Origin of the sequence: Alkalicoccus chagannorensis DSM 18086 (genome assembly GCF_000429725.1) — a bacterium.
GTDB classification, from domain to species: Bacteria; Bacillota; Bacilli; order Bacillales; family Salisediminibacteriaceae; genus Alkalicoccus; species Alkalicoccus chagannorensis.
Genome location: NZ_KE386944.1, coordinates 168,867 through 226,537 on the forward strand (window position 1 = coordinate 168,867; position 57,671 = coordinate 226,537).

The window sequence follows — 57,671 nt, forward strand, 5'->3', positions numbered from 1 at the left end:
CACTGATCAATCAACTGCTGGCGTCGTTTGGCATGTCACCGCTGCCGTTTACACAAGAGGAGATGGAGCAAGGTGTATCTGCAGTTGTAACGACTGCTGCTGCTATCTGGGCGTGGTGGCGCGATAACGATGTGACAGAGGAAGCAAGAAAAAGGAAGGGGAAAGCATAATGCAAATTGTAGAGCCGAATCTCCGTTTTAACGGCAGCCTCCGTAACCTAAACAACGTGGAGTATATCATCATCCATCACACGGCTCATCCGTCCTGGGGTCTAATGGACACGCACATGTATCATCGTGACGATCTGGGGTGGGCCGGAATTGGCTATAACTACTTTATCCACCGACAGGCTATCATCTATAAGGGACGAGGCAAAAAACAGGGCGCTCATGCCGGTGGCAGCTATAACAACCGCAGCATCGGCGTCTGTGTGGCCGGTAATTTTGACTCTCAGACTCCTTCCGAGGAGCAGATCGAGGCTTGTATCTGGCTGGTCCGCAAGCTCAAAAAGGATTATCCGAATGCGGAGATCATCGGGCATAACGGCGTCAGCAATACCGCTTGTCCGGGACGTAACTTCCCGCTCTCCAGAGTGATCGAGGAGGCCAACAAAACAGAGAGCAAACCAGAGCCGTCTGTTACTTACAACGGCGAGGAGATCCCTGCTTTTATCGAGGATGGGCGCAGCTTTGCACAGATGCGGACGCTAGCGGATCTGGTCGGGGCATCAGTGGACTGGGATCAAGATAAGCATGTCGCCAAGCTAAATGGTAATGAGGTAGACGGTACGATCGTCGAGGGTCGGACCTTCCTGCCCGTGCGCGAGCTGGGCGAGAAGCTTGATCTCAACGTAGATTGGAACCAAGAAAAACGGCAGGCTGTTTTAAGCAAATAAAAAAACAGGGGCTACTGGCCCCTGTCCTTGTCTTTGTTTTTTATTGACTTACAAGAAAGTTAAAGTTAAAATAAATTTAAGTTAGTTGTAATTTCAATCGCAAAGATGCTGGCATTTTGAGCGCAATCTAGTGAAAGTATGACGGACATTATTGATATTGAGTTCGTTGTTCATCGCAAATTTGCGCATATTAAAAGCGCCGGACGATTCGTGGTACATTTCGGATTTGCTTTACTCTGTCATAAGATTTTGAAGGACTTGCCGGTCCTTCACCGATAGGTTTCGGACCTATCTCAAGGAACTGTTGGCGCAGTTCCTTTTTTTATTTGAGTAAATCTGCTTCACCACATCTTCAAATTCAAACAACTCGATGATGGCAGATTCGGCTGGTGTAAACCATAACCTAAAATCTTTTTATAAAAAAAGAAGCAGAGCCGCAGCCCTGCTTTGTATCATATGGGGAACTTTTGGGGAACAATTTCATCATTTGTGCCCCAACCAAATCAAATCACGTTAGGTTAAAACACATATATAGTCCGTTGCATCAATATATTTTACACTTCACCTTACATCATCCTAAGGCAGTCAACGGCCTCCTAAGCAGCAGGTCGGAGGTTCGAATCCTCTCAGGGTCGCCATTTTATACTTGTTTAAACTTCCTTCATATGGAAGTTTCTTTTTATTGTAATTTGAATTCTTCCAATAGGACTTCATGTAGGAAAAGCTGCGATTATCCTTTATTTTTATTGGCTGCATTTATTAATCAAAACTCTGATGCTGATGATAGTAATCAGCTACTTCAGGGAGATTTTTAGCATCAAATTGATCCCAATTGATTCTTTCGCTCGTATCTTTCGTGAGATCTACATTTACCATTTCTCCAAGTTCTGTATTTCCATATTGATCAGTAAATGGTGCAAGCCAATAAATTTCGACTCTTTGAAATTCTTCACGGTCTGCAAAAATCCTTTTAAAATAATCAACACTCTCATCGAGCGAGGTGTTTTTTATTGAATCGGGACTCCATCCATAGTGGGAGACTAAGGTTATTTCAAGTATTTGCATATCGTCTGTTTGTTCTAGTGATTCAATGTCATTTAGAGTAAATGGATAATCTTCATGCCCTGTTTCCAAACCGCTAATGTCCTCAACTAACATTTCTATATAATCGTTTAAATCCATCGTAGCAGTCTCTTCATCGGCAGACTGATTGGAAGCAGTTATTGAATTCTCATACTCTTTGAAATCCTCTTCCAAGTCTGAAGTCAAAACTTCGCAAGGTACTCCGCTGCTATTTCCATCAAGGTTAAGCGGGTCATTACTAGAGTGGTAGCCATTATCCGACCAAAAATTAAATACTTCTCTTCCATCACTAAAATCGCTGCAATTTTGAGGCGCAATGTCTTCATCATCTACTAAATTGTTACTGGAGATATTCTCATTGTTGCTGGAAACATTACTATTTTCTACATAGTTCGAGTTGTTTTCTGCGGAAAGTTCATCTTCTTCCATGTTTTCAGCGCCACACGCTGCCAAAACTACCGTGAATACCATGATTATGCCGTTGAGAACAAAACGGGGTTGTCTCATGATAAGCCTCCTTATGCAGGTAATTAAAGAAAGTTAGTGGAATGAGCATAACTATCATTATTCAAATTGTCTTTTCATAGAGAGCAAGTGACTTCATTGTGCGCAAAGTATTTCTAACACGTATTTCATTTTACAAATATAGAACCTTTAGTCATGGTATTTAAGGGGTGTGAATGTTTTGAAGGGAACAGATAGTTATTGATCTATTAACTTGAAATCCAGGTCAAGGGAGGAGTGCTTGAATCGACGTTGCGCAAAATATATATTGATGTCTTCTTCATTTGGGATAGGATGGAGCCTGTTACCTATTCAATATCGATTGTCCATTCGCCGTCAGCAATAACTGAGACTGCATAAACACTCTCTTCATTTATCATCTCTGTAGTGGCTCCTGAGTAGCTGCCGATTTCATTCGCCCATAAAGAAACGCCGTTAAGTTTTACGATGAAATTCCTTCCTCCACTATGCGTTAAATCAATACGTTTCAACCCTGGTTCAAGAGAGAGGAAGATAACGCTGTCTACGATACCTGAAAGAGAATGCGGTTCCCCTTCTTCAATATTCGATGGAGCGGGAAAGGATTGGTCCATTGATACAGACCACTCTCCATCCGCATTGATCTCGAGCAGGTATTCACCGTCCTCAGTTAATTCAAAACTGGTTCCACTGTAGTTTCCGATTTCATTTGCTAGGAGGGAAGAGGTCCCTGATTCATCCATCAGTTTTACGGAGAAGTTCCTTTCACCACTATGTGAGAAATCTACAACTGCAAATCCGTCGGTTAATTCGAACATTTCTGTTACAGTGTCGCCACTCCCAGTTAAGCGAATCGGGTTAGATATCATGATTACTTCTTGAGTGGTGATATACTGCATATTTTTGAAGTTGTAATGAAGTACTGCTTCCCCTTCAATAAATTCTCCCGAACTTCCATACAATTGCTGAATTTCTTCTGTTTGTTTGTCAGGGTGAAATTCAGAATATACGGCGATTAACCCTTCAGGAAAGTCAGGTATCGAAATGATAGATTCAAATTGGCCATTCTGAACTTCCACTTCATCGATCTCCATCAAATCGGATTCATCAAGATGAATGACTTCTACGTTGATTAATGTGCCATTTTCAAAATTGGTATCACCCGACACAGATACCTCATCATCTTCGGAATGAACCTCTGTCTGAAATTCAATGGAATGGGTATCTGCCGTTTTCTTCATAAAGGTTTCTTTAGAAGTAATACGCTGAGAAGACAAGCTGCCTTGAGGTTTGACAGCATCTCCTTCCATAAATTCTCCCGCTTCTCCATATAGTTCAACAATTTCTTCCAATTGATTTCCGGGGAGGAATTCATACTCCACGGTAATCTCTCCCTGAGGGTACCCTCCAATATCAAATTTTGATTCAAACTGCTCACCTTGGATTTCAACTTCATCTGCTTGGAAGTAGCCAGGGTATTCCGTATGATTTATATCTATGGTGATCAGCGCACCGTCAACAAGATTAGTATTTCCCGAAAATACGATTTCCTCTTCTTGAAAATGAATATCCGCTGCAAAGTCGATAGGAATGATATTAGATGTGTCTTTTTCAACAAACTCGACGAAAGCAATATAATGAATATTCGAGGTTTCTGCCTTTTTTACAGCGTCACCTTCGATGAACTCGCCATCGCTGCCATAAAGTTCTTGAATTTCATCGGGTTGATAGGAGGGGTTGAATTCATAATAAACGGCTATTTCGCCATCAGGATAATCGTTTATATCAAATACCGATTCAAATTTGCCTTCTTGTACTTCAGCATCTTTCACTTTGAAATAATCATGATCTTCAATGTGCTCAACTTCTAAAGTGATCAACGAACTGTCAGCAAGAGTAGTGCTTCCAGATACATGGACTTCTTCTCCTTCAAAAGCGACATCAGCTTGAAAATCGATGGAATGGACTTCTTCTGTCTCATCGCCCTCATCTCCTTGTACCAAATCGTCCTCATCGCTTGCCAAAGCAGCAGCTGCAACGATAATCACACCGAGAACAAGGAACCACCAGCGTTTGTAAAATGGCTTCTTTGCAATCTCTTCCATGAAAACAACCCCTTTGTTTTCAAAATGTGATTCTAATTTAAATATAGCAACAGATTGTTACCACAAAAAGCTGATTTAGGACTTATTTTGTTTTTAATAATTATCTCACTATACAACATGCAAGTCTTTCCTCCTTCTTTTGATGTGGAATTTAAATAAAAAAGGTCCCAAAGAACCAGGGATAAAATGGGTGAAGAGAAGGGAAACAGGGTATAGCGGAACCACGCTCAGTTTCATTGCAGCACCATCCTATCAGAAGGGGAGGTGATTAACGATGAAGTCGAAGTATGTCCGCCAATATTTGACAAGAGGAGATACGGTCAGTGTCGAGTTGAACCGCACAGCCCAGGTCCGATTGATGGATAGAAACAATTTTGATCGTTTTAAGCAGAACAAAGAGTGTACGTTTTATGGAGGCATGGCTAAGCAGTCACCAGCTGAAATTGAAGTCCCCCGTTCTGGAGAATGGTACATTGTCATTACGCCAAGAAATAAAGGGGATCATGTCGAGTTCAGCGTACGCTTCCTGGCGAAAATGGATTATTAAGCGCCGGCCCGTTGGCATCGATTTGATACCGTAGATGGTACGTTACGCTGTGAAGAATGACGACAGCAAGAAGAGGGCATCTCCCATTCAATGGAGATGCCCTTCTTCATGTGATAAGAATGATACGTGTTCATCGAGGGAGACGGCGTTGCACGCTGCGGGGAAAAAAAGAAGCCACCTTTCTTCCCTTCAGAAACCTGCGGCACACGCAGTTTAGCACTTTTGTTCTGTCCTTCAGGCCTTTCTTCTGCTGCTGGAGAATGCGGGCTGACGTCCCTTACTCTTCTACAGGGTACGCATAGACAATGAAACGCTCTGGGGCGCTGGCCCAATATTCAAACGGATAGCAGGTGATCAGCACGAGTACTTCTTCATCCATGTCCCGAATCACGCTTCGGTCATCTGCGTCGACGATATCAAATTCGCGGATTTCATACTCATACTCGCCATATGGAGTGGCGATAGACATGCGATCTCCAATTTCCATCTCTCCGAAATCGCGGAAGACGGTATCACGGTGGCCGGCATAGGCGATCTGTTCCCCTTCGCCGGGGAAGGCAGTCTCTGGCATATGGCCGACGCCTCGATCCAAAGTGTCTTCATCAGCACCATAAAGGACAGGTAGGTCTGCATCGAGTTTCGGGATATTCAGCACCGCATACGGATCGTTTTCTTCCAACTCCATAGTAAATCCGCCATCTTCTTCCTGGACATTCAAGTCGTCATTCGATGGACTAGGTGAAGCTTGATCGCTGCTTGCGTTTTCCTGTTCTTCGGTGGACCAGTCATCATAATCTTCTCTCCAGTTATGGAAAACTTCCTCCAGGATTTCATCCTGATTTTCGTAATGATGGAAGCGTTCAACCCCGGTTGAATCATATGTAGGCTCAGTACGTTGATCTTGCTCAATCTCTTTGTCGAGTTTTTTTTCTTTGAGCTTTTTTTCTTCTGACACATCATCATGTTCAGAAGCTGCAACAGATTCTGGGACGGTCAGTCCACTGAACAGACTGCTGATAGAAAACGTAGCATCCATAGAAGGGGGAGAAGGAGGAGAAGACTCCTCCTGCTCACTTGTGGTGTTGGACTCTAGGCCGGATCGACCTGCTTCTTCGGCTTCTGCTTGTTCTTCTAACATACTTTCTGCTTCTTCTAATGAGTGATTTTGTGTATTGGACTGCTGGTAAATCGTAAAGCCGAATACGGCGAGCATGACGACCCCGGCGAGTATTAGCACATTACTGAATGTCTTCATTCCTTCCCCCTCTCATGGTTGACGTATCGAATTAGTTTCTACGGAACCTAAGTCCGAAGCGAGCTGCAAGACCGGCAAAGAGTGCACCAATACCGCTGAGGCCGAGGGACCATACACCCGTTGCTGTATCAGGGAGTTTTGTTCCTTCTTCTCCGTTTTCAGCATTGGACTCGCTTTGTACCTGACTCTCGCCATCTGCATTGGACACATTCACCGTACCGCTGGATCCAGCACCGCTGCTTCCATTGCCTGAACCGCCGTTACTATCACCTGAAGCGGTTGCAGCTGTCGTTCCGCTCCCAGCTAGTGTTGTGGTTCCGTTCGAAGATCCGATATTGTCAACCGAACCGCTGCCAGCGTAGGTGGTGCTCCCGTTTGAAGTTCCTCCGGATTCGGAAGTAGTGGTAGATCCATTGCTACCGTTAGACCCATTATTCGATCCATTGCTGTCAGTGCTTCCGTTATCACCATTCGTCCCTACGGAAGAATCAATGTCACCATTAGCAATGTTTCCTCCGCTGCCAGAGTCCGCATCGGCATCGGCATCACCACTGCCATCGGCATCGGCATCAGCGTCGCCATCAGCATCGGCATCAGCATCAGCATCAGCATCAGCATCACCGTCGGCATCGGCATCGGCGTCGGCGTCACCATCGGCATCGGCATCACCGTCGGCATCGGCATCAGCATCGGCATCAGCATCACCATCGGCATCAGCATCACCATCGGCATCAGCATCCGCATCCGCGTTTTCAACTTCAAAGAAAAAGTCGATGTTGTGACCTTGGTTGTTCACGTTGTTAATCACTTCAGTTGTGTTCTCATTGATGTTTTCGCCAGTGGTTGTACTATTGTCAGTGGAAGCATCGTAATTTTCGGTGCTGAGCCCACCGCTGTCACCGCTGAATTGGCTGGAAGTATCTGTATCTGTCTCTTGAGTTGTATTATTCGTACCAGTTTGATCATCAGAATTTTGTGTTTCAACCCCTTGATCAGAAGTTTCTCCAGCGACATCGTCGTCCGCAGTAGTGGCATCGTTATAATCTGATGTGTTATTTTCACTTTCAGCTGCAGCAACATCGCTTTCGCTGTCTTCGATGTCGACATCCCCAGTTTCTCCATCATCGATATCAACTTCTGTGTCGCTCTCATCTTCTTCTGTGCCTATCTCAGGCTCTGGGCCAGCGTCAGCGTCAGAGTCTGCATCGGCATCGGCATCGGCGTCGGCATCCGTGTCGGCATCCGTGTCGGCATCCGTGTCGGTATCGGTATCCGTATCGGCATCGGCATCGGCATCCGTATCGGTATCGGCGTCAGCATCGGTATCGGCGTCAGCATCCGTATCGGTGTCAGCGTCCGTATCGGCGTCGGCATCGGCATCCGAGTCTGCATCGGCATCGGCATCGGCATCATGATTTTCTACGTCAAAATTAAAATCGATATTATGGCTGTTGTTGTCGAAATCGCTGTCTACGTTGTTCTGCATGTTGTTCTCATTATTCTTCTCTTCGGCAGATGCACTTGCTCCGGCACCTGCTCCAGTAAGTATAACGGCGGATGCTGCGATCATGGCTGCTCTCTTCGACTTCTTCTGTCTACGCTTGTCTTCCATCTTTCCTTTGTAATGATTCAATTACGTTCACCTCCGTAGAATTGCGGTTCTTCTATGTATCCCTTAGGACACTCTCAACCACATTAGTGGACGGATTGCCTATATTTTCGATATTCAAACGCTTTATTTCAATTTATATCCCATAATACTGGTATGGCGGCAAATAAAGTACTTATTAATATTCTTAAGAATAGGGGACTTTCGTAAGTAGACTCATAAAAAGGTCATATTTGGCGTTCGACGAAATTACCGTTTATCTCGTCTCAGAAATAGGGTAGTATGAAGATAGAACTGACAGAACAGTGTTGTTCAACAAGCATCGTAATTGACTACTCTACTGTTCTGACGACTATTCCTAAGAGGTGAAGAATATGAAGCTGATTTTTCAATTCAATGATGGGACAAAATTCATCGAGACTGTCGACGATGATTATGAAGAAGTCCGTGGAGATACGGAATTGGTAGATGCCGTCATGAACGGGCAGAAAGAAAACCGCCGTCTCTCGCTGCAGACGAGTGACGGAGACGAAGTCCATCGGAAGTACAAGGATTTGAAGCGGATCGAAATTGCGTTCGATGATCCGTCGAAAAAGTTGCGCAGAAAAGGATAAGAGGGAACGGCCCGGAGCCTAATGCTCCGGGCTTTCTACATAAAAAATGAGAAAGCTGTATGAGAAAGCAATGTTGGCAAAATGGTCTTGCGACAAAATTGTGATATTTTTCACAAAGTGGTCACAGTCATTCATGTTCACTACTTCACAATGTGTGGTATAGTAAGACTATAGAAAGGTTGCTCAGTAATTCACAAGAAAGATTGCCGGCACGAACGACAGAGCAGCTTTTCCTAAACTTACTTACATTCCTTAAAGGAGGAACTGATCATGTTTATGGATTTTCTGCGAAACAATCGTTGGGCTGCTGGTATTCTCACGTTTTTACGTCTCTACGTCGGCTGGCTCTGGCTGACGGCCGGTTGGGAAAAGGTCGCTGGTGGATTTAGTGCGGATGGCTACCTGCAGGGCGTCGTCGGCAATGAAGAAGTCGCTGCCCAGTATCCGACGTACCACGCGTTCATTGAAAACATCGCTGTCCCGATGGCGGAGCCGTTCAGCTTTATGGTCGCCTGGGGGGAAGTGCTCGTCGGACTCGGCCTGATCCTCGGTGTCTTCACGACCGCCGCTGCGTTTTTCGGCCTCGTCATGAACTTCGCCTTCCTGTTCGCCGGCACGATCTCTAGCAACCCGTGGATGGTGCTCCTGACCATCTTCATCGTCGCAGCCGGTGCCAACGCCGGACGCTTCGGCGGTGACCGCTGGGTCATCCCGTACCTTCGCACGAACGTGCTCGGACGCGACTTCATCCAGAAGCGGATACCGAAGAGAAGGGAGCAGCGGGCTGCCTGATTATTACCAGATTAAACGAATCGAAAGTACCTGATCACATGAAGTTATCAGGTGCTTTTCTATTTTCTCAGAAAAGCATTTGACTTTTCAGTTAAATCATCTTACACTTTACGAAACCGGTTTCAAAACATGAAAACCTTTTCTTTTTCGATCGAAACGAAACCGGTTTCGATTTCATATTCAGGAGGGGTAGGATGAAAAAAGCAGCGGGAATTACGGCAGTGACAGCAGCCGCTTTGTTAATGCAGATGCAGGGCGCAGCAGCAGAGGAAGAGTGGGAGCTGATCTGGGAGGATCAGTTTGAGGGGGACAGCCTGAACGAATCGAAGTGGAACTATGACATCGGCAACGGTTTCTACGACGGCGACGAGTGGATTGACGGGTGGGGAAACAATGAATCCCAGTCTTATCAGCAGGATAATGTTACCGTAGAGGACGGAAAACTCGTCATTGAAGCGAGAGAAGAACAGGTCAGCGACGAATACGGGGAGTATGACTACACGTCCGGAAAAATTCATACCGAAGGACTTTTCAGTCAAGCATACGGTAAGTTCGAAGCTTCCATCAAGCTGCCGGAAGGGCAGGGTTTCTGGCCGGCATTCTGGATGATGCCGGAAGAAGATATCTATGGTGGATGGGCAGCCTCCGGTGAAATTGATATCATGGAAAACCGCGGATCGGAAACAGACGAGGTCGGTGCAGCAATTCACTACGGCGATGTCTGGCCGCACAATACGTATTCCGAGCAGCCGTATCAGTTTCCGGAAGACGGTTCGACAACGGAGTTCAATACATACGGTATTGAATGGGAGCCTGGTGAAATCAGGTGGTACGTCAATGATGAGATTTATTCCGTAAAAGACGAGTGGCACACCGAAGGCGTTGATTTCCCTGCCCCGTTTGATCAGGAGTTCCACCTGATCCTCAATCTGGCGGTCGGCGGCTGGTACGGCGGTGAGCCGGATGAGACGACGGAATTCCCGGCGCAGATGGAAGTAGACTATGTCAAAGTGTATGAAGATGCAAATGCTGAGTATGAAACGGGTACACCGCCGGAAGAAACCGATGAAGAAGAGGCGGACGAACCAGACGAATCCGAAGAAGCTGGGCCGGGTATCGATCCGGATCTCGATTGGGAAGAAGTCGGTAGCAACCTTGTAGAAGACGGCTCGTTCACGTCGACGGACAGCTTCGGTGATCCGGACAACCGCGAGCTTTGGAGCACCTTCAGTATGGGGGAGCATGATTCCAGCGGTGGTATTGCAGAATTCACACGCACCGAGCCGGGCATTCAGGCTGAAATCACCCAGGTAGGCTGGGCGTGGTGGCACATGCAGCTGATGCAGGAACTCGAGGTGGACGAGGCAGGCGTCTATCGCCTTTCCTTTGACGCTTCTTCCGAGGAAGCACGAACCATACGTGCGGAACTCGTCGACAGCGGAGCTGAGATCATGTCCTTCGAGCTGGACGAAGAAACAAACACCTATGAAGGTTACGTGGAAGTGGAGGAAAGCGGCAGCTTCGATTTGATGTTCGGTCTCGGCCGGGATGACGAAGAAGGGGACGAAGAGCTGGATGTTCCTTACCTTGTCTATCTCGACAACATCAGCTTCACCCGAGTGGAAGCAGAAGGGCATGAAGCCGGGGAACCGGAAGAAGATACTGGATCCGCACCGGTACTCGATGATGCCGAGGAGTGGGTACCTGCCGGCAGCAGTATCATCACCGACGGCAGTTTCTCGGAGACCGAGAACTTCGGTCACCCGGATGACCGTTCTACGTGGAACGTGTTCGGTCTTGGAGAGTATGAGGACGGAGCTGGTCTGGCCGAAGCGTCTGTGACAGAAAACGGCGTGGCCATGGAAGTGCTGCAGGAAGGCTGGGCATGGTGGCACATTCAGCTGCTGCAGGAAGTCGATCCAGAAGCTGGCGTGTACGAACTGTCTTTTGATGCTTCTTCAGAAGAAGCACGGGTGATTCGAGCGGAATTGGTCAACTCCGGCGCCGATATCATCGAATTCGATATTGACGAAGACACGTCGATATATGAGGCCTTGGTTGAGGTCGACGAGAGCGGAAACTTCGATCTCATGTTTGGCCTTGGCAGAGAGGAAGAGGAGGACGAGCGCGAGGTGCCTTATACCGTTACGCTGAACAACATCAGCCTGACACCGATGCAGCCGGCAGAAGAAGAGGAGGAGGAACCTTCTGAACCGACTGATCCAGCGGAGCAGACCTTTACAGATGTCCCAGAGAACCACTGGGCAGCGGGCTACATCGCGCAGCTGGCTGACGGAATGATTATTGAAGGATATGGAAATGATCTTTTCGGTCCGGAAGACAGCGTCAACCGTGGCCAGTTTGCAGCAATGCTCGTTCGCGCGATGGAGCTGGATACAGCGTCCGGCAGCCACAGCTTCACGGATGCGGACGGGGAGTTTGAGGACTATATCGCAGCCGCAGCAGAAGCAGAACTCGTGCAGGGTCGTCCAGATGGCACATTCGGTACAGAAGAGACTATCACGCGTCAGGATATGGCGATCATGCTGGTGCGCGCGCACGGACTGCAGACCTCAGAGGACGCTTCGCTACACTATGCTGATACCAATGCGGTCCATCCAAGTGCAGTGCCTTCCGTAACAGCAGCAACCGAAGCAGGACTGCTGGAAGGACGAGGACAGAACAGATTCGAACCAACAGAAGCGATGACTAGAGCAGAAGCAGCGAAAGTCGTGTTTGGTGTAATGGACTGATTTAGACTGTCATAGGTAAGAGGCGGGGAGTTCCCCCGCCTCTTTTTACATGATAGGAATGTATAAGTTTCCATACAGAGTGACGGCGCAGCCGGGGACCGACAGAGCTTTGGTCACTGGCGGTTCGAGTTCAGGGGGGAGGGAGCGGGTGGCGGGTTCGGTCAAAGCGCCGTTTTCTGAGTCACAGCGTCCGTCGGGCTTCGTTTAACGTCCGCTGCGCTCCTTTGAGTGACCGCCCGGGCCGCAGCGGCCGCTGTGCGCATCGCAGCGTCGGCGGACGAAATCCCAGCGTCCGAGAGCAGCCTCGGAGTGACCGCTCCGGCGCTGCGAGCGTCCGAGCTGCACCTAGAACACGGACGTTGAAGTTCCTCACCTTCCTTTCCGGTCAAAAAACTGCCTGGACCAGGCCGAGGAGGCTGAATAAATGGGAAAATAGATCATTGAGGGAAACAAGAAGTCTCATGCTTCCGTCAACAACCTATCGTACGCGCCGTTCAGATCAAAAGGTGCTTCGCACGTTTGTCCTGGTACAGATTCGAGTGTCCGCCCGGACGGTCGGTACGTCCGCTGGTGCCCGCCGAGTGACCGCTCTGCTTTCCTGAACGTCCGCCCAGCCTCGGAGTGTCGGCTTTTCTCGTCTGAGCGACCGCTCCTGAGAGCGCAGCGTCTGCCCGTGCTCTCGGAGTGACCGCGGGCGCCTACGATCCGTCCGTTCCGGCGCCCCCTCCCCATCTCGCAGACCCTTTTGAATCGGGTTCAGTCACCAGCCACTCTCGGAAAAGCGGGCTTCGTTCGATGCAGCGAACACGAACGCTGTCTCCACGTTCCGGTATTCATTGAAAAACCAGCATACACAAAGACAAAAAGGGACGCCTCCAGCTCTGGAGACGTCCTTTTCTATCGTTATTCTTCCTGATCCGATCTTCGGCCTCTATCGGCGGGCAGCCAGGGGAAAGGAAGCCGCAGCTTCCAGCACCTCCACCTGTGAACCGGCTGCATCTACGTGAACCTGTTCTACCGCCTGTTCCTGATAATGGGAGCGCAGCTGCAGTTTCACTTCTTTTCCTTTTCCTTGCGGGACGAAGAACAGAATGATCGGCCCTGCGCCGCTCAGCGTGGCGCCGTAGACCGGCAGTTCGTCCATCAGCAGTTCGGCACGCTGCCATTCAGGAATCGAAGGCTGACGGTACGGTCGGTGGAAGAGGTCTTTTTTCATGACTTCGCCGGCGAGTTTCCAGTTGTCCTGCATGATCGCGGCAACGAGCACATTGGAGACACTGCTGGCGGCAACCGCGGATTTGTAGGAGAATCCTTCCGGCAGCGTGTCCCGTGATTCCTTCGTGCTCAGTTCGTAATCCGGAATGACGGCGACAAGGTCCACGTTCGGAACGCCGGCATGCACCAGGTACGTGTCCTCTTCAAACTGACTGCCGATGACGAGGCCGCCGTAAATGGAAGGAACGACGTTATCCGGATGGCCTTCGTACAGGCTCGCCCAGTGGGCTTTGTCTTCCAACGTCATCTCCAGATCACAGAGACGGTCAACCAGCTCGATACCGGCGACAATAGCCGTAGCACTGGAACCGAAGCCCCGGGAGAGCGGAATGTCACTTTCCATGTGTACGCGGGCTGCAGGAAGAGCAACGTCGTATTTCTCGGCGACCCATTCTGCAATAATGTAGATTAAGTTTTCTTTCCCGGTTGGAATGCCGTCGAGATGTCCAGGTTCGCCGGAAAAAAGCCATTCGTCTGCAGGTTCAGCATACAGCGTCAAGTAGCGGTTCAGCGCCATTCCGACGGAGTCAAAACCGGGTCCCAGGTTCGCTGTGCTTGCCGGTACTTTGATTTTCCATTGTCTGCTCATGTCGATTTCACCCGCCCTAACATATGATCGAATACGACCTGCTCATCGTTCGGAAGCTTCACTGGCTTGAGGGTCGCCGTGTTAATCGCTGTGTCGGGATCTTTTAAGCCGTTACCCGTCAGAACCGACACGACGCGGGATCCTTTGGCAATCTCCCCTGTTTCGAGCTGCTTGATCAAACCGGCCACGGAAGCCGCGGAAGCCGGTTCGGCAAAGACGCCTTCTTCGGAAGCGAGCAGTTTATACGCTTCGATGATCTGATCGTCCGTCACGTAGTCAATCGCTCCGCCGGATTCGCGGGCGGCGCTGACGGCTTTGTCCCAGCTGGCCGGGTTGCCGATGCGGATTGCTGTGGCCAACGTCTCCGGCGCATCAATGATTTTATCTTTGACGATGGCCGCGGACCCTTCGGCTTCAAAGCCGCGCATCTGCGGAAGGCCGCTCTGCTTGGCGTCATGGTACTCCTTGAATCCCTGCCAGTACGCCGTGATGTTCCCGGCGTTGCCTACCGGAATCGTCAGGACATCGGGCGCCGTCCCGAGTGCGTCAACAATTTCAAATGCTGCGGTTTTCTGGCCTTCGATCCGGTGCGGATTAACGGAATTGACGAGCGAGATCGGGGACTGCTTTTCCAGGTTTCTCACCATCTGCAGCGCGTTGTCGAAGTTGCCTTCGATACTGACGATCTCAGCGCCATAGACGACGGCCTGCGCGAGTTTGCCCATGGCAATCTTCCCGTCAGGAATGACGACGAGGCAGCGCATTTTCGCCTGTGCTGCGTAGGCGGCTGCAGCGGCGGATGTGTTTCCGGTGGAGGCACACATGATCGCTTCGCTTCCGGCTTCTTTCGCCTTGGCTACTGCCATCACCATGCCGCGGTCTTTAAAGGAACCTGTCGGGTTGGCACCATCGTATTTTACGTAATGTTCGATGCCGAATTTTTCGGATAGGTGCCTCATCGGCAGAAGGGGTGTATTGCCTTCGTGGAGAGACAGCATCGGCGTTTCCTCTGTCACCGGCAGGTATTCTTTGTATTTTTCCAGTAGTCCACGCCACAGCATTAGTTCATTTCCCCTTCCGTCCGGTAACTGCTTTTCACTTCTGCTACTACGTCTTCGTTTTGGAGCCGCTCGAGGACATTGTCATAATCGGTGCGGGATACCTCGTGGGTTACGATGATGATCTCCGCCAGCTTTCCTTCATTCAACGGCACCTGCAGAATTTTCTCCAGGCTGATGTTGTTTTCGTGGAACATCGCCGTCAGGTTGGCGAACGTGCCCGGGATATCCTTTGCATGAATGCGCAGGAAGTACTTTGAGCGGATCTCGTCCTTGTTTTTCAACTGCTTCTTGTGCTGCGGGAGTACCACAGAATTGCCGCTTACGCCTAAACGCTTGTTTTTCAGCACTTCGACGAGGTCGGAGACAACCGCCGTTGCTGTCGGCAGCTTGCCGGCCCCCGGTCCGTAGAACATCGTTTCACCCACGGCTTCTCCGTACACGTACACCGCGTTGAACTCGTCATCGACGGAGGCGAGCGGATGGGAGTGAGGCACGAGCGTCGGCTGGACGCTGACTTCCACTTTGTTGTCGACGCGGTTCGCAATCCCGACAAGCTTCATCGTATAGCCGAGCTGCTTGCTGTAGGCAAGGTCTTCGCTCGTAATTTTCGTGATCCCTTCGACGGATACATCATCGAGGTCCAGGTTCATGGAAAAACCGAGGGTACCGAGAATCGCAATTTTACGGGCTGCATCGAGCCCTTCCACATCGGAAGTCGGGTCTGCTTCGGCATAGCCGAGTGCCTGTGCTTCTTTCAGCACCTCTTCATAAAGACGGCCTTCCTTGCTCATCTTCGTGAGGATATAGTTGGTCGTGCCGTTGACGATCCCCATCATTTTGGTAATCCGGTCAGAGGCAAGCCCTTCGACAATCGTCCGCAGAATCGGGATACCGCCGGCAACGCTTGCTTCATAAAAAAGGTCAGCGCTGTGCTTGTTGGCCGTCTCCAGCAGCTCACTGCCGTAGACCGCCATAACATCTTTGTTGGCAGTGACGACATGTTTACCGTTCTCCAGCGCCTGCTTCATGTAGTCGCGGGCCAGTTCCATACCGCCCATCACTTCGACGACAGCATCGATCTCGTCGTCCTGCAGAATGTCGTCAATCCGGTCGGTCAGCTTCTCTGCGTGGAGAACGTTTCCACGGTCTTTGTCGAGATCACTGACCAGCACCTTTTTCACTTTGACTGCAGCACCGATCTGATGCGCTAATTTATCCTGATGCTGCTCGATGATTTCGAGTACCCCTGTACCTACTGTACCGAATCCGAGCAGTCCTACGTTCATAACTTCCTTTACCATGTCAAAATCCTCTCCTGCCTGTCTACGTTTAAAGAACAAATGTGTTTGTATAAAGGACATTATAGAGGGCTTTTTCCGTAAACACAACCATCATCGAGGAAAAAGAAGCAGAAAATTCATGTATACGCTTTCTTTCAGAAAAGTGCGCCGATTATGGTAAAATGCAGGGGGATTCACACGAAGATTTCAGGAGGGGTAAACGATGAAACATACAATTCATTCACACCAGAACCATGTCACGTGGGATAACGCGATTCCACCCGTACACGAGATCGATCCGGGAGAGAAGCTGCGTTTCGAGGTGCAGGACGCTTCGAACGGTCAATTGTCTTACCGGTCCACGGCAGCCGATGTAGCGGCACTCGATTTTGGCCAGGTGAACCCAGTGAATGGGCCGGTCTATGTAAAAGGAGCACAGCCCGGAGATACGCTGGAGGTCCACATCGAGAACTTCGGTCCGCAGAGCTGGGGCTGGACGGCGGTGATTCCTGGATTCGGGCTGCTGCATGAAGCGTTCCCTGATCCTTATTTGAAAACGTGGGACCTCTCCGGCGGCAGGGCTCAGTTCACTGATGGGATCGAGATTCCGATCGCTCCGTTCCCCGGCACAATCGGCACCGCGCTGCCGGAGCCCGGGGCGCACAGCATCGTACCGCCGCGGAAAAACGGCGGCAACATGGACATCCGCCACCTGACGCGGGGGACGAAGCTGTATCTGCCTGTATGGACAGAAGGCGCTCTGTTTTCTGTCGGAGATACCCACGCGGCTCAAGGGGATGGGGAAGTGTGCGGCACGGCAATCGAAGCTCCGATGGACATCGATCTGTCGTTCAAGCTGCATAAAGGCAAACAGATCGCCGAACCGCAGTTTGAAACGCCGGGACCGCTGCATCACACCTCCTCAGGGAAAGGGTTCTATGTGACGACCGGACACGCAGAAGACCTGCTGACCGCCGTAAAAAAAGCGATCGAGTATATGATTGAGCATATCACGACCACCTACAGACTATCGGATGTCGAAGCCTATGCTCTCTGCAGCGTCGCTGTCGACTTGAAAATCAGCGAAGTCGTCGATATGCCGAACCACCTCGTCAGCGCGTATCTGCCCTTGGATATCTTCAAATAACCGGATGGTCCCGTGTGCGTTGTCAGCTTGATAAGGGACAAGGTGGTTGAAGGAGCTGCATCTGCAGCTCCTTTTGCTGCGTCCACCGATTCCTTCCGGAGCATCCGGGAGGACCTTCCTGCCTCCTTGGTGCGCTGACGTGCTCCAGCATAAATAACCGAAGCGTGTGCTTGTTTCGGAGAACAATCGAAACAGTGGGGCCGCCGGGACCAACACCCCGACGGAAATGCAGCGGAGCACAAGGTTTCCTTTGAAAATCGTGCGGAGCATGCTGTTCGGCCTATAAGGCGCACTTCGCTCCCGATCCGGTGTTCCCTCGGATGCACGTCGTTCAGTATGAAAGATTATGGTACTTTTCACCTAACCAAAGAGGCTTCTTTCCGACGAGAATGTGTAAAAATAACTTTTTTCTCTACGGGCTTGCAAAGTTCTTTTTGCTTACATAAAAAATAGGGTAACATGAAGATTAGGAAAAACGTCGTTAAGGAATAGGGAAAGAAGGAAGAGAGGATGCAAGGGGCGTGACGTTAGATGGAAAAGTATCAGAAGATGATTTACGACCGCATTCGTAAAACGATGCGGCAGTGGAATGAAGAAGAAGAAATCAGAGAAAATGAGCTCTACCGTTTTTTTCATAACATCAAAGGCACTGCCGGTACCATCGGCATGCAGGAAGTTCATGACATTGCGGCTGTGCAGCTGGACAGCCTGGAAGAAGGCAGCGAGTCGTACTGGAGCAGGGAAGAGTGGCGCCGGGCGATGGTGCCGCTGCTTCCATATGTAGACGATCCCGAGCAGGAAGAGACATTGATGGAGGAAGTCGGCAGTGTGCAGGAACCATCCGAGGATACGCCGTTGCTCCTGATCATCGACGACGACGTGGAGTTTGTTACGTACTTAAAAGACCTCGTGGAAGGAAGCGGGTACCAGGCGCTCGTCGCGATGAACGGCGAAAAAGGAGTCGAGCTCTACTACGAATTGAACCCGCGGATGCTCATCCTGGACTACAATCTCCCGGACACCGACGGGCTGAAAATTCTGCAGCAGATCATGGATAAGGCGAAGCAGGATTTCACACCGGTTGTGATGCTGAGCGGAGAGGCAGGAACAGAAGCCAAGATTCGCTCCTATGAACTCGGGGCGTCCGATTTCATCAGCAAACCGATCAACCACCGCCTGTTCTTCCCCTTTATCCAGAACCGTCTGGATACACAGGAACGCATCTGGCAGTCCTCCCTGCAGGACGAACTGACCGGTGCGAAAAACCGCAAGTTCCTCGACGGCGAGCTGGAAGCACTTAACTATAAGCTGGGCCGTGGAGATGGAGGTGGGTTCACCTTGATTCTCTGCGACCTGGATCATTTTAAAAAGATCAACGACAACTTCGGCCACACGGCAGGGGATCGTGCACTGCGGCATTTCGTCAAAACGGTGATGTCGTTTATCCGGCCGGGGGACACTACTGCCCGCTACGGCGGGGAGGAATTCGCCCTCGTCCTGCCGGAATCGAGTGAGGAGAATGCGCTCCAGGTCATCGAGCGGATTCAGCAGGCACTAAAAGATCACCCTGTACCGGATTACCCGGAAGTGGAGCTTCGTTTTTCAGCGGGCATCCGTGCTGTCACCGAGAGCGGCACGTCCGCGGAGAGGCTTCTGGAAGAAGCAGACCGGGCCATGTACGCAGCCAAGCATCAAGGAAGGGACCGGGCAGTTCTTTTCCACGAAGGGCTGAGCGCCGTGAAAGAAACAGCGCTGCTGCATGTGATTATTGTCGACGACGATGACGTAGTCCGGGAAATGATGGAGCAGTACATGAAGCGGAGGCAGGAGATCGGGGGTCATCCAGTGCGGTTCCACAGCTACCCTGATGGACGGGCGTTCGTGGAGGACGACTGGTACCGGGAAGGCGACTATTACTTCCTGCTCCTGGACGGCATGATGCCGAGGATGGACGGGCTGGAAGTGCTTCAGCATCTCCGGCTCCACTACAGCACCGACCGGATCCTGGTCTCGATGCTGACAGCAAGAAAAGGAGAAAAAGACATCGCGCGGGCGCTTCAGCTTGGCGCAGATGATTACATGGCGAAACCATTCCGCGTCCGCGAAGTCTTTGCGCGTATGGAACGTCTGGTGAAGAGGGTGTTTTAACGATGATATGGGCGTTCTGGCTCGCGGGTATTTTTTTCGTGCTGCAGCTCGTGCTGCTCATGTATCTACTGCTGTCAAAATCGATGGAACTCCGCTTCCAGCACCGTCTTGATAGCCTGTATAAAGAAAAACTGCCGGAATTCACGGCGTATTTCAGCGGCGCCTCTACGACGCCTCCCCGTCTGCCGACGGAAAAGCGGTTGTATCAGGAACTGCTGCAGCAGGTGCTGAGCGGGGTGACGAGCGTTACCCAGGACTCTACGGAACAGGAACAGGCAAGGGTGTACGCAGAAGAAAAGCTGCAGCCGGTTTATGAACGGAAGCTCCAGCGCGGCACGTGGGCGGACAGAATGAATGCTCTCTTTTATATTGAAGATTTCCGGATGAACGCGATGGCGGCACAGGTAGAAGCCCACTCGAAACAGCTGTCGCAGGAGGAGGAAGAGTACCACCAGGCCCTGCGGACGCTCGCGGTGCTTGATTCAGACCGTCTGATACCGATGCTGACAGAACTAAGGCAGGTGAATATTCCGTTTGTTAAAGAAGTCTACCGGCGGATGTCCATGGAGAAACTCCGGGATCTCTCCCTGCAGCTGGAGAAGCAGCACCCACAGCATGATCTGCTGCGGCAGGCGCTCTACGTGCATGCGGGAGAAATCAGCTGGACCGACCTGCTTCCGGAAGTAGAGGCTGCACTGGAAGAGGAGGACAAAGAAGTGCGGCTGAAAGCGATGCGTGCCCTTCTCTCTTTTCAGTATGTAAGCAGTCCAGAGAAGGTCCGTGCCTTTTTTCAGTCGCCGCACTGGGAAGAGAGAATGTATGCCTGCAAGGTGGCTTCGGCACTGAATCAGGAATCCTGGCGCCAGGATTTGATGCGCTGCCTCGGGGATCAGGTGTGGTGGGTCCGGTCTGCTGCTGCAGAAACCATCCGCTCCTTTTCAGACGGAGATATTATGCTTGAATATGCACGCACCTCGCATGAGGATAAATTCGCCAGAGATATGGCAGAACAACTGCTGTCGATGGAAAAGGAGGTATAGCGGATGGACATCCTTTCCATGCTGATGACCATCGCCGCTGTTGCCATTATTGTTTATATGCTGGCTGTCGGTGGTGTCTACCTGATTCTGTTCTTCCTGGCGGTCCCGCGTGTTTTCCGTGAACGAAAACTCGACAGGAATGAGCCTATTGAAGACATGCTCGAGAGCAGTGATACGTATCCGGTCTCGGTACTGGTACCGGCCTACAACGAAGAACTCGGCGTCGTATCCACGGTGCGCTCTCTTTTGTCTCTGGAGTATCCGGAGTTTGAAGTCATCGTGATTAACGACGGATCGAAGGATGCGACGAGCGAAAAAATGATTGACGCGTTTCAGATGAAACAAGTTTCCATGGCCGTCCGGCAGCATTTTGAAACCGCTGAGATGCAGGCTGTGTACCGTTCGAACGTCTTCCCGCACGTGGTGCTGGTGGAAAAAGCAAACGGCGGCAAGGCGGATGCCCTGAATGCAGGTATCAACGTCTCCCGCTACCCGTATTTTGCGGCAATCGACGGTGATTCGATTCTGGAGCGGGATGCCCTGATGAAAACGATGAAGCCGATTATCGATTCCAACGGACTGGTAACGTGTACCGGAGGGACGGTACGGATTGCCAACGGGTCGACGATCCGCGACAGCGTGGTCGAGCAGATCCGTCTGCCGAAGCAGGCCCCGGCCATCATGCAGATCATTGAGTATTTCCGTGCCTTTCTCATCGGCCGGCTCGGCTTGAGCCGTTTGAACGTTCTTCTTATCATCTCCGGGGCATTCGGCGTGTTTGAAAAAGAACGTGTCGTCCGCGCCGGGGGCTACGAAACGAAGACGGTCGGAGAGGATATGGAGTTGATCGTCCGGCTTCATGCCATGCTGAAGGAAGAGAAGTCGAAGCAGCGGATTGAATACATTCAGGATCCAGTCTGCTGGACCGAGGCGCCGTCGGATATGCGCTCGCTGAAATCGCAGCGCATCCGCTGGCAGAAAGGGCTGTTTCAGACGCTCTGGCGCCATAAATACATGATGCTGAACCCGAAATACAAAGGCGTCGGCTTGTTTTCCATGCCGTACTTCCTGCTGGTGGAACTGCTCAGTTCCGTGTTTGAGCTGATCGGCTATGCCGTTATTATTCTCGCGCTTCTCTTCGGACTGGTTGACCCAACGATTACCATGACGATGATTATTGTCACGATTTTATACGGATCGCTGCTCTCATCCTTGGCGGTTCTTTTGGAAGAATGGACGTACCACAAATATCCGGATACGCTCAGTGTGCTGAAGCTGTACCTCTGGTCGCTCACAGAAACATTCTGGTACCGCCCGTTTATGGTCTGGTGCCGGGTCATGGGAATCATCGCCTTCTTTAAAGGTGGACATTCCTGGGGCCACATGCAGCGCCGCGGAATCAGCAGCCCAGAGCAGTAATGACGAGGAGGAATGAACATGAGTCATATTTTAGTAGCAGATGATGAAGAGATTCTCCGCATGCTGATTGTCGACACCCTCGAAGACCTTGGGCATGACATAGAAGAGGCTGAAGACGGCGGCGAAGCCCTGCAGAAGCTGCAGGAGCAGTCGTTCGATCTGGTCGTGCTCGATTACATGATGCCGGAACGCACAGGGCTGGAAGTACTCCAGTCCCTGCCCGATCAAATCAAAGAAGATACGTTGATCATCATGCTGACTGCCAAGGCGCAGGATGCAGACCGGGAGGCTGCATTGCAGGCAGGAGCCCGTTATTTCGTGGCAAAACCGTTCAGCCCCGGCGAGCTGGAAACCCTCGTAAAGGACGTGCTGTAAATGCGTTTCCGTCCACAAACGAAAAGCATCCGTTCGGAATTTCTATGGAAGTCTGCCGTCTACGTCCTGGGTATCATCATCCTTGGTACCCTCGTGACGCTGTTTATCCTGAACAATCAGCAGGATCATGCAGAAAATCAAGATTATCTGCTGGAAAAAGCCGAAGCCGCGGAAGACGTCGAACAGTCGCTGCAGCAGCTGTTCTATCATGTCCGGGCCTACTACAGCTTCCAGAATCAAACGGATCTTCAAAACATTAATCAGGATATCCGGGAGCTCGAAACGGCGCTTAATACATACCAGGATCTGGATCTGGCCCCCGAAGAGGAGAGCTTCGCCGAGAGTCTCGATACCTTTATGGACACATACGAGAACACGAACCTCCCAGAGGCCATTGCTTTCGTGGAAGCAGATGATTACGAAGGGCTCCGGACCTATGCGAATCAAGGGACCAATCAGCAGATTGACTCGTTGATTGAAGAGGCTTCCGACCTGCGGGAGGCCGTCTTTACGAATCTGCAGGAAGAGTATGATACCGCTATGTCCGAAAGCAATCGGAATATCGTGCTGGCCATGGGGCTCGGCCTGCTCGTCTTTCTTACGATGCTGTTAGGATCCCAGCGTCTCTTAAGCCGGCTCGTCGTTCCGATCGAAGAGTTGACGGCGGCATCGGATGAACTGACGAAAGGCAATGCGGTGAAAGTAGCTGCCGCCTCCAGGGATGATGAAATTGGCGCGCTTGCCCGCTCGTTCGAGACCATGTCGACGACGATGCGCGAAAACGAAGAGGAGCTGCAGGCCCAGAATGAAGAACTTCAGGCGCAGCAGGAAATGCTCGAAGATGCGCTCGATCAGACAGAAAAAGAAAAAAATAAAATTGATCGATACAGCCAGCTCAACCAGACGATGTCGACGAAACTGGATAAAGAGGCGTTTCTTACCTCTATCTTCCGGTATGTCAATGAACTGTATCCGAATGACCGCAGTATTCTGTATCTGCTCGAGGAGAACGACTACCGGGCCATGGGATTGACGAAGCAGGGCATTGCGCAGTGGAAGGAAGCTGACAAGTCCAGCTGGATCACGCGCCTGAAGGAAGAAGCGCACATCCACGTAACGAGAGAAGCGACGCCGGAGGAGAAAGGCATTGCAGATGGAGCGGTACAGGCCCATGATTATTATACGGCGGTAAAAGATGCGAACGGAACCATTTTCGCGCTGTTTGCCTGTACCCGCTTCGGCTACCCGTACACCGAAGAGGACATGGAAGAGATCGAGTCCTTGATGAGTCATATCGCGCTCGGACTGGAACGTTCGGTTGTTTATGAAGAAATCACGCGTGCGCGGAAGCTGAGTCAGGATATTCTCGATAACGTTAATGAAGCGATACAGTTTGTGGATGACGATGGCGCAATGCTGCAGAACAACGATGCGATGGAGGAGCTCCTCACCTACGAAAATACGGCAGAAGCTGTACCTGCAGAGGAATGGATGGGGGAAATGCTCCACCGTGCAGAGGAGGAGCAGGCGCTCGAAGCCTTTTACCGGGCAATGCTCGAACAGGAGACGAAAGAAACGCTCTCCCAGCAGTTTGAGCTTAAAGACGGGAGCCGGGTGATCACCGTGTACGGTACAGCTGTCTATAACGACGACGAACGCGTCGGAACCGTGTTCGTGTACCGCGACATGACCCGCGAGCATGAGCTCGACAAGATGAAGTCTGAACTGGTCAGCACGGTCAGCCACGAGCTGAGAACCCCGCTGTCGAGTGTGCTCGGCTTCACCGAGCTGCTGCTGACGAAGGAATTGAAGCCGGAGCGGCAGAAACGCTACCTCAGTACGATTCATAAAGAAGCCAAGCGGCTGACGAACTTGATCAATGATTTCCTCGATCTACAGCGGATGGAAGCCGGCAGTCAGCCGTATCAGATGGAAGACCTGTCGATGGATGCGGTCGCGATGGATGTCATTTATCAGTTTAAAAACGAGCAGAAGCACCGCCTCTCCTTCGTCGATCAGTCTTACGCGGCGAAAGTGGAAGGGGACCGCGAGCGGCTGTATCAAGTGCTGACCAACCTCGTCAGTAACGCGGTGAAGTTTTCACCGGAAGGCGGAGAAGTAACGATCCACTTCTCGAACAGCGGAAGCGACCTGCTCGTTGCCGTTGAAGACGAAGGGCTCGGCATTCCACCGGAAGCGAAAGATTCTCTGTTTAACAAGTTCCAGCGGATTGATAACAGCGACCGCCGGAATATCGGCGGGACGGGACTCGGCCTCGCTATCTGCAGAGAAATTGTGGAGCGGCACGGGGGAAGAATATGGGTGGAATCAGAAACGGGCCAGGGATCCACGTTTTTCTTCCGTCTCCCGTTGAAACACCAGCAGCAGGCGCGGACCGTGACGACGCCGGAAGGCTACCCGAAAGGGGCCTCCGTCGTCATCGTGGAAGATGACACGAGCCTTGCTCTGCTGCTGTCCGAGGAACTGCGCTCCCACGGATTCCGGGTGATTCATCACCTGAACCCGGAGCATGCGTACCGTGATATCGTCCGCACGGTTCCGGCAGCCGTCGTCGTCGATCTCATGCTCGGAGAAGCAACAGACGGCTGGGACTTGATTCAGCGTCTGAAAGAAGAGCAGACGACGAACGATATCCCGATTATCATCTCGTCTGCGCTCGATCGTTCCGATGAAAAAGTACAGAAATACGGGATTGAGCAGTATTTAACGAAGCCTTATCCTCCGCAGGACTTATCAGCAGCGCTGCTGAAGTCCATTCAGGAAAGCCGCGGCACGGAAAAAGGAGCCATATTATTCCCGGATCACCAATAAGAAGAGAGAAAACACCTGCCGCAGCGTGCGGCAGGTGTTCTTTGGCTGTTGATAACGTTTATCTGTTTGCCTGTTTATTTGTTTCGTTGTATTTCCCCTCTGCTTCCCGGCGGAAGCTTGCCTTTCGCTATTTCTCAGGAAAGACCCCTGAGAAAGGAGCTTCAGGCTGCGCTGATACCACAGGCGTCCCCGCCGGACACGTCAGTGAAGCGGGTCTGCTTATTGGAGAAAGACGTCACGATAGGCAGGCACGACGGCTTTGCTGTTCTCATGGCATGATCGGAATGTATAAGTTTCCATTTAGGGTGACGGCGTAACCGGCTGCACGGGAAGAAAAAAACCTTTTCTTCCCTCGAAGAGCATGCAGCGACGCCGCACGCCGTTCCCGAACAAAAGGTGCTTTGCGCTTTTATTCCAGGAGTACCTCGGCTTTGTACTCAGCTTTTTTAAGAGAGGGAAGGGGCAGCGGACAAACCTTGTTTCTGTTACGAGCGCGCAGCCGGAAAGCACGCTGGTTCCTTCTATTCCGCGGCGGACGGAGCAGGTTTTCTGGCGGTTTGAGCCCTGGGGAAGGAAGCAGGTCGAGTACTTGGCCGAAGCGCCGTTTCCTGAGTCGGAGCGTCCGCCGGGCACCGCTGAACGTCCGCTGCGCTCCTTTGAGTGACCGCCCAACATCGGAACGGCCGTTGGGAGCATCGCAGCGTCTGCGGACGAAGCTGCAGCGACCGAGAACAGCCGCTGAGTGACCGCTCCGGCGCTGCGAACGTCCGAGCCGCGCCCAGATCACCGACGCGGAAGGCCCTCTCCCTCTTTATCCGGTAGAAAATCATGCCCGCACTCTCTCTAAAGGGGATACTGTCGTTCAGGTAAAACCATCGATGGTCCTGACTTTCCCTTGGTGGGACATTTCAGGAGTAGGGCGGAGGGAAAACGGCTAAAGGTAAGAACACACAAAAAGAGGTGATCGAGGATGGCAACGCTGTGGCTCCTCGGCAGCCAATGTTCCTTCCGGCAGCCGTGGTTTGAAGAGATCGATAAAAAGAAGGATCATATTCTGCTGATCGAAGCGCGTTCGCGCTCCACGTGGCAGCAGTATCATAAGCAGAAGCTCGTGCTCGTGTTTTCCATCATGCGTCATTTTAAAGCGGAACTGGAGGAAGCAGGATTCAGCGTGGACTACCGGCAGGGAGATTCGTTCGAGGAAGAGCTGCAGAAACATATTAATCAGTACAAAGCGAAAGAAATTCTCATTCATCAACCTTCCGACCATCGGATGGAGAGGCAGATCCATTCCTGGAAGAACAAACAAAAGGACGTCGACATTCGCATGCAGGAGGAAGGCGGTTTTTTAATCGGCCGCCCGGAGTGGGAGGACCTGTTGCCGGATAACCAGAAATGGCAGATGGATAAGCTGTACCGGAAGTTCCGGACCCGCTTTGATGTGCTTTTGACGAACGAAGGAAAACCGCTCGGCGGCAAGTGGAGTCTCGATGCGGAGAACCGCAAGCCGCCGAAAAAAGGGCTCGATTTCCCGGCACCCGCCTGGCCGGACCAGACGACGATCACGAAAGAGGTGATCGCGGACGTGGAGCAGCATTACACGGAGAATTACGGCAGCATCGACTCGTTCCGCTATCCGGTTACTGCGGACCAGGCGGAAGCATTTCTAGAGGACTTCATCAAGCATCGGCTGCCGACGTTCGGGGACTATCAGGACGCGATGATTCCGAAAGATCCGTTCATGTCCCATTCGATGCTGTCAGCTTCCATCAACATGAACCTGCTCGACCCGCTGGATGTCATCCGGAGGGCGGAAGAAGCATATGAAGACGGCCATGCTCCGCTGAACGCCGTCGAAGGTTTTATCCGGCAGATTCTCGGCTGGCGGGAGTATATCCGTGGTATTTATCTTCGGAAAATGCCCGAGTACCGGAACGTGAATGAACTCGATCATCACCGGGATCTTCCGGACTTTTTCTGGACGGGAGAAACAAAGATGCACTGCATGCAGGACAGCATCGGCTCGGTGATCGAACATGGCTACAGCCATCACATCCAGCGGCTGATGGTGATCGGCAACTTTTCGGTGCTCGCCGGCTTTTCTCCGCAGCAGGTGTCCGACTGGTTTAACGAAATGTACATCGATGCACTCGACTGGGTTGTGCTGCCGAATGTGCTCGGCATGGCGCTCTATGCTGACGGGGGGCTGATGTCGACGAAGCCGTATGTCTCCAGCGGCAACTACATCCATAAAATGAGCCGCTACTGCGGGGACTGCGAATACAGCGTCAAAGACAAATACGGCGAGACCGCCTGTCCGTTCCACTCGCTGTACTGGGATTTCTTAGAACGACAGCGAAGCCGGTTTGAAGAGAATCCACGCATGAAAGTGATGTTCAAACACCTGGATAATCGATCGGAGGAGCAGGTCCAGCAGCAGAAAGAGACGGTGGATCTCGTCTTTGACCGACTGAAGAAAGGAGAGCTGTAATGGCGCGCTGCCTCGGCGTCGACGGCTGCCGCGGAGGATGGGCGGTCGTGACCGCCGAGCAGGGCCGGCTGGTACAGGCAGAAATAGCTGCATCGCTCGCTGCTATTGAGACGGCCGGCGTGGATCGAATCTGGATCGATATGCCGATCGGAATGCCGTCTGCTCGACAGTTCCCGAGGGAAGCGGATGCCGGAGCGAGGCGCCTGCTCGGACCGCGCAGGGCCAGTATTTTTTCAGCGCCGTGCAGGGAGGTGCTGGAGGCAGCCGATTATGAAACGGCCTCCGCCGAGCACCGCCGGCTGACGGGCAAGGGGATCTCGAAGCAGACGTGGAACCTCGTACCGAAAATCCGGGAACTGGCGGCGTGGCATCCGGATGTGCCGGTGTATGAGGCGCATCCGGAGCTGGTGGCTGCAGGACTGGGCGGGGAGCCGATGAAGGCGAACAAGAAAACGGAAGCGGGGCAGGCGGAACGGATCGAACTTCTGAAGGGATCCGATTTCGGTCCGGAGCAGCTGAAGGCGTGGAAACAGGAGTTTGGAGGCCGTGCGGCAGCAGATGACTGGATCGATGCTGCGCTGTTGGCCGTGGCTGCCTCTGATCCGGCGCTGGAGCGGCGGACCGTACCGGAACAGCCGCAGCAGAACGATGCGGGAGAGGACATGGCCATTCATTACAGCATCCGGGGTTGATACAGGGGAACACCTTCGGATGGAATCGGCGCGCGGTGTCCCTGCAGGTTTGGGTAGAGGTTCCTCTCGTGAAGAGACACGAAGCCTACATTTTGGTTATGGCCACATGTGTGCTTTCTGCAAACATAAACAGGCCGTCTCCTGGAGGAGGCGGCCTTTACGTGTGGATGGACTTATTTCAGCGAGTAGCCGCCGTCGATGACGAGTTCGGCACCGATCATGTACGACGAGACGTCGGAGGCGAGGAAGCGGACGGCGTTGGCAATTTCGTCCGGGTCGGCGTAGGAGCCGCGTGGAGATTCTTTCGATGCTTTCTCCAGTGCTTCTTCGCTGCCGTACGCTTTCTTGGAAAGATCCGTAACGGTAGGGCCCGGCGAGATGCAGTTGACGCGGACGCCCTGTCTCGCAAAACGGAGCGACGTGCTCTGGGTCATGGCAACGACCGCTGCTTTCGTTCCGCTGTAGGCAGGAAGCATCGGATTTACTTTGTCGTTCCCGAGAATAGCAGCGTTATTGACGATGTTTCCGGATTTCTGCTTCTGCATCCACTGCAGCGCATACTTCATGTACAGGTAGATTGCTGTCTGGTTCGTGCCGATCAATTTATCCCAGTCTTCTTCACTCACGCGGGCGAGAGGTCCGCCGCCGATGGAAATGACCCCGGCATTGTTGAAGAGGATGTCGATTTGGTCTTCTTCCTTTTCCAATTCTTCGAAGAAACCGGCAATCTGCTCCCGCTCCAGGTTATCGACTTGATGGAAGTGCGCATATCCATCCGCTTCTGATTCGACGTTTTTTCCTTTATCTTCATCGCGTCCCGTAAAATGAACGCGGGCTCCTCTAGCTGCAAACTGCTTCACGACGGCAGCTCCGATCCCGGACGTACCGCCGTTCACAATAACCACTTTTCCTTCGAAATTTTCCATGTTCCTTCAGCCTCCTTGATTGGTTTCCCTTTTGTCATAGGTATACACGATTTTTACAAAAGTTAAACATGGGGCTGATTTTTGATGATGAATAGGAATGGATCAAGGCTCATCGCGGAAGGACGTGGCTTTAGCTGCTGCTTGGGAAGGTGGGCTTGTTCTTGCCTGAAAACGACCGCTTTCCCACGAACAGGCGCTGCTCATTTTTCATCCACGGAAAAGAACCGCCGGCGGACTGCCGGCGGTTCATTCTTCTTTTCTTATCAAGCTGAACGTCAGCGGTGATCGATTTTTTCCGGGTAGAGGTCGTGCTGCAGGAGCCGCTGCTCGGCCATCTTCTCGTACTTCGTGCCGGGACGGCCGTAGTTCGTGTAGGGATCGATGGAGATGCCGCCGCGCGGGGTGAATTTGCCGAGCACTTCGATATAGCGCGGATCCATCAGTTCGATGAGGTCGTTCATGATCGTATTCATGCAGTCCTCATGAAAGTCGCCGTGGTTGCGGAAGCTGAACAGATACAGCTTCAGCGATTTGCTCTCCACCATCTTCACATCCGGAATGTAGCTGATGTAGATTGTGGCAAAATCCGGCTGGCCGGTTTTCGGGCAGAGGCTGGTGAACTCCGGGCAGTTGAATTTTACAAAATAATCCCGGTAGGTGTGGCGGTTCTCAAAGGATTCGAGGATGGAAGGGTCGTATTCCATTTTATATTCCACGTTCATGTTTCCGAGCAGGTCTACTTCTTCTTCACGGTTATGGGCCATTGACAGTCGTTCCTTTCTTCTTTTCAGGATGCCTTTATCATACACAATCCCAGCAGGGGAGAGCAATGGGATGCCCTCCGCGAGAGCTGCGGATATTTTTTCAGCGCAGAAAGTATAGTAAAGTGGAAGGAACAAACCAAGACAGGGAGGAAAACAAATGAATGTCGGTCGGAATGACAAGTGTCCGTGCGGAAGCGGTAAAAAATATAAAAAGTGCTGTGGGCAGTCCAATGTGACGGCCTTTAGCCAGAACGTAGTAAAGCAGGAGGTGGATCAGGCGTTTGGCCGTTTGATGGACGAAGGGATATCGAACAACCAGAAGGTGAAGCGGCTGATCGCGCAGGAGGGAGACAGCGATAAAACGATGGTAAGGCTGGAGCTGGAAGTCATCGGCTCGATGCTGCTGGATCCGGTAAAGGGAAATGCAGAAATGAAGGATTTTGTTTCCAGGGAGAAAAAACAGCAGATCCGGCCTCAGGTGAAAGCAGCACTGGAACAGTGGACGAACACGGAGCCGGGACTGTTTGAAATCACAAAGCCTTCGATAGAGACCGGCTTTCCCTGGGAAGCGAGGAATCTGTACACCGGGGAAACCTTCCCCGTGAGAGCAGCGGAAGAGGACCAGGCAGGAGAGTGGGAAGACATGACGTTCTATCAATTCGGCTTTCCGCTGTCCTATGGAACGAGTTACATGATTCATCCTCCGGATCTGGCATTGACAGAAAGAGGGAGAGATCACTTCATCCAGAAAGTGGACGAGAGAAAGGTCCCTGCGGACGTCACGTTCCACGAAGATTTTTTTTCGTGGATCAATGTATATGAACGTTTGTTTTTAGAGGGAGACACACTGGAGCAGGAGGAATACTTCGACCCGATCCCCCTTCCCCCTGAGGATAAAGGCGTATGGGACATGGTGGAAACATCCCTGCTGCAGGAAGGAGCTGGCAGCGAGGTCCTGGCGAACTTGAAATTCCTCTGGGAACGATATCTGCTGGAGCAGAAACCGAGGATTCCGAAACCCGAAGTTCCCGCAGCTGCGCTGGAGTACTTCTTCCGTCATCATGATGCGTTCGGGTGGAACGGCAGGCCGATGACACAGAAAGAAGCTGCGCAAAAGTACGGAGTAAGTCCCGGCAGCGTGTCAAACCGGGCCATGGCATTGGAAAGCCAGCTTTTCTCTATTTTCTTTGATGCGTGGGAGACAGAAGATCAAATGGGAGAGCCAGCCCTCCGTGAGTCGGACAACTTGTTACGCTGGACCAATTCCTCCGTCGAGATAGAGATGGAGAAACGTCTGTACCAAATCGTCGTTCTGATGACGAGAGAGGGACTTCCGGATACAGATGCAACCTTCAACGATTTGTATCATCGATTGGATGCGTTGTTCGAAGCAAAAACAGCTGCGGAAAAGGCACAGATGATGGTCTACGATGGATACGAACAAGATAATCCCGAGGAGCGGATTCGGACAGCGGAGAACGCCATGAAGATCGACCCCTCCTGCGGGGACGCCTATACACTTCGCGCAACCGCGTACGAACCGGGCGAGACGAAGCTCAACGACCTGCTGAAAGCGGTGAACATGCATCTTCGCAGCGGCATTCTACTGCGGGTAGAGGAGGTAGAAGAAGCATGGCATGATCCCATCAGCCGGCCGTACTTGAGGGCAGAATATCTGCTGGCTGAGACGTATGCCGCGCTTGGAGACGTCGAACAAGCGGCGAAAGAGCTGGAAGAACTGCTCCAGCATACCCCGGAAGACATCCAGGGAGCGAGGTATCTGCTCGGAGCCTGCTATGCCAGACTGGGGCGAGCGGAGGATCTCGACCATCTGCTGGAAAGTTTTGAAACATCCGGATCAGACGATACCTGGTTTGACTATACGCTCCTGCTGCACCAGGTGATGACATCGACGAAATCTCCCGGCCAGGAAGAGAAGATGATGATACAATTCAGCATGATGGATGCGGTGGAAAGCAATCCGCACATCGCGAAAATGCTCGCATCTGGTGATATCGACCAGCAGGCGCCGACGTATCATCAGGCAGGCTCCTATGAAGAGGCACAGTGGTATCTGTCGCTGTATCGGCAGGCGTGGGCACCTTACCAGCAGCTGTTGCACGAACTTTATGAAGGTCTATCGGACCTCCCGTAGGCATCCCGGAGGGGGGAGGGCATTTTCGCGTGAGCCGGAGCCCTCTCTGCCCGCTCTTCTGTTCCTGACGAGCCGTCGGTGTGCGGCCAGGGCGCCCGTTGCAATCCGGCGTCGGGTATGGTACGTTGATACAAATGAGAAACGGGGGACGAAAGCATGATTCTGTATCGCGCGCAGCAACAGCATAAGCTCTGTTTTTTTCCGCGTGCCGAGCAGTAATCAGAGGCTCCCGGAAAAGAACAGAGCGTCTTCACGCATACCGCAGTATTGGCTCTACGGGGACCGGTGCGGTTTTTTTGTGTTCTTAAGATAGTAGAGAATGTCCTGGCAGGAAGACGGCGCCTCGTACGCTGCGCGGGAAGAATGAAGAACTGTTCTTCCCTGGAGAAGCCTGCAGCGTCGCCGCACGCCGTTCCGACCAAAAGGCGCTTTGCGCTTTGGTTCTGTTCAAATTCAACTAATAGAAAGAAGGCTGCAATATGGAAGAAAAGATTCTGCGGGTCAGCCCGTCGTATGAAGCACAGTACCGGGACGGCTATCCGCTTGTCATGGAGGAGGCGCTCACGAACCCAGGCGCCCTGAAAGAGGAAGGGGAAGTATTCCGTCTGGAAACGAAGGGCGGCGATTTTCTTGGCCGCGGGTATCACGGACGTCAGAACAAAGGGCTCGGCTGGATCGTGACGACGAAAGAAACGGAAACGATCGACGAACGGCTGATTCAGAAGCGGCTGATCGTCGCGCTCGGCCGGCGGGGACATTTCTTCGGCCAGGAAGAGACGAACCTGTTCCGCCTGTTCAACGGGGAAGGGGACGGCTTCGGTGGTGTCCTCATCGACTACTACGACCGCTGGTATGTCATCCAGTTTTACAGCCGCGGCGCGTATGCGTTCAAAGATGTATTTGTCGAGGCGATCCTGCAGAACACCGATGCCATCGGGGTGTATGAGAAGAAACGATTCAGCGACGGTGGCGCATACGTCGCCGATGATGATTTCGTGACGGGCACCCCGGCACCGGAGCCGCTTCCGGTGAAAGAAAACGGCATGACGTTCGCCTCGTATTTGAACGACGGCGCGATGACGGGCATCTTTCTCGACCAGCGGGACGTCCGGAGAAAAGTCCGGGATGAGCTTGCAGACGGCAGAAACGTCCTGAACACATTTTCGTATACGGGGGCGTTCTCTGTCGCAGCAGCGCTCGGCGGTGCGGCGACGACCAACATTGACGCGGCGAACCGGAGCAGGGAAAAGACGATCGAGCAGTTCCGCATGAACGGCGTTGATCCGGCTGCGCACGACATTATTGTCGATGACGTCTTCCAATACTTGAAAAGGTCAGCGAAGCGGGAGAAGCGCTGGGATCTCGTCATCCTCGATCCACCCAGCTTCGCGAGAACGAAGCAGACGACGTTTAAAGCATCCAAGGACTATCCATCCCTGCTTGTATCTGCAGCAGCCGTCACCGAAACCGGCGGCTATATTCTGGCCTCGACGAACCACGGCGGCATGACGCACGGGCGGTTCCGGAAATTCATCAAACAGGCGGCAGCCGAAGCCGACTGCACGTTCAAGGTGGAATCGGTCTGGTCGGTGCCGGAGGATGTCGTCCAGGACGACAAGTACCCGGAAGGCAGCTACTTGAAAGTGTATCTCATCAAAAAGATAGCCGAAGGAGGAGCTTCACATGAGTGAACACCACACCCACTTTATTAAACATATCGTCACAGAGGACATGGAGAGCGGCGCTTACGACAGCATCACGACCCGTTTTCCGCCCGAGCCGAACGGCTACTTGCACATTGGCCATGCGAAGTCGATCGTGCTCAACTTCGAGCTGGCGGATGAATTCGGCGGCACGACAAACCTCCGTTTTGACGATACGAATCCGTTGAAAGAGGATAAAGAGTATGTCGATGCGATCAAAGAAGACATCGAGTGGCTTGGCTATGAGCCGGAGAACCTCCGTTTTGCTTCCAATTATTTTGAAGAGATGTACAACCAGGCCGTCAGTCTGATCAAGCGCGGGCTTGCCTACGTGGAAGACTTGTCGCAGGACGAAGTACGGGAGCTGCGGGGGACACTGACCGAACCCGGAAAGGAAAGCCCGGCGCGGAACCGGAGTGTAGAGGAGAACCTCGAGCTGTTCGAACAGATGCGCAGCGGCGCCTTTGCTGACGGAGAAAAAACGCTGCGGGCCAAGATTGATATGAGCTCGCCGAACATCAATCTGCGGGACCCGGTGCTGTACCGGATTTCCCACACGGATCATCATAATACGGGAAGCGACTGGTGCATTTATCCGATGTACTCGTTTGCCCATCCGTTGGAAGATGCGATCGAAGGCGTCACCCATTCGCTCTGTACGCTGGAGTTCGAGGATCAGCGTCCCCTGTACGACTGGGTGATCGCCAAAGCGGATCTTGCCTCCGAGCCGAAACAGATTGAATTCGCGCGGCTGAACTTGACGAACACCGTCATGAGCAAGCGGAAGCTGAAGCAGCTCGTCGACGAAGCGTTCGTCGACGGCTGGGACGACCCGCGGATGCCGACGATTTCCGGCCTGCGCCGCCGCGGCTTTACGCCGGAATCGATCAAGCAGTTCTGCCGGGAGATCGGGGTTTCGAAAGCCGATAACCTCGTCGATGTCCGGATGCTGGAGCACTTCCTGCGGGAGGACTTGAAACTGAAGGCACCACGGACGATGGCGGTGCTGGATCCGGTGAAAGTCATTATTACGAACTATCCGGAAGGAGAAACCGAGTGGCTTCCGGCAGAAGTAAATCCGGAGAATGAGGAGATGGGTACCCGGCAGATTCCATTTTCCCGTGAGATTTACATCGAGCGGGAAGATTTTATGGAAGACCCGCCGAAAAAATATTTCCGGCTGTTCCCGAACAATGAGGTGCGCATCAAGCACGCATACTTTATCCACTGCCACGATTTCAAAAAAGATGAGAACGGACGGGTGACTGAGCTGTACTGCACCTATGATCCGGAGACGAAGTCCGGATCCGGTTTTGATGCACGGAAGGTGAAGGGCACGCTTCACTATGTAGAAGCCGGACATGCGGTGCCGGCGGAATTCCGTCTGTACGAGCGGCTGATTGATGATGAAGCCGAAGGGGATAACTTCCTGGACTTCGTCAACAGCGAGTCGCTGACGGTCAAGCACGGCTTTGTGGAGCCGAACATGGCAGATGTCACTGCCTACGACAAGTTCCAGTTCTTCCGCCACGGCTACTTCAGCGTCGACCCGAAAGACAGCAGCCCAGGTGCGCCGGTGTTCAACCGGGTGGTCGAGCTGAAAAGCTCGTTTAAGCTGAAGTAAAGGCCGGCCGGATGAAGGAAGAACAGCGTACGACCGATTCCAGCTATATTCAGCAGCACCTGGCGAATGAGCGGACGTTTCTCGCCTGGGTGCGGACGGCGCTGACGATGAAGGGGATCGGCTTTCTCGTCTTCAGTCTCGAGCTGATGATCTCGGGGCAATCTGTCTCCACAGCAGCGCAGCTCGTAAGTGCCGTGTCCTTCGTGGCCGGCCTGACGATTCTCTCCGCAGGCACGCTGCTGTATTTCCGCAGCAAAAAGACCATCAACGACCAGCTGTACCGGGCTGCTTCCACGACCGTCGTACTGACGGCGGTCCTTGTAGCGGTCGTGCTCACCGTCATCTTTCTCTATGCCCTCACGGTCGGATCGGGCCGCCTGTAATACAACGCTGTCCGGGACGAAGGACGCAGGCGCGCGTGTCGTCTGCTCGATATCAGCCTGACCGTCTCCCGTTTGGAGGCGGTTTTTGGCGTGCTCGGCGTTCTCACGCAGAGCGCTGCTGCTTTGGTAAGATGAAAGATAGAAAAGAAGCGCGTTTTGTGGAAAACAGTTGCCTTTTCATGCAGGAAAAAAGTTTTATATATGCTGAAATGCAGTAGTATTTTCTGTGTTTTTAGGGAAAAGGATAACATCACAAACCAGGATGTTGGGACATTTTCATCCGTTCAATACTCTGTTGGACAGGATCAGGACCGGAAGTCGGAGGAGATGGCTTATGGAGAACTATCGTGCCCCGTTTATACAGCTGTTTACGGAGAAGGACACCGTGCATATGATGAGCCTGGCGGCCACGGCCCATGCCGCCGTAGTCACTGCTTTTCTTTTCTTTGACTTCGCTGTGCTCGCCGCCATCAATTTGCTAAGTGCGCTCGTCCTGCTGGGAGTGCGAATGACTGGACTGGTGTACAGGCCGGCTGCTTCCTTTCTTATTCTTTACGGATCGACGCTCGTTCACGTGGGGATTGGCTCTGTGATCCTCGGTTGGGAAATTGGCCTGTATTTTTTTCTCATCCTTTTTCCGATTGTCGGTTTTCTGCTGCTGCAGCCGCGCCAGTTAATCTGGATGCTCGCGACGAGTGCCTTCTCTTTTATCCTGCTTTACCTGTTCACGGCAGGTCAGCCATCGCCGCTTCCTGCACCGGTCCATGGCTTCTTCTACCTCTTCAATGCAGGCATGGTGGTGTCGGCCATCGTTCGTGTGATTATGCTGTCTACCAGAGTGAACCAAGATAGGATGGGGACGATCCAAAACCAGGCGGACATCGATTCCCTGACCGGTCTGCTGAACCGAAGAGCACTGCTCGATCAGGTGGCTCTGCTCACGGAGGAAGCGCACGTGATGCTGGTGGATCTGGACAATTTCAAACGGATCAACGACCGTTTCGGGCACAGTACGGGGGATATGGTGCTGAAGGATTTCGGTCGTCTGCTTCAACAGCTTCCGGATGATATCCAGGCTGCCCGCTGGGGCGGAGAAGAATTCCTTCTGATTCTTCCCGGACAAACCAGGGCGGAAACGACAGCGTGGTTCGACTCTCTGCTCGAAGGGTTCCAGGAAATGGAGGCCTCCTACCAGAACTGTCCGGGTATCCAGTTCAGCTTCACCGCAGGGGCGGCCGATGTCGGAGCTTCCTTCGATCGAGCTGTTTCCCGTGCAGATGAACTGCTGTATCAAGCAAAAACGGCAGGGAAAGGCCGGCTGCTCCGGGACGGAGAAGCAGCGGAGCCATCGGCACAGTACCGGTCATAAGGCACGCGGATGACCTGCCGGCAGCGGACAAGCTGCCTCGGGAAAGCGAACATCGACGCGGGCGGCACGGTGAGAGTCCCTTAGAGACGAGGCTGGAGAAGAAATTCCAACGAAGGAACCAGGCTTCCGATGATCCGAAATGGATCGTCGGAAGCCTTTCATATGTAGAGAAACATAGTTTCAGGTCAGTCACTGCACTACATGGCTGCAGAGCAGAGAAGGGGAGGCCCGAGATGGCAGCTCGAGAGGCGTAAGGAGAAAGGAAAGGGCCGGCTATTGGCTCAAATGCAGAACAGAAGCGTCCCGAAGCGGCAGGGGGAGCGTCTCTAATCGGGAAGAGAGTGGCTCAAAAAGAGGGGAGTGGCTCAAAACATCGGCCGAGCGACCCGATAGAGGACCTCGACCCGCTCGCTTTCGAAGCGGAAGCGTCGCCTTTTTCACCGAAAGCGACGCGCTTTTCGCATGATAAAAATGTATAAGTTTTCATACAGTGTGACGGCGGCTCCATGCGCTGCTCGGGAAGAAACAAAGAACGTTTTCTTCCCTCAAAAAGCTTGCAGCGCTTCCGCACGCCGTTCCGACCAAAAGGCGCTTTGCGCTTTTGTTCGAGGTTGGTTCATACAGGCGACGTGCAGACATTTTTTCACACGGGCAGTATACGTTCTTATACAGGGGGACGCGGCTTTGTCGGCTGCGCGGGAAGAAGGAAAACCGCTTTCTTCCCTTCAAAAACCAGCAGCGACGCTGCATCCCCGTTCTGACCATTAGGCGCTCTAAGCTTTTGTCCATAGAATACGGCTCCTCCCGACAGCTGCCTTGACTGTATCTCCTGCCGCCTCCCGCGGCTGTAGAAAAAAACAATAAAAAAGCCGGCAGCCAAAGCATTGTGTGCTTTGGCTGCCGGGCTTCCAATGGAATGGATTAGTTGCTGTTCAGTGCTTCGACGATTTTATCCGCCGTGCTCTGGCTGGACATTGGGTTCTGTCCTGTGACAAGGCGGCCGTCGCGGACGGAGAAGTCTGTCCAGTTATCCCCGCGGACGAATTCGGCTCCTTTTTCACGGAGCGTGGATTCGAGCAGGAATGGCACCGCGCTTTCCAGTCCCATGTCTTTTTCTTCCTCATCGGTAAAGGCATTGACCTTCTTATCTTTCACGAGCGGTGTCCCGTCCGACAGAGTAACATGAACGAGGGACGTCGGACCGTGGCAGACAGAGCCGACGACAGCACCGTTTTCATAGTGATCTTTAATCAGCTTCTGCAGCATCAGGCTGTCCGGGAAGTCGAAGACCGTTCCGTGTCCACCCGGCAGAAATACGGCATCGTAGCCGGCTTTTACATCGTCTTCCGACAGTTTTTCGGTATTCGCAAGCTTTGCCTGCGCTTCCTGCCATTCTACTTTTTCTTCTTCAGGCAGGCTGTTCGGGTCGAGCGGCACTTGACCGCCTTCCATGCTGCGCACCGTGACATCATAGCCCTGCTGGACGAATGTGACGTAAGGTGCGGCGAATTCTTCGAGCCACAGGCCTGTATCATTTTCTGCGATTTTATCTGCGCTTGTTACGACAATCAGTACGTTTTTACTCATCATGATTCCTCCTCTAATCGTTCGTTACGGTTACAGAAAGTAAGTTTCCCGGATTGTCCGCCGGCTAAACATCCGCGAGCATCCAGCGGCTCAGCTGCCCGACATGAGCTTCGAGCGAATCTACTTTTGGCCGGCCTGCGGGGTAGTCGAACAGAGTAAGTTCGGTGCACGCGAGGAGAAGGCAGTCCGCGTCAGACGCAGCCACCATCCGGTGAAGGTGATCCTGTGCCTGCGGACGAACGATGCCGGCTGCGAGTTCCTCGAAAATGGTGTCCTGGAGCCACTGCTGGTCGTTCTCAGTAGGAAGCAGCGGCATCATTCCCCTCTGCTCCAGCGGGCGGGTGAAGAGCGGGGACTGCATCGTATAGGCCGTGCCGAGAAGGAGCGGCTTCCTGGTTCCGGCCGGCAGTGCCTCCAGCACGGCATCGACAATGGAGAGGAGCGGGACGTCGAGCTGCTCCTGCACCCCGTCTGCTGCGAGATGGGCGGTGTTGGAACAGAGCGCGACCGCCTCAGCGCCTGCCGCCTCCAGCCTCCGGGCACAACCGCCGAGAAGGTCGGCAGCCCCCGTCCAGTCTGCCTGATCTTGAAGACCGATCAGCGCCGGGAAATCGACGGTATCGAGCAGGAGTGGTGCCGGGGTGAGCGGGCCATGCGCCGCGGCTGCTTCTTCATGAAGGCGCCGGTAGTAGATCAGGGTTGTCTCCCAGCTCATGCCGCCGACGAGTCCGAGCCGCCTCACTGCTGTTCCCGGGCGTAAGACTTGAGTGCGCGGATGATATCCTGCTCGTAGGCTTCGCTGACAAAGTCGATGCCGTACTGGAACTGCTCCCCTTTGACGGCTTTCCAGACGATTCTGCCTACAGGCTCGATCACCATGCCGGCCAGTTCAAAGGAAAAGGTGAGGTGGTAATCAGAGTCAGGCAGGTTCAGTCCGGTCCGCATCCGCATGCCGCCCGGGCTGAGGTCTTCTAATACCCCTTTTCCTTTTTTGGACTCGCGGGATTCGCCCTGCACCCGGCTGATATAGAACGTCGTATCAATCGGAAGGCCGAACGTGTAGCGGAGAGGTTCCTTACGTCGTCGTGAGCTCATCGGTTCGTCTCCTTTCCATGCTGAAACTAGACAGTAGTATGCGTGGCAGTGTCGAATTCGTTCCGGATTTCCTGCCGAATATCGTCGTTTGCCAGAATATCAGCAGCGGTGCCGGCCAGCGTGCGGACACCGAGCAGCATGCCGTCAAAGCCTTCGCGGCTCAATGCTGCATCGCGGAAGCCGGTCGTGTGGGCCGTGATCGGCATGCGTGAAATGCGGATGTATGGGTGAATGGCTGGACAGCGCTGGCTGACGTTCCCCATATCAATCGAGCCCGATCCGCCGTCCTGTTCATGGATTTCCTCCGGTCTGACTCCCTGCTGCTGCAGATGCTTCGTAAAGAGAGTGGAGAGCGTCCGGTTCGTCTGCATGTCATCGTAGGAATATTCATAGTTGCGGATCTCGAGTTCTGCTCCGGTGGCCGTTGCTGCTGCCCGGGCACAGTTTTTCACTTTTTCCGTTACTGGATTCAGCCCGTCTCTCGTTGCTGCACGCACGTAGAACTGGGCTGACGCGAAGGCGGGTACGACGTTGGCGGCCGAGCCTCCGTTTGGAATGACGCCGTGCATGCGCACGTCCGGCGTCACATGCTGACGCAGCGCGTTGACCGCGTTGAACGTCTGGATGACGGCATCGAGGGCATTGATGCCTTCTTCTGGAGCGGCAGCAGCGTGCGAGGTCCTCCCGTGAAACGAAAATTCGACGGCATCCATCGCGAGGGAGGAACCACTTTGGACAAAAGCAGAAGATGGATGGGCCATCATGGCAGCATCGAGATGATCGAACATGCCATCCTCTGCCATCGTTACTTTGGCCCCGTTCGTTTCTTCTGCCGGTGTTCCGTATACATACACGGCGCCGCCGGTCTCCTCCAGCAGGGACGAAGCAGCAATGGCTGCCGCTGCTCCCTGGGTGCCGATCAAGTGGTGGCCGCAGGCATGGCCGATCTCTGGAAGCGCATCGTATTCGCACATGAATCCGACGGCAGCGCCCGGCCGGCCGGAATCTTTTACAGCGGTAAAAGCGGTCTCCGGCTGCCCTTCGACCTCGGTGTGCACCGAAAAGCCATGGTCGCGGAGCAGAGAGACGAGAGCTTCCTGAGCGAGAAACTCCTCGCCGCCGAGCTCGGGATTTGCTCCAATATACTGACTCACCTCGTACAGGCGTGGTTCAAGTTCCTCTGTTACTTCCTGAATCTGTTTTTCATACATGACGATATCCTCCCTCTTTCTCCGGCGGTGCCGGCAGTTCCTGCTGGTTTCTACTTTACCGCAGGCAGATGGGAGCAACAAGGGAAGTCTGCCCATATGGAAAGAATCGGGGTAATTTTCTGCAGATAATGGTATAATAATAAAAGTAAGAAAAATCCGAATTTTACTGCATCGGAGGCGGTGTACATGCTGAAAAATTATCCTGTTTCTTCATTTTATGATGAAATGATGAAGGAAGCCGGTCAAGCGAGACCCCACTATGAGAAATTCCACCGGCTGCTCCATTCCATGGAGATGAAAGAGCTCCACGAGAAACATGAAACAGCCCAGCTGAGCTTCCTGCGGCAGGGAATCACGTTCACGGTCTACCATGAAGAAGGCGGTACGGAACGGACGATGCCGTTTGACTTTGTACCGATCATTATTCCTGACGAAGACTGGGAACGGATTGAGGCTGGCATTAAGCAGCGTGTCCGCGCCCTGAACCACTTCCTGGAGGATGTATACCAGGAGAGAGAAATCATCCATGACCGCATCGTTCCGCGGGAGGTAGTGGAAAACAACCAGTACTTTTACGAGCAGCAGGCTTCCGGCCTGAAGCTGCCGCACAATAACCATATTTTTCTTGCCGGGATCGACCTGATTCGGGATAACGAAGGGACCTACCGGGTGCTGGAAGACAATCTACGGAATCCATCCGGTCTCTCCTACGTGTTTCAGAACCGTTTTGTGATGCGGAAAGTATTCCCGGAACTGTTTTTTGAACACGATATCTGGACCCTCGAACATCAGATGAGCCGTTTACATCAGGCGCTGTTAAGCCACGTGCCGGTACATGCACCGAACCCGGACAACCCGACTGCCGTGCTGCTGACGGCAGGGATGTATAATTCTGCCTACTACGATCATGTGTTTCTGGCCCAGCAGATGGGAATCGAACTTGTTGAAGGGCAGGATCTGCTGGTGAAAGACGATGTTGTCTTCATGAAAACGGTCCGCGGCCTGAAGCGGGTAGACATCATCTACCGGCGCATTGACGATGATTTTCTTGATCCGGAAGTTTTCAGTCCCGATTCCGAAATCGGCGTCGCCGGCCTTATGCGGGCGGTGGAGAAAGGCAATGCCGCGGTACTCAATGCCGTCGGAAACGGCGTCGCGGATGACAAAGAGATTTATGCCTACGTGCCGGAAATGATCCGCTATTACCTCGGCGAGGATCCGCTCATCCCGAATGTGGATACGTACTTCCTCCGGGATAAAGAGACGAGAGACGATGTGCTGCAGCGGCTTGATGAGCTCGTCATTAAAAACGTCGGTGCTTCCGGCGGTTATGACATGCTGATCGGACCCCAGTCGACGGCCGAGCAGCGGGAGCAGTTCCGGCGCCAGATTGAAGCGAAGCCGGAACAGTATATTGCCCAGCCGACCATCCAGCTCTCCCGGGCGCCTGCCTTTCAGCAGCAGCGGTTTTATCCGTGCCACGTGGACCTGCGCGTATATGCGGTCGGATCAGACGATATTCACGTTCTTCCGGGAGGACTGTCCCGCGTAGCGCTGAAGGAAGGGTCCCTGGTCGTCAACTCGTCGCAGGGCGGCGGGGGCAAAGACACCTGGGTCATGAGAAGGGGGGGACCGCAGCATGCTGAGTAGAACGGCCGCAGGGCTTTTCTGGATGTCGAGGAACATCGAACGGGCGGAGAGCAACGCCCGGACGCTGGAATCAAGGCTGATCAATGCACTGGAGTCCCCGGAGTACAGTACGGGTGCTGTCCGGGACTGGGAAGCCGTCCTGGAAATATGTGCAGGAGTGACGGAGTACCGTGCTTTCTACGAGGATTGTACAGCGGAATCGGTCGCCTCCTATATCACGTTTGATGACCGCAACATTAATTCGATCACCAACTGCCTCGGCTATGCCCGGCAGAATGCGAGAGCGACACGGGACGTGCTGCCGGAAGAATTGTGGCAGCTCCTCAATGAGCGCTACCTCGCGATACAGGAATTCAACGGCACGTGGACGGTGCAGGAAGTGCATCGGTTCCTGCGGGAAGTAAAACAGCTGTCGTATACGATTCAAGGAATCATTGAGTCCTCCATGCTTCGGGAGGAATCGTATCATTTTATCAAAATCGGGAAGTGGCTCGAACGGGCGGAGAAAACAGCCCGCGTGCTCAACGTGGTCTGTGAGAAGACGATGGAGTCGGAAGATGAACTGCACGCCGACTATTATTACTGGCTGAGTGCCCTGCAGTTTTTGAACGGCTACGATGCCTACCTGAAGCGCTTCCCGCCGACGATGGAGCCGCAGTACGTGCTCCCGTTCCTTCTTTCTTATGAGCAATTCCCACGTTCGATTGAATACTGCATGGAACACGTCAGAGAAGCGGTACTGAAGCTGGAGCACGGCCAGGTCTCCCATTATTCCGAGGATTTGTTTTTCGCGCTGGACCGGGTGATGGACGACTTCGTGAAAATCAAGTTCCGCAAGCGGACCGCGCGGGAAATCGGCCCGTTCCTGGATGACTTCCAGAACAGCTGCGGCAGAATCGGCTCCGTATTTGCTTCGACGTATTATTTGTACTAAGGAGGAGTCTGCATCATGAAATACAGAATTGAACACATCAACGACTTTACGTATGACACCTGCGTCGATCAGAGCCTGAACCATATCAGACTGAAGCCGCGGACCGATGAATGCCAGCGGCTGCTCTCCTACAGCCCGGAGATTACGCCGGTGACACTGACGAAGGAACACACCGATATCTGGGGGAACACCGTGGAGAGTTTCTTTATCGCGGAACCGCACAGCCGGCTGCAGGTCAAAACGACCTCCTATGTCAGCATCCAGAAGAGTCCGTTTATCCGGATGGTTGCCTTTACGCCGGAAATGGATACGATTTTCCGTTCCGAACTGTTCCGATCCCATTATCTCTCCTTCCTGTCGGAAACCCCGCCGACGCATCTGCGGCAGGACCAGGTGGACTACGTGCTCCGGGAGCTGGGGGACCTGTCGAATCCGGTGGACTGTGTGCTCCGCGTGATGGATTTCGTCTATAACCGCTTCACGTACGATCCCGAAGCAACCGGTGTGCACACCGGGGGAACGGAATCGTTCGATCTGGAGCGGGGAGTCTGTCAGGATTACGCCAATGTGATGATTGCCATTCTGCGGGCAAAAGGAATCCCGTCCCGCTACGTGAGCGGCTATCTCTACGTAGGAGAAGACTCCGCGCTGATCGGGGATGCAGCAACACACGCCTGGGTGGAAGTCATGATCCCGGGCATCGGCTGGGTCGGCCTGGATCCGACCAACAACGTGGAAGCGCTCGAGCAGCACATCCGCGTCGGCGTAGGCCGGGACTATAACGACACGAGTCCGGTGCAGGGCGTCTACCGCGGCGGCAGTCAGCGGCTGGAAGTGAAAGTGAGCGTGCAGCTTTTGGAGCATCATGAATATCCGGAAATGTCTCTCAGGGACTAGCTATTTCGATGATCAAAAGATATAATCGGGAAAGCGGTTTCTTCAGACAGAAACCTCGAAAATGGATACTGTCTATGAGAAAATAGGCAGAATGATGATCATTGAACGAGGGATGAGACATGACTATGGGTGTTATTGATAACGTCACGCCATTTATGACTTTTTCAAGAAAAGAATGGGCCGCGCTCCGCGAATCTTATTCGATGAAAGTAACGCAGGAGGAGATTGAGCAGCTGAAAGGACTCAACGATGTGCTCAACATGGATGAGATTGCCGACATCTACCTCCCGCTCACGAGGCTGATCCATCTTCATACGATGGCTTCCCAGGAGCTTTACCGGAGCCGCTCGATTTTCCTGCAGAAACAGGAAAAGAAAGTGCCCTATATTATCGGTATTGCCGGCAGTGTCGCTGTCGGCAAAAGTACGCTTGCTCGTGTGCTGCGGACCCTGCTGTCCCGGTGGGAGGAGCATCCGAACGTGGATCTCGTCACGACCGACGGCTTTCTATACAGCAACGAGGAGCTGGAAGAGCGGGGCATCATGAACAAAAAAGGCTTCCCGGAAAGCTATAACGTGCAGAAACTGCTCCGCTTCCTTGCGGATGTGAAATCCGGCAAGCCGCAGGTCGAAGCACCGCTCTATTCGCACATCACGTACGATGTACTCGAAGAGACGCAGGTCGTGGAACAGCCGGACATTGTCATTATCGAAGGCATCAACGTGCTGCAGCCGCCGAGGCACGCCCACGACCAGGAGGAGGAAGAGGTATCGGTTTCGGATTACTTCGATTTCTCGATCTACGTGGATGCCGATGAGGCCGATGTGTTCCGCTGGTACGTCGAGCGGTTCAAAACACTCCGTAGTACAGCGTTCCGAAACCCTGCCTCGTACTTTAATAAGTATGCGGATCTCTCGGATGAGGAGGCGGAATCGTTTGCGGAAGGGATCTGGAACCGGATCAACCATCCGAACCTCATCTACAACATCCGTCCGACGAAAAATCGGGCTGATTTAATTCTGCGCAAAGGGCCCCATCACTTGGTCAACCAGATCAAAATGCGTAAAATATAGCGCAGGAGGGATACTATGACGAAAAAAATCATTCATACCAATCAGGCACCGGAAGCCATCGGGCCTTATTCCCAGGCAGTAGAGGTGAACGGGTTCGTCTATACGTCCGGTCAGATCGGCCTCGATCCGGCCACCGGCCATCTGGTGGAAGGCGGCGTGGAAGCCCAGGCACACCAAGTCATGAAAAATGTCCAGTCGATCCTCGAAGCAGCAGGAACGGACATGGACGGCATCGTCAAAGCACTCATCTTCTTAAAAGAAATGGATGACTTTGCACTCGTCAACGACATCTATGCTTCGTATCTGCAGGAACCGTATCCGGCACGCAGTGCCATCGAGATTTCGAAAATGCCGAAAGGGGCACTCGTCGAGGTAGAGGTTGTCGCAGCAACATAACGAATACATTGGAGAAAGCTCTATCGTTCATCGATGGAGCTTTTTCTTTTTGGCTTAAAAGAAGTAGAAACGTTGATGAGGGTGTCCCGGGAGCGTCAATGCATCGTTGTCTTCGTTAACAATACTGAGTGTGGTGGTATCTTATGCAGCGCCGCCTCGGGCCGGCGCTGGTATGTGCTCCTTTCGAGCAGAAGGGAAGGGAGAAGGTGCCTGCGGCGTCGTGGCGAAGTTTCGGCGTGAGTCGACAGGGTTCACGGCATACCTCGACGTACCTCTCGCCTCGTATGGCGGGGTAGAAGCCGTTTGGCGCGCTTTTTCTCCGGGGCGACGGGCTTTTGGCTTGGGGCGTCGAGGTTGTAGGGACCTGTCGACATGCTTTGCCTGTCGAGTCGTCACGGTTTATCCCGGACCTGGATCAGGGGCCTTCGGGGAGAAGCAGCCGAAGACAGAAAAACCCCCGCGCCGGAGCTGATGCTGGCGCGGGGGACGATCACCCAATCAATGGGAAACGAACAATCGATTAAAAGAGGAGATGGGCAATACCGACAATGATCGGCAGAGAAATCAGGGTACGCTGGAGGAAGATAACGAACATCGCTCCGAACGAGACCGGAATTTTCGATGCGAGCAGCACCCCGCCGACTTCTGATAGGAAAATGAGCTGCGTCACGGAGACGCTGGCGATGATGAAACGGGTCATCTCACTTTCAATGCCAGCTGCAAAAATAGCAGGCAGGAACATATCAGCAAAGCCGACGAGCAGCGTCGCCGAAGCTTCGGCTGCTTCCGGCACCGCCATGAGCTGCAGCAGCGGCACAAACGGAGCTCCGAGCCACGTGAAAAACGCTGTCTCTTCCGCGATAATGACGGCAATCGTACCGAAGGCCATCACGACGGGGGTAACCGCGAGCCACAAGTCACCGACCGTTTTCGCTCCTTGCGTGAAGAACGCCTTCACACTGCTGTTCTGCGCGGCGCGTTTCGCTGCTTCATCAAAGCCGTACCGGACCACGGCGAACGATTTCCCGCGGTATGCTTCCGGAACAGACTCATCTTTCAGTTGAGCTGTCCCATCGTAATAGATGTCCTTTTTCCAAGACAGCGGCGGAATCCGCGGCATGATCAGCGCCGTGATAAAACCAGCGATAATAACCGTGCCGTAGAACTGCAGGAACATGTGCTCCAGCTCGACCTGCGCTATCACGACAAGGGCGAAGGTGATGGAGACAACCGAGAAGGTCGTCCCGATGACGGCCGCTTCGCGCTGCGTATAGTGGCCGTCTTCGTACTGCTTGTTCGTCAGGATAACCCCGACGGTCCCATCCCCGAGCCACGACGTCAGCGAGTCGATCGAAGAACGTCCCGGCAGGGTGAACAGCGGGCGCATCACTTTTGTCAGCAGACCGCTGAAGAACTCGAGCAGGCCGAAATTCAGCAGCAGCGGCAGGAAAAAGCCGGCAAAGAAAAAGATGGTAAACAAGGTCGGCAGCAGGTCGTCGAGCAGCAGGCCGCCGACAAACGGATCCCAGAGAAACGCAGGACCGAGTTCAAAGTAGACGAGAACGGTCAGGACAGCAGCGACGAGACGGACGACAAACCAGAATAAAGATACATCGAACAGGCTTCTGGCAAATTCATATTGATCCAGCGCGTGCGGACGGAATCCCTTCTGAATCAATGTACCGAGAAAGCTGATCCAGATGAGAATCACGATGATCGGCTGAATCGCCGCACCGAGTACATCCTGCATCAAATCAGAGAGAACAGCTACTGGTATGGTAAAGCCGTCTTCCACTGGAATCGGTGTCATGAAAAGCGCGACACCGATCAGGGAGAAGACGATAAAGGCAAGTGGTGAACGGTTGGACATGCCTGGCACCCCCGAGAACGAATTATATTTATTCACAAGCGTTAATTTTAATCGAGAGGCAGAAGAAAATCAATAGCGCATCAGCTGCGGAGGTCGCGTTCTTTTTCCTCCCGCATGACTTTGACGAAACGGTTCGTTTCGGCAACGACGACACCGGTCAGACCGAGAAGGCCGATCAGGTTCGGAATCGCCATGAGGCCGTTCATCACGTCTGCGATTCCCCATACGAGGTCGAGTTCAACAACGGCACCGACAAAGATCGCAGCGACGAAGGCAACACGGTAGAACGGAATGGCCTTCTCACTGAAAATATAGCCGAAACATTTCTCCCCGTAATAGGACCAGCCGAGGATCGTCGAGAAAGCAAAGAAGACGATCCCGATCGAGACGATCATTCCTCCGAACCCGCTCAAGAAGAACTCAAACGTGGCGGAGGTGAGGGCAGAACCGTCTTCGCCGCCGATGTACATGTCACCCATAACGATGACGATACCGGTGATTGAACAGACGATGATGGTATCGATAAACACCTGTGTCATGGATACGAGTGCCTGACGTCCCGGATAGTCCGTCCGGGCAGCAGCAGCTGCAATCGGGGCAGAACCGAGGCCGGCTTCGTTCGAGAAGACCCCGCGTGCTACACCCCAGCGGATCACGGCACCGACAGCACCACCGGCGACGGCCTGACCAGTAAAGGCATCAGTAAAGATGAAAGCGACTGCACCAGGAACGAGTTCCCAGTTAAGGATCATGATCAGGATCCCTGCGGCCACGTAGAACAAAGCCATGAACGGAACGATGAAGGCCGTCACCCGGCCGATCGCCCGGATGCCGCCGATGATGACGAGTCCGGCTGCAAACGTCAGGATGAGTCCGGTGATCCAGAGCGGCACGTCGAAAGCTTCATCGAGCGCAAGGGAGACGGAGTTGGACTGCACCATGTTGCCGATACCGAACGCGGCGAATGCACCGAAAAAAGCAAACAGCACCGCCAGCCATTTCAGCCCGAGGCCTTTTTCAATATAATACATCGGGCCGCCGGAGAACTGGCCTTTGCTGTTTTTCTCACGGTATTTGACCGCGAGAATCGCCTCGGCATATTTTGTGGCCATGCCAAAAAGCGCACTGATCCACATCCAGAATACCGCACCTGGACCCCCGAGCACGACGGCTGTTGCCACACCGGCAATGTTACCGGTACCAATGGTCGCCGCCAGCGCGGTCGTCAGTGCTTCAAAGTGACTGATGTCTCCTTCTGATTTTTTGTCCTGTCTGCTGGGGCTGAACGCCAGCTTGAGTCCGTAAAAGAGGGACCGGAATTGAAGAAACCCTAGTCGGACGGTTAAGTATAAGCCGGTACCGAGAATCAGTACGAGCGTCGGTATCCCCCAGACGACGTCACTGATGGCACCAATGATGTTCATGAGCTGTTCCTGCATGTTTGTTCCCCCTCTTTCTTTCTATATTTTGTATGTGCCTACTCTTTCATTATATTCAGAAAACAAAAAATAGAAAGAAAAAATTTCAAATTTTCGTCACAAATTTCAACGACCCCCAAAGAAAAAAGGCTGATGACGGGGATGAGAGGATACAGATATTTCTTTATAAATGGCTATGTTATCGTGCGTTGTTGATTTCATCCGCTTTCGGCGGACGCTTGCTCAGGGGCTTGTCCTCCACAATCTTTCGCGAAGCGAAGGAGGATGTGCGGACGGCGCGTATCCCTTGAGCGTCGCCGCCTATCGCTGCTTTCATCAAATAACAACATCAAGCTTGAACAGAGACACTCACGCAACCTCACTGCACCATGATAGATGAACACTCCTATGTTCTATTTTCAAGGCAGCTTTAAATAAAGCTCTGTTCTTGTTTATTGTTGATAATGACAGAAAACGCCGCTGCAACTCGGCAGGCTTGCCGTGGAGGAAATCTCCAGCTTCCTCGGTCTCACGCCCTGCGGGATCTTCCGATCTCCTTCTTCCACAGGCGTCCGCCGGTCTTCGCTGCGTCTTTTTGAAAGAAAAGAAACTTCTATTAAACGAAGCAGGCCCAGGCTCTTTTTCGAGACGCCTGCGGATAAAGAAAGCGTGACGATCATCCCGGACGAAAGGAAGGGACAGCGGAAGGATTTCTCCGCGGCAAGCGAAGAAAAAGGAGCCGCAGGCGTCCTTTTTATATCAACACCAGCCTTTAATTGAGCTTTATAAATAAGCGGGGGATGAGGGAGGCAATGTCTACCTGCGGGGCGAAAATGAGGATGAACGGCCGCCGCCTTTCCCCCTTTCGAGCAGCAGTGGAACGGTGCTCGATGGCCAGAGGGAGCGGTCGTGGCTCCATGACAGAAGGAAAGCGTCCTGGATGCAAGGAGAAAGCAGCTCAAAGGAGTCATTATCTGGCTCAAAGAGAGATGCGAGACTCAAAAGAAGCGGCAGACAAGCCACTTTTTCTTCGCTTCGTAAGAAAGCATAAAATGTCCTGCCGGGTGGAAGGCGGATTCCTGCGCCGCTTGGATGCTTGATTACTAAAAAAGGCTGCCCCCATCGGATGGAGGCAGCCTTTTCGCTGCAGGACTCTATCTTATGACTGCAGTATTTGCCTCCTCTGCTCGAGACCGGTCTGCAGAAGCTCTGCCGTCGTCCACTCCGCCGACAGGCTGCCGTACGAATAGAGCCGGTGAGGCGGCGGGCGTTAGGCCCACTCCCCGTTTCGGAAGACCGGCTCGGACGTGCCGTCTTCGTAAACGCCGTCGATGTCCATGTTTTCAGAACCTATCATGAAATCCACGTGCGTGATGCTGATGTTCAGCCCGGCTTCCTTCAGTTCTTCGCTTGTCATGTCCGCGCCGCCTTTTACACACGTAGCATAGGCAGAGCCGAGGGCGATATGGTTGGAAGCGTTCTCGTCGTAGAGCGTGTTGTAAAACAGAGTGCCGCTCTGGGAAATAGGCGAGCTGTGCGGGACGAGTGCCACTTCTCCAAGACGACGGGCACCGTTATCGGTATCAAGCAGGTTTTTCAGCGTTTCTTCTCCCTGCCCTGCGGAGAAATCAACGACGCTGCCGTTTTCAAACGTCAGCTGGAAGTCGTCAATGATGTTGCCGCCGTAGTTGAGCGGCTTCGTGTTGGTGACGGTACCGTGGACACCGTCTGCCTGTGGAGCAGTAAAGACTTCCTCGGTCGGCATGTTGGCGACGAAGTGCACGCCGTCTTTGCTCGGTCCGCCTCCGCCCATCCAGACATGCTGGTCCGGCAGTTCAATCGTCAAATCTGTTCCCGGAGCCCGGTAGTGCAGCTTCTTGTAGCCTTTGTCTGTCAGCTCACGGGCTTTGGACTGCAGCAGCTCGTCGTGCTCTTTCCACGCCTGCACCGGATCTGCTTCGTTGATGCGGACGGCTTCAAAAATGGCCTCCCACAGCTTCTCCACTTGTTTCTCAGCAGGCTCATCCGGGAACACTTTCGCTGCCCAGGCATCGGATGGCGCAGAGATGACAAGCCAGCTGACTTTGTCCGACTGAATGTAGCTGCGGAACGTGTTCATCGCCTGACCGGATGCTTTGTTCGCTTCGGAGATCTTCTCTCCATCCACGCCTTGGAGCAGGTCCGGGTCGGTCGACTTGATCGTCATAAACGCAGCGCCTTCCTCGGCCAGCTGTTCAAATCCGCGCGCTTTCCACTCGGGAAACTTCTTGAACGTCTCCAGCGGTGCTTCATCGTATTTCATCCGTGCGAGCACATCATCGTTCCATTCCACATGGACATTGTGTGCGCCGGCTTCGTATGCTTTCCGGGCTGTGCGGCGGACGAAGTCAACGGCGTCGATCGGTGCATTGAGGACGAGCGTCTGTCCTTCTTGGATGTTGACGCCGACTTTCACCGCCAGTTCTGCATATTGGTCGAGTTTTTCTTCAAATCCCTTCATCGTATAAGCAGCTCCTTTTGTTATCAGTCTCGGTTTCCATCTTTCATTTTAACAGGTTTGAGCCCCTCTTGGTAATTCGGAAAACGAAGATTAAAAGAGAGCAGAAGAGGGAAAAGGATATAGGATATGCAGCGGTTTGGGAAAGCCCTGCTTTTGTCAAAAAACATGTAATTCTGCCGGCACATTTGGCTCTGTGCCAGCTGTATCCGTATAATGGCTGTAAAAGCCTGAAAAGGACCGATGGAAGATGACGAAGGAAGGGGGCAGTCTATGAAGGAGCTGGTAAGCAAACACCGATTTATGATTCTTTGTCTTCTCCTGCTCTGGGTGAAGACCGTCACCGTGTCCTTCCTCACCTTTGATCTCCTCTTCCAGAACTGGTTCGAAGTGTTGTTATTCAGCATCAACCCGCTTGCCTTTCTGCTGATCGTGTTCAGCGTCGGGCTGCTGCTGCGCCCCTCCTGGCAGCGTCCGTACTTCTTTGCGGTCAGTGCCGTGCTTGCCGGGGTGCTCTATGCCAACACGGTCTACTACCGGGAGTTTGCGGATATGATTACGCTGCCAATGCTGGTTATGAGCGGCAACATGGGCGATCTGAGCACCAGTATTGTTGAACTCGTCCACTGGTGGGACATTATTTTCTTCGCGGACCTGATTGTCATCGGCTGGATGATGGTGAAAAAGCCTGCGTTTCTTACAGTAGAGCAGATTCGTTTTCCAAGGTATAAATGGAGTTATGCAGCTGTCGCCGGGTTCACGGTGCTGGTGATTCTTCTCGGTCAGGTGGAAACGACAGAAGAAGAGACGCCGAACCCACCGTTCGACCGCTCGCACTTGATTAAGAGTCTTGGTATTTATCATTTTTATTTTTATGATGCCTATCTCCAACTGACGACAGGCGCACAGCCGGTCACAGCGGAAAGGGAAGATCTCGACGACACCGAAGCGCACCTGGAAGAATATTCGGTGACGCCGTCGGAGGACATGCACGGAGCAGCAGAGGATAAAAACATCGTCGTTATTTCCCTCGAGTCTGTCGAATCGTTTGCCCTCGAACAGACGGTGGACGGGGAACCGGTCACGCCGTTTTTAAATGAATTGATCGAAGAGAGCTTCTACTTTGATGAATTTTACGACCAGGCCGGGCAGGGGAAAACGTCCGACACCGAGTTCATGATGAACAACTCGCTGTATCCGGTCGGCCGGGGGGCCGTTTTTCATACCCACCCGGACAACGATCTGACACCGCTCCCGCGCGCGCTGAGCGACATGGGGTACTACAATGCCGCTTTCCATGCGAACGACGACACGTTTTACAATCGGGATAACGTCTACCCGCATTTAGGATACGATTACTATTATGACGTTGATTACTACGACGTCACGGACGACAACAGCGTCGGCTGGGGGCTGAAAGACATTCCGTTTTTCGAGCAGTCGATGCCCTACGTGGAAGAGCTCGACGAACCCTTCTATGCCACCTTTTTGACACTGACGAACCATTTTCCGTATGAACTGGATTATCCGGAAGATTACTTCATTCCGGCGGCGGATACAGAAAGTGATATCGTCAACCGGTACTTCCCGGCTGTCCGCTATACGGACGAAGCGGTCAGGCACTTGTTCCAGCAGTTTGAAGAAGCCGGACTATATGAAGATACGATATTCCTGCTTTATGGGGACCATTATGGCATCGCGGAAAGCCACTACGATGAGCTGGCTTCGTTTCTTGGAGAGCCGATCGGTCCTTATGAAACCGTCAAGCTGGACCGGGTTCCTTTCATCGTGCATATTCCCGGTATGGAAGACGAGGCGGAGACGATCAGCACGGTCGGCGGCCATATTGATATGATGCCGACGCTCGAGAACCTGATCGGCGGTACGCCGGAGGATCATGTCATGTTCGGACGGGATTTGTTCTCAGAAGAGCGGGATGACTTTGCTGTTTTGCGGAACGGCAATGTCGTAACGGATGAGATCGTCTACAATGGAGAGCTCTGTTTCGATGCCGAGACCGGCGAGGAGCTTGAAATGTCCGCCTGTCTTGACGATGCGGAGCGGGGGGAGATGGAGCTGGAATATTCCGACGAAATCATTTACGGGGATCTGCTTCGGTTTCTCCACGACTGAGGCAGCCGGCCATGTTTGACGATGGTTTAAAAAGGGAATACGTTATCAATCTCTTCGCACGCAGGCATAATGAAAGGAGGTGGAGAGATTGCGATACGGAAATCCCTTTCTCGGCCGGTACCTCCGCTATGTGACAGCGTGGCTGGCGCTCGGAATCTTTGTTCCGATTTTCACTGCTTCGCTCTGGATATCGCTGCTGAGCGTGCTGGCAGCGGCGGTGATCACGGTCGGTATCGATGCTGCAGGATGGCTCTGGTCTAAAAAGAAAGCGGAGGCTTTCACAGGAGAGCCCCTCCGCTGGTCGGCCGCTGCAGTCAAAACGAGTTCTGACTGGCGGGGCTATTTGATGGCGACGGACCAGTATTTCATCTTTGTTCCGTGTTTTCATAAAATCACCTCCGCCGCATCGTGGAAAGACATGGTCTCCTACGAGATGGAAGGCGCGCATCTTCATATGTATGTGAAGCAGCAGCAGACCGTGCGCTCCCTGCAGTTCGTCGTCTCGTCGCCTGAAAAAACAGCGCTTCAGTTAAAAGAAAGCCCGATTGAAGGGCCTGCCGGCTCCATCGAAGCCGGGCAGCAGTAAAAGAGCCGTCTCCAACGTCCGTTGAGGCGGCTCTTTTCTGTGCAGTGGCCTGCACGGGGTATGCTGATGAAGCGAGGCGCTGGCCTGCCCTGAAAGCAAGGACCGGCTCTGCGCATGCCGCAGGGCGGCTACGAGCGGCTGTCGGCGTAAGGAGCAGGGTCCAGCGTCCAAAAACGCTCAGTGTGGAGCATGTCTTCGATGAAATCGCTGTTCTGACGCTGTTTGACCTGTTCAATGAGGCCTGCTGTCTGCGACGCGTGCGCTTCAATGACGCCCAGCTTGTCTTCGCGCAGGTCGGCTACATCGATGTTGACATCCGGCGGTCCGAGCGCATCGTAGGCATCATTGGAGAAGGCGACGGCGTGAATCACCGGCTGGTTGTTCTCCGGCAGTCTGGCAACAGCGCGGGCGACGGCTTCGCCTGTAGCATTATGATCGGGATGAACCGCATAGCCGGGATAAAAGGTGATGATTTTCGCCGGGGCCAGTTCATTGATCACATCAGAAACACGTTCGGTGAGTGCCTCCTGATCGGCGAATTCAACGGTTTTGTCCCGCATCCCGAATCGGCGGAGGTCCCGGATGCCGAGCAGGCGGCAGGCTTCTTCGAGTTCCTGCAGCCGGATCTCCGGCAGGGTCTCCCGCGTGCACATCACCGGCCTGCCCATGTTCCGGCCCATCTCTCCCAGGGTAAGGCAAATATAGGTAACGGGCGTGCCGCTTCGTGTATGGTGCAGGATGGTGCCGGAAACACCGAACGCTTCATCGTCCGGGTGAGGGAAAATCACTAATACAGGATTGTCTGCCATGGCTCACTGCTCCTTTTTTAAGTTCGTTAAGAAAAATGCCGTAGAAGGAAGACGGCGGCGTCCGCCGTTCCGACCAACAGGTGCGTTGGTCTATTATTTACGGAAGGGTTCTCTGCTCAGCTCGAGTGCTGCAGCCAGGCGTCCTTCTGGATCATGCCCGGCGAAAAGAACCCGGTCCTGATCATCAATTTCCCAGTCTGTCAGTCCTTCTGCGTACAGCCAGCCGAGGCTCGTCTCCAAACCGATGCGGTACGGCCCTTCTCCGGCGATTCTGCCGTGGATGTAGCGGAGTTCGACATTGCGGATAAAGGCCCCGGCGGAGAAGAAGGAGGCATCATTGTGGCTGGCATAGGCGCCGTTGGTCGTCTCTAAATGGATGTAGAGCGTTTCTCCGGCGCGTTCGTTTAAGGCTTCCTGTACGGCTTCAGGTTGAATGCTTTTCAAGGGATTCTCCTTTCACGCGTGCAAGGCGGGAAGCGAGGGCTTCAGCCAGACTCTTCATCCCGGACAGGCCGGCTGCTTCTTCCGCTTCGGCGTTATAATTGGTATTCGTATTGACATCGTACGTATAGACCGTGCCGTCAGCTGCGGTAATCTGTTCAATCCCTGCAAAGGCAATGCCCTGATCTGCAAGGAACGCTTCGTACTGCGGAATCAGCGGACTGTCGAATTGGTCCCTGATTAGGAATTTCGGCCTTGGAGCTGTGCTTTCTCCCACGCGGCAGGCGTCTGCCGGGCAGAGCTCGAATCCGTCGGACGTATCGACGTCCACAGCATAGTAAAAGCGGCCGTCAATGAATTCGCAGCGCGTGATGACCGGTTCCGGCGCCTGAATGTATTCCTGCAGGAGCATGATGCCGTCGATGGACGGATCCACGCTTCCGGCATCCAGCGCCTGCTCCAGTTCTGCAATGCTGTCAAAGCGCTGGACACCGAGGCCTTTACCAGCCCGGTTATGCTTTGTGATGAATGGGAGGGGCATGCTGGCAGCAGCCTGCAGAAGCGGTTCCCGGCCGACGGCAGCTGTCGTCTTCGGAACAGGGATGCCGTGCTTTTTCAACGCTTCGTACTGGGCGGCCTTGCTCACTTCCAGGTAAAGCGCGTTCGATCCGTTGAGCACCGTCCGGCCGTGGCGCTCCAGCCAGTTCAGCACTGCAGAAGCAAGCTCCGGTGCGTAGCGGTGGCCTCTTGTGTGGGAGGAGGCGCTCATGCGGTTATAGAAGATTCCTTCCGGCGGGGTTTCGTCGAGCGGCACGAAGCCTTCGTGCAGGTGCCAGGACTCATACGGCACCCCCAGGGAATCCAGTGCGTCCAGCAGTGGCTGGGTCCACGTGTCATTTTCATGAATAATATATACTTTTTCCATAAGGGAAGCCCGCCTTTCATTTGTATGCAGTGTCCATTATACCATCTGCGTAGGCTGAATCAATCGGGGAGCCCCTGATGCAGACGGGGGTCTCCCCTTGTAGCCGAAGGGCGGGACGCTTATAATGAAGTCATCCGGCAGAGCCGGAATTCGTACTGCTGACAGGAGGAGAATACATGACGAAGGGAATTGTTTGTCTCGGGGAGGCACTGATTGACTTTATCCCGCTCGACGATCACAACGAAACGTTCCAGAAGAGTCCGGGTGGAGCACCGGCGAATGTGGCCGTGGGCCTTGCGAGGTTAGGGGAACGTGCGTCATTTGTCGGAAAAGTCGGCGACGACGTGCTCGGCCGGTTTCTGGAAGAGACGCTGTCTGGATATGGCGTGGATACGGCGGACATGTCGTTCACCAGAGAAGTGCGGACAGGCGTCGTGTTTGTGACGCTTGGCGAGGGCGGCGAGCGGAGCTTTGAATTTTACATAGATCCGAGTGCAGATCGTTTTCTCGAACCGGGAGAATGGCAGGAGGATCTGTTTACAGCAAACCGGGTGCTTCATTTCGGCTCGATCAGCATGATCAGTGAGCCGGCGGCTTCGGCAACCGTTGAGGCAGTGCAGCAGGCGAAAGCGGCGGGCATGCTCGTGTCGTATGATCCGAACCTGCGTCTCGGTCTCTGGCCGTCGGAAGCGGCAGCAAAAGAAAAGATCTCGTCGATGCTCGGAGAAGCGGATATCGTG

46 protein-coding genes (2 of these 46 cut by a window edge) are annotated in these 57,671 nt (G+C 53.2%); 27 read left to right on the forward strand and 19 right to left on the reverse strand.

Annotation, left to right across the window (positions count from 1 at the left end; all coding sequences use genetic code 11):
* Both G477_RS0115800 and G477_RS20660 read left to right on the forward strand, forming a co-directional pair.
* Window positions 1–170 carry the 3' portion of a phage holin gene (locus tag G477_RS0115800; protein WP_026698744.1) on the forward strand. It extends 43 nt beyond the left edge of the window, so only the last 170 of its 213 coding nucleotides appear in the window; the start codon falls outside the window, past its left edge; its stop codon occupies window positions 168–170.
* Complete coding sequence (locus tag G477_RS20660; protein WP_051288124.1) at window positions 170–895, forward strand: N-acetylmuramoyl-L-alanine amidase; 726 nt, start codon at window positions 170–172, stop codon at window positions 893–895. The genes G477_RS0115800 and G477_RS20660 overlap by 1 nt, the downstream gene beginning before the upstream one ends.
* Before the next feature lie 759 nt (window positions 896–1,654).
* Here G477_RS20660 and G477_RS20665 read toward each other — a convergent pair.
* Together G477_RS20665 and G477_RS20670 are read right to left on the reverse strand one after the other, a co-directional pair.
* Window positions 1,655–2,485: a hypothetical protein gene (locus G477_RS20665; RefSeq protein WP_026698745.1), complete on the reverse strand. Its 831-nt coding sequence runs from the start codon at window positions 2,483–2,485 to the stop codon at window positions 1,655–1,657.
* A gap of 305 nt (window positions 2,486–2,790) precedes the next feature.
* Window positions 2,791–4,566, reverse strand: a complete 1,776-nt coding sequence (locus G477_RS20670; RefSeq protein WP_051288125.1) for a hypothetical protein — start codon at window positions 4,564–4,566, stop codon at window positions 2,791–2,793.
* Window positions 4,567–4,840: 274 nt separating this feature from the next.
* On the opposite strand from G477_RS20670, the gene G477_RS19930 reads away from it, so the two are divergent.
* A complete protein-coding gene (locus G477_RS19930) occupies window positions 4,841–5,113 on the forward strand; it encodes a DUF1883 domain-containing protein (protein WP_051288128.1) in 273 nt (90 codons plus the stop codon).
* Window positions 5,114–5,390: 277 nt separating this feature from the next.
* On the opposite strand, the gene G477_RS20675 is transcribed toward G477_RS19930, so the two are convergent.
* Both G477_RS20675 and G477_RS21290 read right to left on the reverse strand, forming a co-directional pair.
* A complete protein-coding gene (locus G477_RS20675; protein ID WP_051288130.1) occupies window positions 5,391–6,368 on the reverse strand; it encodes a class D sortase in 978 nt (325 codons plus the stop codon).
* 31 nt (window positions 6,369–6,399) lie between these two features.
* Complete coding sequence (locus tag G477_RS21290; RefSeq protein WP_026698746.1) at window positions 6,400–8,001, reverse strand: hypothetical protein; 1,602 nt, start codon at window positions 7,999–8,001, stop codon at window positions 6,400–6,402.
* 350 nt (window positions 8,002–8,351) lie between these two features.
* Between G477_RS21290 and G477_RS0115835 the strand changes: the two genes are divergently transcribed.
* The 3 genes from G477_RS0115835 (at window position 8,352) to G477_RS21050 (ending at window position 12,136) form a co-directional block, all read left to right on the forward strand.
* Window positions 8,352–8,591 carry a hypothetical protein gene (locus G477_RS0115835; protein WP_026698747.1) on the forward strand — a complete coding sequence of 80 codons (240 nt, stop codon included), beginning with the start codon at window positions 8,352–8,354 and terminating at the stop codon, window positions 8,589–8,591.
* Between the two features lie 270 nt (window positions 8,592–8,861).
* On the forward strand, window positions 8,862–9,383 hold the full coding sequence (locus G477_RS0115840; protein WP_026696842.1) for a DoxX family protein: 522 nt from the start codon (window positions 8,862–8,864) through the stop codon (window positions 9,381–9,383).
* A gap of 194 nt (window positions 9,384–9,577) precedes the next feature.
* Window positions 9,578–12,136, forward strand: coding sequence for an S-layer homology domain-containing protein (locus G477_RS21050; protein ID WP_084406298.1), 2,559 nt, complete (start codon window positions 9,578–9,580; stop codon window positions 12,134–12,136).
* 931 nt (window positions 12,137–13,067) lie between these two features.
* Here the strand turns inward: G477_RS21050 and thrB are convergent.
* Genes thrB through G477_RS0115860 form a run of 3 tightly spaced genes read right to left on the reverse strand, consistent with a single transcriptional unit; the run spans window position 13,068 to window position 16,362 of the window.
* Window positions 13,068–14,000 carry a homoserine kinase gene (gene thrB, locus G477_RS0115850; RefSeq protein WP_026698748.1) on the reverse strand — a complete coding sequence of 311 codons (933 nt, stop codon included), beginning with the start codon at window positions 13,998–14,000 and terminating at the stop codon, window positions 13,068–13,070.
* Window positions 13,997–15,061, reverse strand: a complete 1,065-nt coding sequence (gene thrC, locus G477_RS0115855; protein WP_026698749.1) for a threonine synthase — start codon at window positions 15,059–15,061, stop codon at window positions 13,997–13,999. Before thrC ends, thrB begins: the two co-directional genes overlap by 4 nt.
* Complete coding sequence (locus tag G477_RS0115860) at window positions 15,061–16,362, reverse strand: homoserine dehydrogenase (RefSeq protein WP_026698750.1); 1,302 nt, start codon at window positions 16,360–16,362, stop codon at window positions 15,061–15,063. The genes thrC and G477_RS0115860 overlap by 1 nt, the downstream gene beginning before the upstream one ends.
* Window positions 16,363–16,564: 202 nt before the next feature.
* Between G477_RS0115860 and G477_RS0115865 the strand changes: the two genes are divergently transcribed.
* From G477_RS0115865 to G477_RS19955, 8 genes are all read left to right on the forward strand, one after another.
* Complete coding sequence (locus tag G477_RS0115865; protein WP_026698751.1) at window positions 16,565–17,488, forward strand: acetamidase/formamidase family protein; 924 nt, start codon at window positions 16,565–16,567, stop codon at window positions 17,486–17,488.
* Between the two features lie 531 nt (window positions 17,489–18,019).
* Window positions 18,020–19,636 carry a GGDEF domain-containing response regulator gene (locus G477_RS0115870; RefSeq protein ID WP_026698752.1) on the forward strand — a complete coding sequence of 539 codons (1,617 nt, stop codon included), beginning with the start codon at window positions 18,020–18,022 and terminating at the stop codon, window positions 19,634–19,636.
* Window positions 19,637–19,638: 2 nt separating this feature from the next.
* Complete coding sequence (locus G477_RS0115875) at window positions 19,639–20,676, forward strand: HEAT repeat domain-containing protein (RefSeq protein ID WP_026698753.1); 1,038 nt, start codon at window positions 19,639–19,641, stop codon at window positions 20,674–20,676.
* 3 nt (window positions 20,677–20,679) lie between these two features.
* Window positions 20,680–22,095: a glycosyltransferase family 2 protein gene (locus G477_RS0115880; RefSeq protein WP_026698754.1), complete on the forward strand. Its 1,416-nt coding sequence runs from the start codon at window positions 20,680–20,682 to the stop codon at window positions 22,093–22,095.
* 18 nt (window positions 22,096–22,113) lie between these two features.
* Window positions 22,114–22,470, forward strand: coding sequence for a response regulator transcription factor (locus G477_RS0115885; RefSeq protein ID WP_026698755.1), 357 nt, complete (start codon window positions 22,114–22,116; stop codon window positions 22,468–22,470).
* A complete protein-coding gene (locus G477_RS19950; protein WP_035212202.1) occupies window positions 22,471–25,302 on the forward strand; it encodes an ATP-binding protein in 2,832 nt (943 codons plus the stop codon).
* A gap of 970 nt (window positions 25,303–26,272) precedes the next feature.
* Complete coding sequence (locus G477_RS0115900) at window positions 26,273–27,793, forward strand: cryptochrome/photolyase family protein (protein ID WP_026698757.1); 1,521 nt, start codon at window positions 26,273–26,275, stop codon at window positions 27,791–27,793.
* A complete protein-coding gene (locus tag G477_RS19955; protein ID WP_051288132.1) occupies window positions 27,793–28,485 on the forward strand; it encodes a DUF429 domain-containing protein in 693 nt (230 codons plus the stop codon). The genes G477_RS0115900 and G477_RS19955 overlap by 1 nt, the downstream gene beginning before the upstream one ends.
* Before the next feature lie 173 nt (window positions 28,486–28,658).
* On the opposite strand, the gene G477_RS0115910 is transcribed toward G477_RS19955, so the two are convergent.
* Together G477_RS0115910 and queF are read right to left on the reverse strand one after the other, a co-directional pair.
* Window positions 28,659–29,411: an SDR family NAD(P)-dependent oxidoreductase gene (locus tag G477_RS0115910; protein WP_026698758.1), complete on the reverse strand. Its 753-nt coding sequence runs from the start codon at window positions 29,409–29,411 to the stop codon at window positions 28,659–28,661.
* Between the two features lie 275 nt (window positions 29,412–29,686).
* Entirely contained in the window at window positions 29,687–30,175 is a 489-nt protein-coding gene (queF, locus tag G477_RS0115915; protein ID WP_026698759.1) for a preQ(1) synthase, read from the reverse strand.
* A gap of 157 nt (window positions 30,176–30,332) precedes the next feature.
* Between queF and G477_RS20680 the strand changes: the two genes are divergently transcribed.
* The 5 genes from G477_RS20680 (at window position 30,333) to G477_RS0115945 (ending at window position 37,409) form a co-directional block, all read left to right on the forward strand.
* A complete protein-coding gene (locus tag G477_RS20680) occupies window positions 30,333–32,330 on the forward strand; it encodes a tetratricopeptide repeat protein (RefSeq protein WP_026698760.1) in 1,998 nt (665 codons plus the stop codon).
* Between the two features lie 479 nt (window positions 32,331–32,809).
* Entirely contained in the window at window positions 32,810–34,021 is a 1,212-nt protein-coding gene (locus G477_RS0115930; RefSeq protein ID WP_026698761.1) for a class I SAM-dependent rRNA methyltransferase, read from the forward strand.
* Complete coding sequence (locus G477_RS0115935; protein WP_026698762.1) at window positions 34,014–35,657, forward strand: glutamine--tRNA ligase/YqeY domain fusion protein; 1,644 nt, start codon at window positions 34,014–34,016, stop codon at window positions 35,655–35,657. Before G477_RS0115930 ends, G477_RS0115935 begins: the two co-directional genes overlap by 8 nt.
* A gap of 11 nt (window positions 35,658–35,668) precedes the next feature.
* A complete protein-coding gene (locus G477_RS19965) occupies window positions 35,669–36,040 on the forward strand; it encodes a YidH family protein (protein ID WP_035212205.1) in 372 nt (123 codons plus the stop codon).
* Window positions 36,041–36,374: 334 nt separating this feature from the next.
* The gene (locus tag G477_RS0115945; RefSeq protein WP_026698763.1) at window positions 36,375–37,409 is read left to right on the forward strand and encodes a GGDEF domain-containing protein; all 1,035 of its coding nucleotides are present in this window, start codon (window positions 36,375–36,377) and stop codon (window positions 37,407–37,409) included.
* A gap of 921 nt (window positions 37,410–38,330) precedes the next feature.
* On the opposite strand, the gene G477_RS0115955 is transcribed toward G477_RS0115945, so the two are convergent.
* From G477_RS0115955 to G477_RS0115970, 4 genes are all read right to left on the reverse strand, one after another.
* Window positions 38,331–38,996 (reverse strand): type 1 glutamine amidotransferase domain-containing protein, encoded by a 666-nt coding sequence (locus G477_RS0115955; protein ID WP_026698764.1) that lies wholly within the window; start codon window positions 38,994–38,996, stop codon window positions 38,331–38,333.
* A 64-nt stretch (window positions 38,997–39,060) separates the two neighbouring features.
* The gene (locus tag G477_RS19970; RefSeq protein WP_051288134.1) at window positions 39,061–39,738 is read right to left on the reverse strand and encodes an aspartate/glutamate racemase family protein; all 678 of its coding nucleotides are present in this window, start codon (window positions 39,736–39,738) and stop codon (window positions 39,061–39,063) included.
* On the reverse strand, window positions 39,735–40,091 hold the full coding sequence (locus tag G477_RS19975; RefSeq protein ID WP_035212207.1) for a PilZ domain-containing protein: 357 nt from the start codon (window positions 40,089–40,091) through the stop codon (window positions 39,735–39,737). The genes G477_RS19970 and G477_RS19975 overlap by 4 nt, the downstream gene beginning before the upstream one ends.
* A gap of 26 nt (window positions 40,092–40,117) precedes the next feature.
* Window positions 40,118–41,302, reverse strand: a complete 1,185-nt coding sequence (locus tag G477_RS0115970) for a M20 family metallopeptidase (RefSeq protein ID WP_026698765.1) — start codon at window positions 41,300–41,302, stop codon at window positions 40,118–40,120.
* Between the two features lie 186 nt (window positions 41,303–41,488).
* On the opposite strand from G477_RS0115970, the gene G477_RS0115975 reads away from it, so the two are divergent.
* The 5 genes from G477_RS0115975 (at window position 41,489) to G477_RS0115995 (ending at window position 46,252) form a co-directional block, all read left to right on the forward strand.
* Window positions 41,489–42,952: a circularly permuted type 2 ATP-grasp protein gene (locus tag G477_RS0115975; RefSeq protein ID WP_026698766.1), complete on the forward strand. Its 1,464-nt coding sequence runs from the start codon at window positions 41,489–41,491 to the stop codon at window positions 42,950–42,952.
* Window positions 42,942–43,886: an alpha-E domain-containing protein gene (locus tag G477_RS0115980; protein WP_026698899.1), complete on the forward strand. Its 945-nt coding sequence runs from the start codon at window positions 42,942–42,944 to the stop codon at window positions 43,884–43,886. Before G477_RS0115975 ends, G477_RS0115980 begins: the two co-directional genes overlap by 11 nt.
* Before the next feature lie 15 nt (window positions 43,887–43,901).
* A complete protein-coding gene (locus G477_RS0115985) occupies window positions 43,902–44,783 on the forward strand; it encodes a transglutaminase family protein (protein WP_026698767.1) in 882 nt (293 codons plus the stop codon).
* A 119-nt stretch (window positions 44,784–44,902) separates the two neighbouring features.
* Entirely contained in the window at window positions 44,903–45,856 is a 954-nt protein-coding gene (gene coaA, locus G477_RS0115990; protein WP_026698768.1) for a type I pantothenate kinase, read from the forward strand.
* 15 nt (window positions 45,857–45,871) lie between these two features.
* Window positions 45,872–46,252 (forward strand): RidA family protein, encoded by a 381-nt coding sequence (locus G477_RS0115995; RefSeq protein WP_026698769.1) that lies wholly within the window; start codon window positions 45,872–45,874, stop codon window positions 46,250–46,252.
* A gap of 520 nt (window positions 46,253–46,772) precedes the next feature.
* Here the strand turns inward: G477_RS0115995 and G477_RS0116000 are convergent.
* The 3 genes from G477_RS0116000 to G477_RS0116015 form a co-directional block, all read right to left on the reverse strand.
* Window positions 46,773–48,122 carry a YjiH family protein gene (locus G477_RS0116000; RefSeq protein WP_026698770.1) on the reverse strand — a complete coding sequence of 450 codons (1,350 nt, stop codon included), beginning with the start codon at window positions 48,120–48,122 and terminating at the stop codon, window positions 46,773–46,775.
* Window positions 48,123–48,202: 80 nt separating this feature from the next.
* Window positions 48,203–49,561 (reverse strand): alanine/glycine:cation symporter family protein, encoded by a 1,359-nt coding sequence (locus G477_RS0116005; RefSeq protein ID WP_026698771.1) that lies wholly within the window; start codon window positions 49,559–49,561, stop codon window positions 48,203–48,205.
* Window positions 49,562–50,810: 1,249 nt separating this feature from the next.
* A complete protein-coding gene (locus G477_RS0116015) occupies window positions 50,811–52,040 on the reverse strand; it encodes an aminopeptidase (protein WP_026698773.1) in 1,230 nt (409 codons plus the stop codon).
* A gap of 270 nt (window positions 52,041–52,310) precedes the next feature.
* Between G477_RS0116015 and G477_RS0116020 the strand changes: the two genes are divergently transcribed.
* Together G477_RS0116020 and G477_RS0116025 are read left to right on the forward strand one after the other, a co-directional pair.
* A complete protein-coding gene (locus tag G477_RS0116020) occupies window positions 52,311–54,170 on the forward strand; it encodes an LTA synthase family protein (RefSeq protein WP_026698774.1) in 1,860 nt (619 codons plus the stop codon).
* An 88-nt stretch (window positions 54,171–54,258) separates the two neighbouring features.
* Window positions 54,259–54,756: a hypothetical protein gene (locus tag G477_RS0116025; RefSeq protein WP_026698775.1), complete on the forward strand. Its 498-nt coding sequence runs from the start codon at window positions 54,259–54,261 to the stop codon at window positions 54,754–54,756.
* Between the two features lie 128 nt (window positions 54,757–54,884).
* On the opposite strand, the gene bshB2 is transcribed toward G477_RS0116025, so the two are convergent.
* The 3 genes from bshB2 to G477_RS0116040 all read right to left on the reverse strand — a co-directional run bounded on the left by bshB2 (window position 54,885) and on the right by G477_RS0116040 (window position 56,931).
* Complete coding sequence (gene bshB2, locus G477_RS0116030; protein ID WP_026698776.1) at window positions 54,885–55,565, reverse strand: bacillithiol biosynthesis deacetylase BshB2; 681 nt, start codon at window positions 55,563–55,565, stop codon at window positions 54,885–54,887.
* Between the two features lie 93 nt (window positions 55,566–55,658).
* Entirely contained in the window at window positions 55,659–56,009 is a 351-nt protein-coding gene (locus G477_RS0116035) for a YojF family protein (RefSeq protein WP_026698777.1), read from the reverse strand.
* Window positions 55,990–56,931, reverse strand: a complete 942-nt coding sequence (locus tag G477_RS0116040) for an ATP-grasp domain-containing protein (RefSeq protein ID WP_026698778.1) — start codon at window positions 56,929–56,931, stop codon at window positions 55,990–55,992. Before G477_RS0116040 ends, G477_RS0116035 begins: the two co-directional genes overlap by 20 nt.
* Window positions 56,932–57,107: 176 nt before the next feature.
* Here G477_RS0116040 and G477_RS0116045 point away from each other — a divergent pair, with 176 nt between their 5' ends.
* Window positions 57,108–57,671, forward strand: the 5' portion of a protein-coding gene (locus G477_RS0116045) for an aminoimidazole riboside kinase (RefSeq protein WP_026698779.1). It continues 384 nt past the right edge of the window; the window shows 564 of its 948 coding nt (coding positions 1–564); its start codon is at window positions 57,108–57,110; the stop codon falls past the right edge of the window.

Bases quoted from the DNA above. Each gene is read 5' to 3' on its own strand.
- G477_RS20660 (WP_051288124.1), top strand. From the start codon at position 170: ATGCAAATTGTAGAGCCGAATCTCCGTTTTAACGGCAGCCTCCGTAAC.
- G477_RS20665 (WP_026698745.1), bottom strand. From the start codon at position 2,485: ATGAGACAACCCCGTTTTGTTCTCAACGGCATAATCATGGTATTCACG.
- G477_RS20670 (WP_051288125.1), bottom strand. From the start codon at position 4,566: ATGGAAGAGATTGCAAAGAAGCCATTTTACAAACGCTGGTGGTTCCTT.
- G477_RS19930 (WP_051288128.1), top strand. From the start codon at position 4,841: ATGAAGTCGAAGTATGTCCGCCAATATTTGACAAGAGGAGATACGGTC.
- G477_RS20675 (WP_051288130.1), bottom strand. From the start codon at position 6,368: ATGAAGACATTCAGTAATGTGCTAATACTCGCCGGGGTCGTCATGCTC.
- G477_RS0115835 (WP_026698747.1), top strand. From the start codon at position 8,352: ATGAAGCTGATTTTTCAATTCAATGATGGGACAAAATTCATCGAGACT.
- G477_RS0115840 (WP_026696842.1), top strand. From the start codon at position 8,862: ATGTTTATGGATTTTCTGCGAAACAATCGTTGGGCTGCTGGTATTCTC.
- G477_RS21050 (WP_084406298.1), top strand. From the start codon at position 9,578: ATGAAAAAAGCAGCGGGAATTACGGCAGTGACAGCAGCCGCTTTGTTA.
- thrB (WP_026698748.1), bottom strand. From the start codon at position 14,000: ATGAGCAGACAATGGAAAATCAAAGTACCGGCAAGCACAGCGAACCTG.
- thrC (WP_026698749.1), bottom strand. From the start codon at position 15,061: ATGCTGTGGCGTGGACTACTGGAAAAATACAAAGAATACCTGCCGGTG.
- G477_RS0115860 (WP_026698750.1), bottom strand. From the start codon at position 16,362: ATGGTAAAGGAAGTTATGAACGTAGGACTGCTCGGATTCGGTACAGTA.
- G477_RS0115865 (WP_026698751.1), top strand. From the start codon at position 16,565: ATGAAACATACAATTCATTCACACCAGAACCATGTCACGTGGGATAAC.
- G477_RS0115870 (WP_026698752.1), top strand. From the start codon at position 18,020: ATGGAAAAGTATCAGAAGATGATTTACGACCGCATTCGTAAAACGATG.
- G477_RS0115875 (WP_026698753.1), top strand. From the start codon at position 19,639: ATGATATGGGCGTTCTGGCTCGCGGGTATTTTTTTCGTGCTGCAGCTC.
- G477_RS0115880 (WP_026698754.1), top strand. From the start codon at position 20,680: ATGGACATCCTTTCCATGCTGATGACCATCGCCGCTGTTGCCATTATT.
- G477_RS0115885 (WP_026698755.1), top strand. From the start codon at position 22,114: ATGAGTCATATTTTAGTAGCAGATGATGAAGAGATTCTCCGCATGCTG.
- G477_RS19950 (WP_035212202.1), top strand. From the start codon at position 22,471: ATGCGTTTCCGTCCACAAACGAAAAGCATCCGTTCGGAATTTCTATGG.
- G477_RS0115900 (WP_026698757.1), top strand. From the start codon at position 26,273: ATGGCAACGCTGTGGCTCCTCGGCAGCCAATGTTCCTTCCGGCAGCCG.
- G477_RS19955 (WP_051288132.1), top strand. From the start codon at position 27,793: ATGGCGCGCTGCCTCGGCGTCGACGGCTGCCGCGGAGGATGGGCGGTC.
- G477_RS0115910 (WP_026698758.1), bottom strand. From the start codon at position 29,411: ATGGAAAATTTCGAAGGAAAAGTGGTTATTGTGAACGGCGGTACGTCC.
- queF (WP_026698759.1), bottom strand. From the start codon at position 30,175: ATGGCCCATAACCGTGAAGAAGAAGTAGACCTGCTCGGAAACATGAAC.
- G477_RS20680 (WP_026698760.1), top strand. From the start codon at position 30,333: ATGAATGTCGGTCGGAATGACAAGTGTCCGTGCGGAAGCGGTAAAAAA.
- G477_RS0115930 (WP_026698761.1), top strand. From the start codon at position 32,810: ATGGAAGAAAAGATTCTGCGGGTCAGCCCGTCGTATGAAGCACAGTAC.
- G477_RS0115935 (WP_026698762.1), top strand. From the start codon at position 34,014: ATGAGTGAACACCACACCCACTTTATTAAACATATCGTCACAGAGGAC.
- G477_RS19965 (WP_035212205.1), top strand. From the start codon at position 35,669: ATGAAGGAAGAACAGCGTACGACCGATTCCAGCTATATTCAGCAGCAC.
- G477_RS0115945 (WP_026698763.1), top strand. From the start codon at position 36,375: ATGGAGAACTATCGTGCCCCGTTTATACAGCTGTTTACGGAGAAGGAC.
- G477_RS0115955 (WP_026698764.1), bottom strand. From the start codon at position 38,996: ATGAGTAAAAACGTACTGATTGTCGTAACAAGCGCAGATAAAATCGCA.
- G477_RS19975 (WP_035212207.1), bottom strand. From the start codon at position 40,091: ATGAGCTCACGACGACGTAAGGAACCTCTCCGCTACACGTTCGGCCTT.
- G477_RS0115970 (WP_026698765.1), bottom strand. From the start codon at position 41,302: ATGTATGAAAAACAGATTCAGGAAGTAACAGAGGAACTTGAACCACGC.
- G477_RS0115975 (WP_026698766.1), top strand. From the start codon at position 41,489: ATGCTGAAAAATTATCCTGTTTCTTCATTTTATGATGAAATGATGAAG.
- G477_RS0115980 (WP_026698899.1), top strand. From the start codon at position 42,942: ATGCTGAGTAGAACGGCCGCAGGGCTTTTCTGGATGTCGAGGAACATC.
- G477_RS0115985 (WP_026698767.1), top strand. From the start codon at position 43,902: ATGAAATACAGAATTGAACACATCAACGACTTTACGTATGACACCTGC.
- coaA (WP_026698768.1), top strand. From the start codon at position 44,903: ATGACTATGGGTGTTATTGATAACGTCACGCCATTTATGACTTTTTCA.
- G477_RS0115995 (WP_026698769.1), top strand. From the start codon at position 45,872: ATGACGAAAAAAATCATTCATACCAATCAGGCACCGGAAGCCATCGGG.
- G477_RS0116000 (WP_026698770.1), bottom strand. From the start codon at position 48,122: ATGTCCAACCGTTCACCACTTGCCTTTATCGTCTTCTCCCTGATCGGT.
- G477_RS0116005 (WP_026698771.1), bottom strand. From the start codon at position 49,561: ATGCAGGAACAGCTCATGAACATCATTGGTGCCATCAGTGACGTCGTC.
- G477_RS0116015 (WP_026698773.1), bottom strand. From the start codon at position 52,040: ATGAAGGGATTTGAAGAAAAACTCGACCAATATGCAGAACTGGCGGTG.
- G477_RS0116020 (WP_026698774.1), top strand. From the start codon at position 52,311: ATGAAGGAGCTGGTAAGCAAACACCGATTTATGATTCTTTGTCTTCTC.
- bshB2 (WP_026698776.1), bottom strand. From the start codon at position 55,565: ATGGCAGACAATCCTGTATTAGTGATTTTCCCTCACCCGGACGATGAA.
- G477_RS0116040 (WP_026698778.1), bottom strand. From the start codon at position 56,931: ATGGAAAAAGTATATATTATTCATGAAAATGACACGTGGACCCAGCCA.